The organism is Sodalis glossinidius str. 'morsitans', from assembly GCF_000010085.1.
Classification (GTDB): Bacteria; Pseudomonadota; Gammaproteobacteria; order Enterobacterales; family Enterobacteriaceae; genus Sodalis; species Sodalis glossinidius.
This window is the reverse complement of sequence record NC_007712.1, coordinates 3,491,319-3,547,235: the sequence shown is the minus strand read 5'-3', so window position 1 is coordinate 3,547,235 and position 55,917 is coordinate 3,491,319. Positions and strand designations below refer to the sequence as shown.

General features: G+C 53.3%; 60 protein-coding genes, 1 tRNA gene and 19 pseudogenes (2 of these 80 running past the window's edge). 41 read left to right on the top strand and 39 right to left on the bottom strand.

Annotated features, from left to right (window positions below; all coding sequences use genetic code 11):
* From fliM to SGP1_RS31750, 5 genes and pseudogenes are all read right to left on the bottom strand, one after another.
* A protein-coding gene (gene fliM / locus SGP1_RS18875) for a flagellar motor switch protein FliM (protein WP_011411865.1) crosses the window boundary here: on the bottom strand, positions 1-36 show its start. Its footprint begins 918 nt before the window's first position; only the first 36 of its 954 coding nucleotides appear in the window; it begins with the start codon at positions 34-36; its stop codon lies off the left edge, out of view.
* Positions 37-41: 5 nt separating this feature from the next.
* Entirely contained in the window at positions 42-503 is a 462-nt protein-coding gene (gene fliL / locus SGP1_RS18870; RefSeq protein WP_011411864.1) for a flagellar basal body-associated protein FliL, read from the bottom strand.
* A 93-nt stretch (positions 504-596) separates the two neighbouring features.
* The gene (locus SGP1_RS36795; RefSeq protein ID WP_050747829.1) at positions 597-1,310 is read right to left on the bottom strand and encodes a flagellar hook-length control protein FliK; all 714 of its coding nucleotides are present in this window, start codon (positions 1,308-1,310) and stop codon (positions 597-599) included.
* 227 nt (positions 1,311-1,537) lie between these two features.
* A pseudogene (locus SGP1_RS18855) lies at positions 1,538-2,316 on the bottom strand (FliI/YscN family ATPase); the annotation flags it as partial.
* Between the two features lie 145 nt (positions 2,317-2,461).
* Positions 2,462-2,728, bottom strand: a pseudogene (locus SGP1_RS31750) (LysR family transcriptional regulator); the annotation flags it as partial.
* Between SGP1_RS31750 and SGP1_RS34380 the strand changes: the two are divergent.
* A complete protein-coding gene (locus SGP1_RS34380) occupies positions 2,648-2,890 on the top strand; it encodes an aldehyde dehydrogenase family protein (RefSeq protein WP_341532826.1) in 243 nt (80 codons plus the stop codon). The pseudogene SGP1_RS31750 and the gene SGP1_RS34380 overlap by 81 nt on opposite strands.
* A 9-nt stretch (positions 2,891-2,899) precedes the next feature.
* On the opposite strand, the gene SGP1_RS24905 is transcribed toward SGP1_RS34380, so the two are convergent.
* Genes SGP1_RS24905 through SGP1_RS18840 form a run of 3 tightly spaced genes read right to left on the bottom strand, consistent with a single transcriptional unit; the run spans position 2,900 to position 3,620 of the window.
* On the bottom strand, positions 2,900-3,136 hold the full coding sequence (locus SGP1_RS24905) for an IclR family transcriptional regulator domain-containing protein (protein WP_050747828.1): 237 nt from the start codon (positions 3,134-3,136) through the stop codon (positions 2,900-2,902).
* Positions 3,137-3,157: 21 nt separating this feature from the next.
* Positions 3,158-3,421, bottom strand: a complete 264-nt coding sequence (locus SGP1_RS24900) for a hypothetical protein (protein ID WP_148203588.1) — start codon at positions 3,419-3,421, stop codon at positions 3,158-3,160.
* Positions 3,399-3,620, bottom strand: coding sequence for a hypothetical protein (locus SGP1_RS18840; RefSeq protein ID WP_148203587.1), 222 nt, complete (start codon positions 3,618-3,620; stop codon positions 3,399-3,401). The genes SGP1_RS24900 and SGP1_RS18840 overlap by 23 nt, the downstream gene beginning before the upstream one ends.
* A 14-nt stretch (positions 3,621-3,634) precedes the next feature.
* Here SGP1_RS18840 and SGP1_RS18835 point away from each other — a divergent pair, with 14 nt between their 5' ends.
* The 16 genes and pseudogenes from SGP1_RS18835 (at position 3,635) to SGP1_RS30965 (ending at position 12,689) form a co-directional block, all read left to right on the top strand.
* Complete coding sequence (locus SGP1_RS18835; RefSeq protein ID WP_050747826.1) at positions 3,635-4,231, top strand: M28 family peptidase; 597 nt, start codon at positions 3,635-3,637, stop codon at positions 4,229-4,231.
* Complete coding sequence (locus SGP1_RS24895) at positions 4,137-4,748, top strand: hypothetical protein (protein WP_158302447.1); 612 nt, start codon at positions 4,137-4,139, stop codon at positions 4,746-4,748. The genes SGP1_RS18835 and SGP1_RS24895 overlap by 95 nt, the downstream gene beginning before the upstream one ends.
* Before the next feature lie 249 nt (positions 4,749-4,997).
* Positions 4,998-5,048, top strand: a pseudogene (locus SGP1_RS36790) (hypothetical protein); the annotation flags it as partial.
* 76 nt (positions 5,049-5,124) lie between these two features.
* Positions 5,125-5,619, top strand: coding sequence for an ABC transporter substrate-binding protein (locus SGP1_RS24890; RefSeq protein WP_050747824.1), 495 nt, complete (start codon positions 5,125-5,127; stop codon positions 5,617-5,619).
* On the top strand, positions 5,616-6,119 hold the full coding sequence (locus tag SGP1_RS24885; protein WP_050747823.1) for a hypothetical protein: 504 nt from the start codon (positions 5,616-5,618) through the stop codon (positions 6,117-6,119). The genes SGP1_RS24890 and SGP1_RS24885 overlap by 4 nt, the downstream gene beginning before the upstream one ends.
* Positions 6,120-6,191: 72 nt before the next feature.
* A complete protein-coding gene (locus SGP1_RS28270; RefSeq protein ID WP_050747822.1) occupies positions 6,192-6,719 on the top strand; it encodes an ABC transporter substrate-binding protein in 528 nt (175 codons plus the stop codon).
* On the top strand, positions 6,649-6,930 hold the full coding sequence (locus tag SGP1_RS28265; protein WP_083764933.1) for an ABC transporter substrate-binding protein: 282 nt from the start codon (positions 6,649-6,651) through the stop codon (positions 6,928-6,930). Before SGP1_RS28270 ends, SGP1_RS28265 begins: the two co-directional genes overlap by 71 nt.
* Entirely contained in the window at positions 6,906-7,778 is an 873-nt protein-coding gene (locus tag SGP1_RS28260) for an ABC transporter substrate-binding protein (protein WP_050747821.1), read from the top strand. Before SGP1_RS28265 ends, SGP1_RS28260 begins: the two co-directional genes overlap by 25 nt.
* Before the next feature lie 12 nt (positions 7,779-7,790).
* A complete protein-coding gene (locus SGP1_RS18815) occupies positions 7,791-8,414 on the top strand; it encodes a hypothetical protein (RefSeq protein WP_198408746.1) in 624 nt (207 codons plus the stop codon).
* Positions 8,407-9,093, top strand: coding sequence for a gamma-glutamyltransferase (locus SGP1_RS18810; protein ID WP_050747819.1), 687 nt, complete (start codon positions 8,407-8,409; stop codon positions 9,091-9,093). The genes SGP1_RS18815 and SGP1_RS18810 overlap by 8 nt, the downstream gene beginning before the upstream one ends.
* A pseudogene (locus SGP1_RS34370) lies at positions 9,002-9,223 on the top strand (gamma-glutamyltransferase); the annotation flags it as partial. The gene SGP1_RS18810 and the pseudogene SGP1_RS34370, both read left to right, overlap by 92 nt.
* Positions 9,215-10,130, top strand: a pseudogene (locus SGP1_RS31540) (ABC transporter permease). The pseudogenes SGP1_RS34370 and SGP1_RS31540, both read left to right, overlap by 9 nt.
* Positions 10,123-10,368: a hypothetical protein gene (locus SGP1_RS32125; RefSeq protein WP_050747818.1), complete on the top strand. Its 246-nt coding sequence runs from the start codon at positions 10,123-10,125 to the stop codon at positions 10,366-10,368. The pseudogene SGP1_RS31540 and the gene SGP1_RS32125 overlap by 8 nt, the downstream one beginning before the upstream one ends.
* On the top strand, positions 10,344-11,027 hold the full coding sequence (locus tag SGP1_RS18795; protein ID WP_011411862.1) for a CocE/NonD family hydrolase: 684 nt from the start codon (positions 10,344-10,346) through the stop codon (positions 11,025-11,027). The genes SGP1_RS32125 and SGP1_RS18795 overlap by 25 nt, the downstream gene beginning before the upstream one ends.
* A gap of 487 nt (positions 11,028-11,514) precedes the next feature.
* Positions 11,515-12,321: an IpaD/SipD/SspD family type III secretion system needle tip protein gene (locus SGP1_RS18790; protein WP_011411861.1), complete on the top strand. Its 807-nt coding sequence runs from the start codon at positions 11,515-11,517 to the stop codon at positions 12,319-12,321.
* Entirely contained in the window at positions 12,318-12,689 is a 372-nt protein-coding gene (locus tag SGP1_RS30965; protein WP_041867201.1) for a hypothetical protein, read from the top strand. The genes SGP1_RS18790 and SGP1_RS30965 overlap by 4 nt, the downstream gene beginning before the upstream one ends.
* A gap of 293 nt (positions 12,690-12,982) precedes the next feature.
* Here the strand turns inward: SGP1_RS30965 and SGP1_RS18780 are convergent, their stop codons facing one another.
* The 4 genes from SGP1_RS18780 to SGP1_RS32115 form a co-directional block, all read right to left on the bottom strand.
* Entirely contained in the window at positions 12,983-13,555 is a 573-nt protein-coding gene (locus tag SGP1_RS18780; protein WP_050747817.1) for an NAD-dependent epimerase/dehydratase family protein, read from the bottom strand.
* Between the two features lie 136 nt (positions 13,556-13,691).
* Positions 13,692-14,408, bottom strand: a complete 717-nt coding sequence (locus SGP1_RS18775; RefSeq protein ID WP_041867200.1) for a shikimate dehydrogenase family protein — start codon at positions 14,406-14,408, stop codon at positions 13,692-13,694.
* Positions 14,366-14,689, bottom strand: a complete 324-nt coding sequence (locus SGP1_RS32120; protein WP_198408745.1) for a hypothetical protein — start codon at positions 14,687-14,689, stop codon at positions 14,366-14,368. The genes SGP1_RS18775 and SGP1_RS32120 overlap by 43 nt, the downstream gene beginning before the upstream one ends.
* Positions 14,690-14,964: 275 nt before the next feature.
* The gene (locus SGP1_RS32115) at positions 14,965-15,531 is read right to left on the bottom strand and encodes a CoA-transferase (protein WP_070108791.1); all 567 of its coding nucleotides are present in this window, start codon (positions 15,529-15,531) and stop codon (positions 14,965-14,967) included.
* Between the two features lie 472 nt (positions 15,532-16,003).
* Between SGP1_RS32115 and SGP1_RS18765 the strand changes: the two genes are divergently transcribed.
* The 9 genes and pseudogenes from SGP1_RS18765 to SGP1_RS18735 all read left to right on the top strand — a co-directional run bounded on the left by SGP1_RS18765 (position 16,004) and on the right by SGP1_RS18735 (position 21,060).
* The gene (locus SGP1_RS18765; RefSeq protein WP_198408744.1) at positions 16,004-16,333 is read left to right on the top strand and encodes a MaoC family dehydratase; all 330 of its coding nucleotides are present in this window, start codon (positions 16,004-16,006) and stop codon (positions 16,331-16,333) included.
* Positions 16,334-16,406: 73 nt separating this feature from the next.
* Positions 16,407-16,556, top strand: a pseudogene (locus tag SGP1_RS36785) (hypothetical protein); the annotation flags it as partial.
* A 50-nt stretch (positions 16,557-16,606) separates the two neighbouring features.
* On the top strand, positions 16,607-16,984 hold the full coding sequence (locus SGP1_RS35340) for a hypothetical protein (RefSeq protein ID WP_158302445.1): 378 nt from the start codon (positions 16,607-16,609) through the stop codon (positions 16,982-16,984).
* 26 nt (positions 16,985-17,010) lie between these two features.
* The gene (locus tag SGP1_RS35335) at positions 17,011-17,472 is read left to right on the top strand and encodes a substrate-binding domain-containing protein (protein WP_158302444.1); all 462 of its coding nucleotides are present in this window, start codon (positions 17,011-17,013) and stop codon (positions 17,470-17,472) included.
* 101 nt (positions 17,473-17,573) lie between these two features.
* Positions 17,574-18,002 (top strand): dihydrodipicolinate synthase family protein, encoded by a 429-nt coding sequence (locus SGP1_RS18755; protein WP_148203584.1) that lies wholly within the window; start codon positions 17,574-17,576, stop codon positions 18,000-18,002.
* The gene (locus SGP1_RS18750; RefSeq protein ID WP_148203583.1) at positions 17,965-18,360 is read left to right on the top strand and encodes a hypothetical protein; all 396 of its coding nucleotides are present in this window, start codon (positions 17,965-17,967) and stop codon (positions 18,358-18,360) included. The genes SGP1_RS18755 and SGP1_RS18750 overlap by 38 nt, the downstream gene beginning before the upstream one ends.
* Before the next feature lie 184 nt (positions 18,361-18,544).
* Positions 18,545-19,298, top strand: a pseudogene (locus SGP1_RS18745) (hydroxypyruvate isomerase family protein).
* Positions 19,299-19,816: 518 nt separating this feature from the next.
* Positions 19,817-20,221 (top strand): hypothetical protein, encoded by a 405-nt coding sequence (locus SGP1_RS31740; RefSeq protein ID WP_041867197.1) that lies wholly within the window; start codon positions 19,817-19,819, stop codon positions 20,219-20,221.
* Positions 20,128-21,060 carry a pentapeptide repeat-containing protein gene (locus SGP1_RS18735; RefSeq protein WP_158302443.1) on the top strand — a complete coding sequence of 311 codons (933 nt, stop codon included), beginning with the start codon at positions 20,128-20,130 and terminating at the stop codon, positions 21,058-21,060. The genes SGP1_RS31740 and SGP1_RS18735 overlap by 94 nt, the downstream gene beginning before the upstream one ends.
* An 811-nt stretch (positions 21,061-21,871) precedes the next feature.
* Here the strand turns inward: SGP1_RS18735 and SGP1_RS35820 are convergent.
* Positions 21,872-22,561: pseudogene (locus SGP1_RS35820) on the bottom strand (alpha/beta hydrolase).
* Between the two features lie 242 nt (positions 22,562-22,803).
* Between SGP1_RS35820 and SGP1_RS18720 the strand changes: the two are divergent.
* The gene (locus tag SGP1_RS18720; protein WP_011411777.1) at positions 22,804-23,241 is read left to right on the top strand and encodes a MarR family winged helix-turn-helix transcriptional regulator; all 438 of its coding nucleotides are present in this window, start codon (positions 22,804-22,806) and stop codon (positions 23,239-23,241) included.
* A 57-nt stretch (positions 23,242-23,298) separates the two neighbouring features.
* Here the strand turns inward: SGP1_RS18720 and SGP1_RS18715 are convergent, their stop codons facing one another.
* On the bottom strand, positions 23,299-24,045 hold the full coding sequence (locus SGP1_RS18715) for an IclR family transcriptional regulator (protein WP_148203682.1): 747 nt from the start codon (positions 24,043-24,045) through the stop codon (positions 23,299-23,301).
* A 282-nt stretch (positions 24,046-24,327) separates the two neighbouring features.
* Between SGP1_RS18715 and SGP1_RS18710 the strand changes: the two genes are divergently transcribed.
* The 4 genes from SGP1_RS18710 (at position 24,328) to SGP1_RS18695 (ending at position 26,658) form a co-directional block, all read left to right on the top strand.
* On the top strand, positions 24,328-24,807 hold the full coding sequence (locus SGP1_RS18710; RefSeq protein ID WP_011411775.1) for a PAS domain-containing protein: 480 nt from the start codon (positions 24,328-24,330) through the stop codon (positions 24,805-24,807).
* A gap of 6 nt (positions 24,808-24,813) precedes the next feature.
* Complete coding sequence (locus tag SGP1_RS18705; RefSeq protein ID WP_041867195.1) at positions 24,814-25,032, top strand: response regulator transcription factor; 219 nt, start codon at positions 24,814-24,816, stop codon at positions 25,030-25,032.
* A 478-nt stretch (positions 25,033-25,510) separates the two neighbouring features.
* Entirely contained in the window at positions 25,511-26,164 is a 654-nt protein-coding gene (locus SGP1_RS24865) for a helix-turn-helix domain-containing protein (protein WP_011411774.1), read from the top strand.
* Positions 26,165-26,178: 14 nt separating this feature from the next.
* Positions 26,179-26,658 (top strand): hypothetical protein, encoded by a 480-nt coding sequence (locus SGP1_RS18695; protein WP_041867194.1) that lies wholly within the window; start codon positions 26,179-26,181, stop codon positions 26,656-26,658.
* 288 nt (positions 26,659-26,946) lie between these two features.
* On the opposite strand, the gene SGP1_RS18690 is transcribed toward SGP1_RS18695, so the two are convergent.
* The 6 genes and pseudogenes from SGP1_RS18690 to SGP1_RS28240 all read right to left on the bottom strand — a co-directional run bounded on the left by SGP1_RS18690 (position 26,947) and on the right by SGP1_RS28240 (position 31,587).
* Positions 26,947-27,258 carry a metallophosphoesterase gene (locus SGP1_RS18690; RefSeq protein WP_041867193.1) on the bottom strand — a complete coding sequence of 104 codons (312 nt, stop codon included), beginning with the start codon at positions 27,256-27,258 and terminating at the stop codon, positions 26,947-26,949.
* 269 nt (positions 27,259-27,527) lie between these two features.
* Positions 27,528-27,917, bottom strand: a complete 390-nt coding sequence (locus tag SGP1_RS36780) for a VUT family protein (RefSeq protein WP_158302442.1) — start codon at positions 27,915-27,917, stop codon at positions 27,528-27,530.
* A gap of 467 nt (positions 27,918-28,384) precedes the next feature.
* Positions 28,385-29,729 (bottom strand): annotated as a pseudogene (locus tag SGP1_RS18685) (PTS ascorbate transporter subunit IIC).
* 23 nt (positions 29,730-29,752) lie between these two features.
* Positions 29,753-30,025, bottom strand: a complete 273-nt coding sequence (locus tag SGP1_RS18680) for a PTS sugar transporter subunit IIB (protein ID WP_011411772.1) — start codon at positions 30,023-30,025, stop codon at positions 29,753-29,755.
* A gap of 42 nt (positions 30,026-30,067) precedes the next feature.
* Complete coding sequence (locus SGP1_RS18675; protein WP_011411771.1) at positions 30,068-30,514, bottom strand: PTS sugar transporter subunit IIA; 447 nt, start codon at positions 30,512-30,514, stop codon at positions 30,068-30,070.
* Between the two features lie 81 nt (positions 30,515-30,595).
* Positions 30,596-31,587, bottom strand: a pseudogene (locus tag SGP1_RS28240) (transketolase-like TK C-terminal-containing protein).
* A 309-nt stretch (positions 31,588-31,896) separates the two neighbouring features.
* Between SGP1_RS28240 and SGP1_RS18655 the strand changes: the two are divergent.
* On the top strand, positions 31,897-32,634 hold the full coding sequence (locus tag SGP1_RS18655) for a GntR family transcriptional regulator (RefSeq protein ID WP_041867666.1): 738 nt from the start codon (positions 31,897-31,899) through the stop codon (positions 32,632-32,634).
* Between the two features lie 308 nt (positions 32,635-32,942).
* On the opposite strand, the gene SGP1_RS34350 is transcribed toward SGP1_RS18655, so the two are convergent.
* A complete protein-coding gene (locus SGP1_RS34350; RefSeq protein ID WP_041867190.1) occupies positions 32,943-33,338 on the bottom strand; it encodes a hypothetical protein in 396 nt (131 codons plus the stop codon).
* On the opposite strand from SGP1_RS34350, the gene SGP1_RS32105 reads away from it, so the two are divergent.
* Together SGP1_RS32105 and SGP1_RS32100 are read left to right on the top strand one after the other, a co-directional pair.
* Positions 33,333-33,554: a hypothetical protein gene (locus tag SGP1_RS32105; RefSeq protein ID WP_041867189.1), complete on the top strand. Its 222-nt coding sequence runs from the start codon at positions 33,333-33,335 to the stop codon at positions 33,552-33,554. The genes SGP1_RS34350 and SGP1_RS32105 overlap by 6 nt on opposite strands.
* Positions 33,551-33,727 (top strand): hypothetical protein, encoded by a 177-nt coding sequence (locus SGP1_RS32100; RefSeq protein ID WP_198408741.1) that lies wholly within the window; start codon positions 33,551-33,553, stop codon positions 33,725-33,727. Before SGP1_RS32105 ends, SGP1_RS32100 begins: the two co-directional genes overlap by 4 nt.
* 971 nt (positions 33,728-34,698) lie before the next feature.
* Here SGP1_RS32100 and SGP1_RS18635 read toward each other — a convergent pair.
* From SGP1_RS18635 to SGP1_RS18605, 7 genes and pseudogenes are all read right to left on the bottom strand, one after another.
* Positions 34,699-35,273: pseudogene (locus SGP1_RS18635) on the bottom strand (transposase); the annotation flags it as partial.
* A pseudogene (locus SGP1_RS18630) lies at positions 35,261-36,390 on the bottom strand (IS256 family transposase). The pseudogenes SGP1_RS18635 and SGP1_RS18630, both read right to left, overlap by 13 nt.
* A pseudogene (locus SGP1_RS34345) lies at positions 36,363-36,906 on the bottom strand (transposase); the annotation flags it as partial. The pseudogenes SGP1_RS18630 and SGP1_RS34345, both read right to left, overlap by 28 nt.
* 72 nt (positions 36,907-36,978) lie before the next feature.
* Positions 36,979-37,461, bottom strand: a pseudogene (locus SGP1_RS18620) (GNAT family N-acetyltransferase).
* Positions 37,458-37,703, bottom strand: a pseudogene (locus SGP1_RS28225) (DUF1778 domain-containing protein). Before SGP1_RS28225 ends, SGP1_RS18620 begins: the two co-directional pseudogenes overlap by 4 nt.
* A gap of 731 nt (positions 37,704-38,434) precedes the next feature.
* Positions 38,435-38,689, bottom strand: coding sequence for a hypothetical protein (locus SGP1_RS18610; RefSeq protein ID WP_148203581.1), 255 nt, complete (start codon positions 38,687-38,689; stop codon positions 38,435-38,437).
* Between the two features lie 1,311 nt (positions 38,690-40,000).
* Positions 40,001-40,076 (bottom strand) — tRNA-Phe (locus tag SGP1_RS18605).
* A gap of 629 nt (positions 40,077-40,705) precedes the next feature.
* Here SGP1_RS18605 and speC point away from each other — a divergent pair.
* Positions 40,706-42,726 (top strand): annotated as a pseudogene (speC, locus tag SGP1_RS18600) (ornithine decarboxylase).
* A gap of 157 nt (positions 42,727-42,883) precedes the next feature.
* Here the strand turns inward: speC and mltC are convergent.
* Genes mltC through mutY form a run of 3 tightly spaced genes read right to left on the bottom strand, consistent with a single transcriptional unit; the run spans position 42,884 to position 45,377 of the window.
* Positions 42,884-43,957: a membrane-bound lytic murein transglycosylase MltC gene (gene mltC, locus SGP1_RS18595; RefSeq protein WP_011411767.1), complete on the bottom strand. Its 1,074-nt coding sequence runs from the start codon at positions 43,955-43,957 to the stop codon at positions 42,884-42,886.
* 56 nt (positions 43,958-44,013) lie between these two features.
* Entirely contained in the window at positions 44,014-44,286 is a 273-nt protein-coding gene (locus SGP1_RS18590; protein ID WP_011411766.1) for an oxidative damage protection protein, read from the bottom strand.
* Positions 44,286-45,377, bottom strand: a complete 1,092-nt coding sequence (mutY, locus tag SGP1_RS18585) for an A/G-specific adenine glycosylase (RefSeq protein WP_011411765.1) — start codon at positions 45,375-45,377, stop codon at positions 44,286-44,288. The genes SGP1_RS18590 and mutY overlap by 1 nt, the downstream gene beginning before the upstream one ends.
* A gap of 167 nt (positions 45,378-45,544) precedes the next feature.
* Here mutY and trmB point away from each other — a divergent pair, with 167 nt between their 5' ends.
* Positions 45,545-46,264, top strand: a complete 720-nt coding sequence (gene trmB, locus SGP1_RS18580) for a tRNA (guanosine(46)-N7)-methyltransferase TrmB (RefSeq protein WP_011411764.1) — start codon at positions 45,545-45,547, stop codon at positions 46,262-46,264.
* 57 nt (positions 46,265-46,321) lie between these two features.
* Entirely contained in the window at positions 46,322-47,035 is a 714-nt protein-coding gene (locus SGP1_RS18575; protein ID WP_011411763.1) for a DUF2884 domain-containing protein, read from the top strand.
* Between the two features lie 174 nt (positions 47,036-47,209).
* Here the strand turns inward: SGP1_RS18575 and hemW are convergent, their stop codons facing one another.
* The 6 genes from hemW to SGP1_RS18545 are packed head-to-tail and all read right to left on the bottom strand — an operon-like array spanning position 47,210 to position 51,438.
* Positions 47,210-48,340, bottom strand: coding sequence for a radical SAM family heme chaperone HemW (gene hemW, locus SGP1_RS18570; RefSeq protein WP_011411762.1), 1,131 nt, complete (start codon positions 48,338-48,340; stop codon positions 47,210-47,212).
* Complete coding sequence (gene rdgB / locus SGP1_RS18565) at positions 48,333-48,926, bottom strand: RdgB/HAM1 family non-canonical purine NTP pyrophosphatase (RefSeq protein ID WP_011411761.1); 594 nt, start codon at positions 48,924-48,926, stop codon at positions 48,333-48,335. The genes hemW and rdgB overlap by 8 nt, the downstream gene beginning before the upstream one ends.
* A 60-nt stretch (positions 48,927-48,986) precedes the next feature.
* Positions 48,987-49,292, bottom strand: a complete 306-nt coding sequence (gene yggU / locus SGP1_RS18560; RefSeq protein ID WP_011411760.1) for a DUF167 family protein YggU — start codon at positions 49,290-49,292, stop codon at positions 48,987-48,989.
* On the bottom strand, positions 49,277-49,831 hold the full coding sequence (locus tag SGP1_RS18555) for a YggT family protein (protein ID WP_011411759.1): 555 nt from the start codon (positions 49,829-49,831) through the stop codon (positions 49,277-49,279). The genes yggU and SGP1_RS18555 overlap by 16 nt, the downstream gene beginning before the upstream one ends.
* Positions 49,832-49,883: 52 nt before the next feature.
* On the bottom strand, positions 49,884-50,705 hold the full coding sequence (gene proC, locus SGP1_RS18550; RefSeq protein WP_011411758.1) for a pyrroline-5-carboxylate reductase: 822 nt from the start codon (positions 50,703-50,705) through the stop codon (positions 49,884-49,886).
* Between the two features lie 37 nt (positions 50,706-50,742).
* Entirely contained in the window at positions 50,743-51,438 is a 696-nt protein-coding gene (locus tag SGP1_RS18545; protein WP_011411757.1) for a YggS family pyridoxal phosphate-dependent enzyme, read from the bottom strand.
* A gap of 16 nt (positions 51,439-51,454) precedes the next feature.
* On the opposite strand from SGP1_RS18545, the gene SGP1_RS18540 reads away from it, so the two are divergent.
* The 3 genes and pseudogenes from SGP1_RS18540 to rhaT all read left to right on the top strand — a co-directional run bounded on the left by SGP1_RS18540 (position 51,455) and on the right by rhaT (position 53,879).
* Entirely contained in the window at positions 51,455-52,210 is a 756-nt protein-coding gene (locus SGP1_RS18540; RefSeq protein ID WP_050747815.1) for a type IV pilus twitching motility protein PilT, read from the top strand.
* Between the two features lie 176 nt (positions 52,211-52,386).
* Positions 52,387-52,584, top strand: a complete 198-nt coding sequence (locus tag SGP1_RS18535; protein ID WP_041867184.1) for a hypothetical protein — start codon at positions 52,387-52,389, stop codon at positions 52,582-52,584.
* Positions 52,585-52,844: 260 nt separating this feature from the next.
* Positions 52,845-53,879 (top strand): annotated as a pseudogene (gene rhaT / locus SGP1_RS18530) (L-rhamnose/proton symporter RhaT).
* A 201-nt stretch (positions 53,880-54,080) separates the two neighbouring features.
* Here the strand turns inward: rhaT and SGP1_RS18525 are convergent.
* Positions 54,081-54,623, bottom strand: a complete 543-nt coding sequence (locus tag SGP1_RS18525) for an AraC family ligand binding domain-containing protein (RefSeq protein ID WP_011411756.1) — start codon at positions 54,621-54,623, stop codon at positions 54,081-54,083.
* A 150-nt stretch (positions 54,624-54,773) separates the two neighbouring features.
* Positions 54,774-55,370, bottom strand: a pseudogene (locus SGP1_RS18520) (AraC family ligand binding domain-containing protein); the annotation flags it as partial.
* Positions 55,371-55,686: 316 nt separating this feature from the next.
* Here SGP1_RS18520 and rhaB point away from each other — a divergent pair.
* A pseudogene (gene rhaB, locus SGP1_RS18515) lies at positions 55,687-55,917 on the top strand (rhamnulokinase) (it continues 1,235 nt past the right edge of the window).

The window sequence follows — 55,917 nt, the reverse complement described above, 5'->3', positions numbered from 1 at the left end:
ATCGATTTCCGCCTGCGATAGGATGCTGTCGGCCATAGCGGTCAGCGCAGAATGAAAGCGGTAAACAGCACGTCGTCCACCACTTGCGGCGGTTGCCCGGCGACCAACGGTTCGGCCAAGGTTTGCTTTATCTTATCGATGAGTCCTTGCTTGCCCTGCGGGCTGGCCAGTTCGCCGGCCTGCTGGCGCGACAGCAACAGGCGGCTGTGTACCAGCGGCAGATAATCATTGAAGGTTTTGCGCGTCTCTTCATTGGGCAGACGCAGGGTCAGGCCGACATACAGTACCCGGTCCAAGTCGTTATCGGGATTGGCGACGTTGACGGTAAAGGTTTCCAGCACCATAAAGACCGGCGCGGGCGGCGGCGCCAGAGACGTTGTCGCAGCGGCACGCAATTGCCACCAAAAATAACCCGCCGCTCCGCTGGCGGCAATGAGGACGATGACCAGCGGCGTGATCCAGGGGGCGGACGTGCGGGCGATGGGACGCGCGGATTCAGACATGACGTAACAAATTCCTTGAGCATGACGATGCGAATCAGGCGTAGCTGATGCCCATCGGTTAATTGCCGCCAATTATGCCGCTATTTCTCGCCATCAATGGCCGGAATAGAATAAGTAATTTATGCTTATTTTGCCGAGCTGTATCCCGCTTTCCGCCAGCGCCGTGCGCAAATGGGGCAGCGCTGCCTGTAGCGTATCCCGTACCTGGGCATGATCCGACACCATATGGATCTGCAATTGATTATCCTGCATATGCAGGGAGATTTGCAGTGTACCGAGATCGGCCGGGTGCAGGCGCAATTCGGCGTTGCTCTGGTTATTGCGGGCGAACATCACTAACTGCTGCTCTATGGCCTGCTGCCATTCGTCGCTGCCCAATTGTGAGGCAATCATCGCCGACGGCGGGGTGGCGGTGGCCGCGGTGGTGCCACTCAAAGAGGTGGGAAACAGCGCGGCGACATCGGTCGCTGAAGGTGCCGAAGCCGGCGCTACCGCCGCGGGTCGAGATTGCCGGTACGGCTGTCGTTTTTTCTGATCCAGGCGGTTTTCACGCAAGTGCTCCGCCTGTTCCTGACGCGAATGCAGCGTGCTCAAGGCATTTAACCGTTGCTGTTTACTCTGCCAAAGCGCAATCGCCTGCTGTAATTTTTCTTTCCACTGATTGAGCGCCTGGCGGTGCTGGGCGATAGCGGTTTCCAGCGTCAAAATGAAGTGCTGAAAGTTTTCATAATCGCCGGAGACCATGCCGGATTGCAGCTTTTGTCGGCACTCTAGCTCGTACGCCAGCAATTGATCCAATCTGGCCACGGCCTATTGGCTGGCGTGTCGGGCTTGCCCGAGCGCCTTTGCCGCCAGGTCGCTATCTTCACGGGCGCGCAACACGTCAAGCGCTGAAGGTATTTTCATTTGCCCTCCCGTGCGGGTGCAGCGCGTAGCGTCGTGGCCGGTACCCTGGTTGCCGGCGGGCGAAACCGCAGGCGCTTGAGGCCCCTTTACCGGGTATGCATGGGGGCGCGTGAGGGCCAGGCTAAGGATCATACCCCCTCTACAGCCGGGGCGAACAGGGCCTGTAGTTGCCGTCGCGCCTTGTCATAACCGCACGCTTCATGCATGCCCTGCTGCAAAAAACCTTCGATAGCGGGATAAAGGGGCGATCGCCTGCTCCAGCAGCGGATCGCTGCCGGGCGCATAGGCGCCGACGCTTATCAGATCGCGGTTGATTGGTAGCGTGACAATAGCTGTTTTAACTGGCGGACATCACGTTCCTGTTCCGCCGTTACCAGCGCGGTCATTACCCGGCTGATGGACGCCTCGATATCGATCGCGGGATAGTGGCCGCTTTCCGCCAAATCCCGCGACAAAACAATGTGGCCATCCAGTATCGCCCGCGCGGCGTCGGCAATGGGATCCTGCTGATCGTCCCCTTCGGTGAGCACGGCGTAGAAAGCGGTAATCGAGCCGCCGCCGCCGATGCCGGCGCGTTCCACAGTGCCGGCAGGCGCGCGAACACCGACGGGGGATACCCTTTGGTGGCGGGCGGCTCGCCGATAGCCAGCGCGATCTCCCGCTGCTCCATGGCATAATGGGTCAGCGAGTCCATGATAAGCAACACGTGCTGACCGCGATCGCGGAAATCTTCGGCGATGCGGGGTGGCGTAAGCGGCGCCCTCATGCGCAGCAGCGGCGAGACATCCGCCGGCGCGGCAATCACCACCGAACGCGCCAGCCCCTCGCTGCCCAGAATATTTTCGATAAAATCTTTGACTTCTCGGCCGCGTTCGCCGATAAGCCCGACCACCTCGCAATCCACCTCTGCGTTATCATCGCCGCCGGTCCGCGCCACCCGGCAAGGGCGCCTAACGACAGTTGCAAACCGCTTTCCTCCATGACCAGTCCGGTGGCGCGCGTCAGCCGTTACTCCAGCGCATCCAGCGCGCCGAGCCAACGCTTGAGCCACGCTGTATTTCGGCCAGCGCCGGGGCAATGCGGGCAATATAACGCCGGCCGGCGTCGGTCAGCGCCACAGTGCGGGTTGAACGATTGAAAATACGCACGTTCAGCCACGCTTCCAGGCCCGCCACCGCGCGGCTTACCGCCGTGGCGGACATGCAGAGCTCCCGTGCAGCGCCTCGAAAGCTCTGCCGGTGGGCCACGACCGCCGTCGTGCGCAGGCGTTGGCGCGGCAAATTGAGTGCGGCCGTGTGTTGATTAATACGCTTGATCATGAGCCGCAGGCGCCGTTCGGCGGTATGAAACAATCGGGTCTGGGGCGCGAAATGGGGCATGCTGGCCTATCTGGAGCCGAAAGCCGTATTAGAGGGCTGAGCACCGCGCCAGCGTCATTCCGCGCGCTGCACTGGCCAACAGATCCTTTTTGGCAATGCTGACGCGGGCCATCAACCCGCCCGCGCCGCCGGCGCCGAGATACTCATGGTGGCCACCACCCATTGCTCGGCGGCAAACACCGGTGCGGAGATGGACAGCAAATCATCGCTCACTTCGCCGCGGCTGATGTTGTAATGCTGCTGGCGGATGTCAGCCAGCCGCGCGCGCTCCTCCTCCGGCATAAACGCCAGAAAAATCTTGCTTGAGCCGGTATGTAAGGGGCGTCGGCGGCCGATAATGGCATTCACGCGGATTTCCCGCTCCGGCTCTCAACTGGCGATACACATCGTTTCCAGCTCGTCGCGGATGCGGAGATGAATGGTTTCATCCACCTGTAATCCCACCTCACGTAAAATCGTTTCAGCCAAACACACTAAATCGATCTGCGCACGGGCGGCATTACCGATAAGCAGCGATTGATAGCCGAGATGAAACGTTTTGCCGTCCCGGCTCCGTTCAATCATGCCGCTGGCCTCAAGATTGCGCAGCATGCGGAAAATGTGCTGTCGGCTAGCGCCCAACTTGCTCTGCATCACTCATTCCATGTCGCCTTCCACCGGCGTGCAGCCGGTGGAAGGCGAGGTGATTGATCTGGGCACAGGGTCGGACGCGGATTTTGCCGCGCAACACGTGGCCGGCAAGCTGCTGCTGATAACGGGCATCGCCACGCCGGGCGTCGCCGAGCGTGCCAGCCGGGCAGGGGCGCTTGGCGTTATCCAGACCAGCCCGCATCGGATACTCATGAGATGTGTATCTCGCCGGTGTGGGGGAATCCGTCGCTGGAAACGGTGGCAAACTTGCCGCGCTGTCCTTTCGTTTCGGTGTTGCAGGCGGACGGCGATGCCATCCGCGCCGATCTGGCCCGGGAACTGTTAACCGCAACCATGACCACCGAGGTGGATATCGGTTGGCGCAAAACGCCGATTTTAGTCACGCAGATGAACGTGGCGGAGGCTAACGAGCCGTTTGTCCTATTCTCCGGCCATCATGACACCTGGCATTACGGCGTGATGGAAAACGGCTCCGCCAACGCCACCATGATCGAAGTGGCGCGCGTCTGCGCCCAGGAACGCCATCTGTGGCGGCGCGGCTTGCGTATTTGTTTTTGGTCCGGCCATTCCCACGGTCGCTACTCCAGCTCCGCCTGGTATGCGGATGAACATTGGCACGAGCTCAATCGCCGCTGCGTGGCGCATGTCAATATCGACAGCCCGAGAGGTGTCGGCCGGCAATCTGGCGAATACCGGCGTGATGACCGAACTGCATCCGCTGGCGGCCGGCGCCATTATGGCCGAGACAGGGCAGGCTCTGGCCGGCAAGCGCAAGGCCCGCTCCGCGGATGAATCTTTTCAGGGCATCGGTATTCCCTCGCTCTTCGGCTCTCTCAGCGGACAAACCGCGCTAGAGCCGGGAATGCGCAACGCGCTGGGCTGGTGGTGGCATACCCCCGATGACCTGCTGGATAAAATTGACGAGGCCAATTTGCGCCGCGACGCCCGCGTGGTGCTTGAGGTGCTGTGGCGTCTTCTGAGCGATGAGGTCTTGCCCTTTGACGAGGCGGGTAAAGCGGCGGAATTGCATACGCAACTGGCAACGCTTACGACCGAGCTGAACGACCGCTTCTCTTTGCAGGACGTGACGGCGCAGGCGCAGCATTTAATGCAGTCGCTGCTGACGCTACAGGACCCACAGCATGCGCTGCCGCCCGGCCAGATCAATACCGCGCTGATGGCGGTGTCGCGTGTACTGGTTCCCCTTGATTATACCTACGGCAACCGTTTCGCGCACGATCCGGCGACGCAGGTGCCGGCCTGGCCGTTATTGGCGCAGGCGGCCGTGGACGACGCGCTCAGTGGCTGAACAACGCGACGGGATGGAAAGAGACCCTGATGAAAAGAGCTATTACAGGTGTAGCGGCGCTGGTGCTGCTGTGGGGTGCCGCCGTCCGCGCCGACGATTTGCAGGTTTACGAGGCGCTTATCTATCAAGATCGCTACCTCAAGCCGCAGCCGTGGCTGGCGACCGCGTGGAAAAATATAGACCCCGTCACCTGGGAGCTTACCCTGCGTGAAGTTCAGCAACGGCCAGCCTTTTACCGCCGAGGATGTGATGTTTTCCCTGCGCCGCGGCTTAACGTTGGACGGATTGCGCACCTACCGTGGTTATTTAAAAGATATCGTCAAGGTAGAGGTGCTGGACGCGCATCGGGTCAGGAACCACCCGGCAGCCGACATCGTTGCTGCCCTGGAATTTGACCTCCATCGGCATGGTATCCGTGGCGGCGAAAGGGGCGACGGCGGCGGATTTCAACGGCGGCCGCGCGGCGCTGTTATCCGGCGATGTGGACGTTATCGACCAGGTGCCGGGCAATCTGAGCAAGCGTATCACTGCTAATCAAGACACTGCGCTGGTAGAGGACACCTCGGTGTTCAACGCGTTTCTGGCGCCGGACCGTTACTACGACGTTTCTCCGTTTATTACCGCCAACGACGGTTCGCCGCTGCTGGGTAATCCGTTTAAAAACCCGCAGGTGCGGCAGGCCCTGACGCTTGTCATCAACCGCGACGGACTGGCAAGCTGGATTATGCAGGGCGCGGCCACCCCTACTGGCCAGCTGGTGCCGGAGGGGATGAAAGGTTATGATCCAGGCATCGCCCTGCCTCGCTATGATCCCGCCCGCGCGCGGCAATTGCTTAAGGATGCCCCGGTTATCCGCAGGGCTTCCGGTTGACCCTCCATTGCTATAACGATCGGTTCGCCGGCGACGCACAGACCTGTCAGGCGGTCGCGGCGATGCTGACGGCGGTGGGCATCACCACGCGCGTGGAAACCATGCCCAGCTCGATCTTCTTTAAGCGCGCCACCAGCGGCGGCGCCAACGGCGGACCGGGTTTCTCGATGTATATGGTGCTGTACGGGACGCCCACCGGCAGCAGCACCAATTTCCTTATCACCACCGTCGAAACCTATGACAAAGCCAAGGGGCTTGGCATCAATAACCGCGGCCAGTACTCCAATCCGGCTATCGATAAGGTGATCGATGCTTCGCAAACCACCTTTGAAGAAGCCGAGAATGAGAAATTACTGCTGCAGGCCACCCGGATGACCCTCGAGGATCAGGCGGTGATCCCGCTGTTTTTCCTCAAATCCTCCTGGGGCATTCGCGCCGGCTTAACGCTTGAGCCGCGCCGTGATGGTTTCACCATGGCGCGCAATATCCGCCGTCGTTAAGGCGCGAACGCCTATCCATTTATCCCCGGCGTCTGACGGCGCCGGCACCTATGGCAATCAGAGGGGAGCGTTATGTTTGACAAACCACTGCAGCGGCGGACAGTACTGAAGGGCGCCCTGGCCGGGCTGGAATCGTTGTCTCTGGTCAGCCTGCCCGGCCGATTATGGGCGGCGCCCAGCAAAACGCTGCGCATCGCGCTGTCGGCAGCGCCGACCACCGTCGACCCGCATTTGCAAAGTAACGCGCCCAATAATGACCTGGCGACCCACATTTTCGACTCGCTGGTGGTTAACGACGCCAAATCCCAGTCGGTGCCCGGTCTGGCGTCCTCCTGGAAAATCGTGGACGATACCCACTGGGTATTCCAGTTGCGTCCCGATATGACGTTTTCCGACGGCGCGCCGTTAACGGCAGACGATATTATTGCCTCCATTAACCGGGCCACCAACCTGCCGAGCACCGCCTCTTTTCGTACCTACACCCAGACCATCAAATCCATGGCCGCCGGGGAAAACAACCAACTGCTGATTGAAACCCACGCGCTGGATCCTGCTGCCGAATTCCCTGAGCCGCATTCGCATCATCGCTGCGAAGTATAAGGACGCCCCGAGCAGCGATTTCAACAATGGTAAGGCCGCCATCGGCACCGGGCCGTTTGTGCTGGTGGAGTATGTGCCCGGAAATAAGGTGGTGCTGAAACGCAACGAGCATTATTGGGGGGAGGCGTTCCCATATGAGCAGGTCGAACGCTGGTTATTTCCGACGAGGCAGCCCGCCTGGCGGCATTGCTATCCGGCAGTTTCGATCTGATTGAAGAGATGCCCTATCACGGCATCAAGCAGGTCGAGTCCTCCGGCCGCTTTCATATTCAGCGCGGTATTTCCAGCCGGGTGGTCTATCTGGCGATGGATCAGCAGCGCGAGGTGACACCGTTTATCAAAAGCCCATCCGGCCAGCCGCTGGAGAAAAACCCGCTGAAAGAACCCCGCGTGCTGTCGCTGGCCATCAACCGGGCCGGGATTGTCAAACAGGTCATGGACGGTAATGCCCAACCGGCGGCGCAGTTTTTGCCGAACGGCGCGCCCGGTACCTCGTCAGATATTCAGGTGGATAGCTATGATCCGGCTGCGGCTAAGGCGTTGTTGGCGGAGGCCGGCTATCCCGAGGGTTTCCAGCTTACGCTACACGGCTCTAACGACCGCTATATCAACGACTCCAAAATCGTCCAGGCGATTGCGCAAATGTTCAGCCGTATCGGTGTAAAGACGCAGGTGGATGTGATGCCCTGGTCGGTCTATTCCGTGCACATCAGCAAGGCGGAATTTAGCGTGTCGCTGGCATCCGGGGGGGGGGGGGTGAATACCGGCGAAACGTCCAATCCGATCACCGCCACTTACGACAAGTCAAAGGGCATGGGCAGCAGTAATTACGGCCGTTATTCCAATCCAGTGGTGGACGAAAAGCTTCTCATAGCCAAAGCCACCATGGACGACTGCAAGCGCAATGCGCTGCTGGCCGAGATTTTGCACCTGCTGTTTACCGATCACGCTATTTTGCCGTTGCATTTCGAGGCAGTGGCGGTGGGGGCGCGCAAGGGAGTCAATTACACCCCGCGCGCGGATCAATACACCTTGGCCATGGGAGTGAGTGAAGCATGAAACCCGATCTGTTTGGGGGCGCCGCCGCCCGCGCCGATCCCCGTTTTCAATACTGCCTGTATGTGCCGCCGTGCGTCGCCGACGGCACGCCGCTGGAACCGCTGCGCGGTACTGTGCCCGATCTTCCCGGTAGGGGTATGCGGCGACGGCGCCCGCAGCGGTTACAAATATCTTATCGAGGGCGATATTCGCTACGACCTGCTGTTGCTGTTGCTGGAGATGGTAGCGGAGGTGGAGGAAAAATACCGCCAGGACTGGCAGCAGTTCGCCATTTTCGGTTTCTCCGGCGGCGGTCATTTCAGCCACCGTTTCACCCTATTACATCCGCAGCGCCTGTGGGCGGCGTCCATCAGTGCGCCGGGATCGGTGACGCTGCTGGATCCCGACCGGGATTGGTGGGTCGGCATCCGCAATCTGCCGGCGCTATTCGGCGTGACCTTCGATGCCGCCGCGCAGGTGCAAATGGTGGTGGGCGCCGCCGATCTGGAAACCTGGGAGATAACCCATAAAGAGGGATCGCGGCATTATACGCCCGGCGTCGCGCACGATCGCATCAAAGTGCTCGACAGGGTGAAGGATTTTCTTGCCGACGCGCTGTCGCAGCGACGTCAACAGCAGAAGGCGGCGCGTGCATGAGGTGCTGGAATTCTATGCCCGCGCCGGCTCGGCGGTAACTGAAGACATGTGGCTGCCGTTAATGAGCGGCCAGTCCCGCGATGGTTTCGCTTTTCTGCTCGACGACCATCGCAATGAAATCGGCTATCAGGCGGTGTGTACGCCGGGTAGCGTGAAGGGCTATGCCCAGGCGCTCAGCCGTTACGGCACCTTTGACTGGCGGGATGTGATGGCACCGGCGATAGACCAGGCGCGCCGCGGTTTTATGGTGCGCCCGCACGTGTATAGCTATTGGTATCTGGATCAGCAGGCTGCCGGCCAGGTGAATACCCGCGGCAAATTGGCGCTGACCTCCACCGGCCGCCGGGTCTATTTTAACGTGGATGGGTCATTGAAAAGACCCGATCAAATTATCAGCAATCCCGATCTGATCCGCACGCTGGAGCGTCTGGCCGAGGAGGGACCTGAATCGTTTTACACCGGTGCGATCGCCCGGGAGATCGCACCGGATATGGCGGCGCAGGGCGGGTTTATCACTCATTGCCGGTTAGCGCGCCACCGTCATCCGGCCGGACAACGGCATCAGTCGCGACACCATCCATATTTCGGTGGTGGACCGCGACGGCAACGCGGTGGCCCTGACTCATACGCTGGGCAGTCCGTCCGGCGCCATTACCGAGAGGCTCGGCTTTATGTATAACGGCACCATGAGCCGTTTCGACCCACGTCCCGGCCGCGCGGCCTCTATCGCGCCGGGTAAACGGCGGGCCAGCTCCGCCGCACCGACCATCGTGTTCAGCGAGGGCAAACCCTTTGTAGTCATGGGCGCACCGGGGGGCAGTTATATCGCACCGTCCATAGCACAGGGGATCATGACCATCATCGTCTTTATCGGCGTCAATATGATAGGCAATCCGGTGGACATCCTGATTTCGCTGGACGCCGATCAGGCCGAGCGGCTGAGAGTCATTCACTAATTGGGGTTGGACCAGCCGCTGTAGCGGCAATATCTGGCGTTCATCAACGGTGCGCTGCACGGCAATCTGGGCGACAGCTATGTCTATAGCCAGCCGGCGCTACAAGTTATTTTGCAGCGCTTTCCCGCCACCTTTGAGCTGTAGGTCACCGCCATGATTTTTTAGGTGATTATCGGTATCCCTCTTGGCCTGTACGCCGAGCTGCGGCCCCAAAGCCCGCTGGCGAAACTGCTGATGGCCGGCAGGATTCTCGGCTTTTCGCTGCCGACGTTCTGGGTCGGTCTGATGCTGATTATGGTTTTCGCCGTTCAGCTCGGCTGGCTGCCATCAAGCGGCCGCGGCGCGACCGTGACATTGCTGCACGCCCAGTGGTTATTTCTCACTCTGGACGGTTGGCAACACCTCATTCTGCTGGCGATCAATTTGTCGCTGGTGATGCGCTTGACCCGCGCAGGCGTGCAGGAAGTGTTGTCGCAGGATTATATCCGCTATACCCGCGCGTGCGGGCTAACGGAAACCCGGGTTATTGGCGTACATGTTCTAAAAAAATATCATGATCACGGTGGTGACGGAGAGCATTTTCGCCTGGCCCGGTATGGGCAAACTCATCATCGACAGTATCAATGTCCTCGACCGGCCAATCATGGTGGCGTATCTGATGATGATCGTGCTGGTGTTTATTTGCATCAATTTGCTGGTGAATATCATCTATTTGCTGCTCGATCCGCGCGTGCGGCTCAGTGCCAAAGGAAATGTGTAATGGCTACTCTTACGCGTTTTTGATGGGCGGCGGCGACCGCAAGAAGAGCGCTGAGGGGAAATTACAGCACGGCGGCCGCTGGCTGCACGCCCGCGAATGGTCATTGCTCGAGGCTGAACCATTAATGCTTTATCTGCAAGACGACATGAGCCTGTCTTCGCAGTCGCTTGCTGAACCTCCCGACTTAGCTACCGGTTTGATCCGACCCGGCTGGTGCCGACCATCGGCGGCTCCTTAACCAGCGGCGAGCCTATTTTCACCGGCGGTGCGTTTGATCAGCGTGAAGATGCGCGCTTCTTAGGCTGCCGCCATCCCGGACTACCGCTTACCACTCGTCAGGATGTGTTGTCGTTCGAGACGCCGCCGCTTGCGCAGGATTTGGCGGTGATAGGCGAGGTATTCATCGAGTTGGTGGTGTCGACGGATGCGCCGGATACTGATTTCACCGCCAAGCTGATAGATGTCTACCCTCCCAGTGACGATTACCTGACCGGTTTTGCCATGAACATTACCGACGGCATTTTCCGCTGCCGCTATCGCAACGGTTTTAATAATCCGCAGCTTGTTACATCCGAGGAACCCTTTACTCTGCGTATCGAGCCCTTCGCCACCGCGAACCTGTTTAAAGCGGGCCACCGCATTCGCCTGGATATTTCCTCTAGCAATTTCCCGAAATACGATGTCAATCCCAACAGCGGTGAACCGGAGAGAAGCGGACGCTGTCCGCGCAGCGCACTCAATACGGTACATTTAGCGCCGCAATTTCGCAGCCGTATGCTGCAGCAAACCCTGCCGTTTGCTGCGTTTAGCGTCGGTGGCGGCAGCCGTTGTCGGAATGAGGCGCTCATCGTCGGTTGCGATAACTGCAACCGGTTGCGGCGCCTGTTAACGATCTAAGGGGCATGCCATCTACGCCCGCGATCCTCTCCATTTCCAGGCAGCGCCACCTATCAGCTGACAAGTCCACCGTTTGCCACCGGCGTTTTGCCGCATTCTGATCGTCATTGTCTGGCGTTTGGAGCAGGAAACAACGCCCGAGCATAAATAAGTGTAATTCCTGTGCCCACAAAGAATATCAAATTTCAATCATGCTGCTAAATGTCCTGAGGGGGGAGTTAATAGGTTTTGCGGTTATTTATGCCAAGGTGATAAGGGGGTGTTTTATTCTTTTTTATGATCGGCGCTTTCTCTTTTACAGCACATAAGATTAATATTTATTTATAATAATTCACGACTAATTGTTGATTAATTCAATTAGCGATGATGGGTTTTATTAATATTAACCATCTTGCAATCTCATTAACTATTGGATATATTTCTCCTGACGTAAATGGCAAAAATATACGACTGGTTAATTATTTATTTGATTAATAATGGATAAGTCGTGATAAATACGCTATTGTCACTCGAAATAAGAGTCGGTAATTTAATGGATGAAGGATTTCCTTCAGTGCAGAAAGGAAAAAGTGAAAATGAAATGAGTTGCCGATATTCAATCATAATGCATAATTTGAAAAATGAATTAAAAGAAATCATTAACGAATATCGTGACGTGGGTAATGAGTTTACAGCGGATGCAGGCACGCCAGCTCACTATGTATCCTCATCGGGTTCAGTGATGGAAGTGCTGCTACAAAAGCTGGACGGTAGACGATTGGCTGAGTGTCCTGCTATCGCGGCGGACGGCAGTAATCTGAAGGAGGTGAAAACAGCACTCACTGCATCCGCGCAAGCGACGTATGAAGTAGTTGATCAGGTGAAAGGCCTGGTACGTAAGGAGAGACTTAATCGTGAGGTTAAATTAACCCAATTACAAAGAAATATCGATCAGGTTGCGGCCAAGCCTGAGTTACGTCAATTTTCCTGCGAGGGTATACAGGATGAAAAACAATGGTCGAGGTATTCCGAATTCTGGGAAGGCATAGCCTGCGATATCAAATCGATTAAAAATAAAAAAGAGTACGTTGATTTTTATTCTGAGTTAACTTTAAAATATACTTATTTTTACCAAAAATTCATAGAATTACAAGCCACGGTGGCTAAATTAGTGAAGGAAGGAGAGGATGGTAACCACGTGAAATGGGATGCCAAAAACTTCCAGGAAAAGTTCAATGAGTTCAAGGATTATGCAAAAGTGACTGTGGTTTATGATATGCCAGAGTCGGCTGAGTTAAAAAAATATACGATATGAAAAATGGCAAGGATAAACAAAAGGCCATCAGTGACCTTGAGAAATCACTAGGTTTGAAACCTACATTTAAACTTGAATTGATAAAAGATAATTCTGGGAAGGTAATAGGTAGGATTAAATTCGATACCACGGCAATAGACAGTTGTCCAAAACAGCCATCAGGTATTGAAGAAGATGATGATCCTAAAAAAACAAAAAACGATCAAAAAACCGATATGGCAAGTTATAATGCCTGGCTTGCCGCTTTTAACTCAATGGGTAACTCTTTCGAAGGCCAATCCCCCGAGCCAGCGCACGGCATAGGTGACAAAGAGAAGCAGCGACGATGCCTCAAGACTGATATTGAATGTCTTGGCGATATCATTTAACACAAAGGTGATAGACAGAAAGTCGACGGCGTCAAAAACCCACACGCCCCAGGCGGTGATTAATACTTTCCATTGTGACCAGGTGATTTCCCGGTACCAGGACTGCGATGACGTTGTATTGGCTGAGGCTGTCGAATTTTGCATGTGAACCTCTTCTTTATAATAGGGTAACAAGTGTGTATTAGGCAGATGATTAAACGCTTAGCGAGTCCAGGTGTAATTCGATGATGTCGCGGACAGAGTCATCGGCATGTTAACGATCCGATTCTGCCCCAGCTGTTCGCCGGTCAGCGTCAAGCCGTGCAGCAGATTACTGATGGCTTTGTCGGGGACATGATCCAAAGCGACGTCAAGGTATTTACCGGACAGACGGCGGCCAGACCGGCCAAAGGTTCGCGGATGATCCCGCTGGCGAAGCTGGACGCGGCTTTATTCGGCTTACCGGGACGCACTACAATCGTGGGCATGACCAGGCTGCGGCCGTTGATGTAACCGCGGCGGCTATAGTCATTGATGAGCAGATCCACAATGGCTTTCTGCGTGCCGTAAGGGCTTTGGGGACGGTTACACCATTGATCGGGCACCGAGTCAGGCAATTTGCTGCCAAAAGTCGCGACCGAACTGGTGGTGAGAAACACGGTGCAGGTACCCAGTTGACGCAGCCGTTCAATCAGGCCTAATGACGCCAGTAAATTGGTCTCAAGGCCCAGCGCGAAGTTCTCCTCCTCCTGACTGGAAACGACCGCGGCCAAATGAATGACGATATCCACCGAGTCGTCCAGCAGCGTTTGTAGAGTCGCGTTGTCTGTGATATCGCCCGCCACCGCTTTCACGCGCCGATCGGTAAAACCGGTGGCCGCGACCACGTCGAAGGCAACTATTTCATCTATTTTGACGCCGGTACCATTGATGAATAGTTTGCCGGTGAAAGCCAGTAATGCCTCAATGAGCTTTCAGCCGAGAAAACCTTCGCCGCCGGTTACGACAAATTTCATAGGATCCTCACTGTGTGATGTGCGGGTGGAAAAAGTGCATCAGGACCTCCATCTGTCCGCTGTGCATGTCCGCGCCATCGACCCAGGAGCAACTAAAGGCTTTGGCATGGGCGATAAGGGCCGATCCACCGGGATGAATGACAACATCGCCGACGATGGTCCCGGCGGCCAGGTTGCCCAAGGGTTCAGGTAACCCATCCGAATCTTTCATGCCGACCGGTGAGGCATTAACGATGACATCGGCCTCGCGCCAGCTGTTGGATTCGGCGTTAAACTTGCCGCTCTCGGGCAGCGATGTTGCACATCGCTGCGGCCCGGGCGGCCTTGCCACCTTCCCTGTCCACAAGCGTGACAGCTCGGCGCTGGCGTCAGCCAGCGCCGCCGCAATAACCATACCGGCGCCGCCTGCACCGTAAAGGCGCACGTGTTTACCGCCGACGTTCAGGCCCTTGCGGAGCAGGGCGTTGACGAAGCCCTGACCGTCAAACATATACGCGCTCCAGGATCCATCCGGCTCGCGCCGCAGGGCATTGGTGGCTCCCGTACGCAGGCTTGCCTGCAGTAGACGGTCGGCAAACGCCAGCATCTGAAGTTTGTGCGGGAAAGTGACAAAAAAGCCGTCAACGTTATCCGCGGCTATCAGGCTACGGACGGTAGAAGACAGATTGGCCGGTGTGATGTTTAATGCCACCACCACGGCATCGATGCCTGCGGCCGCCAGCATGGCGTTGAAAACCTGCGCACCGGATGTCCCAGCATGAAATAGAGTCTGCTGCGATCGGAAATGATGTTATTCAGGCGGCTTTCCTGACGCTCCATCCACGCCTGCAAACGCGCCGAACGATAACGCGGCGGTCTGGCATCCACTTCGGCCTTCAACGCCATGGGCGCAGGCGCGAACAGGCGGGGATCCATGGTTTTGAGATGAGCGGAAACGTCGGGGCGGAAAGCCATATGCGCCAGTACGTCCCGTTCGAGATCGACACCCGGCGCAATCTCTATCAATTCCAGGCCCGCCGGCGGTGAGGGTACCGTTGAAAATCATTGTCCTGGCATTTTGGCTGATATTGATGAAGCCGCCGACGCCCACGATCAGATCGCCAAACCGGCTGATATTAACGTTGCCCTGTGCGTCGACTTGCGCGAAAGAGAGAAAAGCCAGATCGAGACCGCCGCCGTCATGGAAATCAAACTGATAGGGCTGATCGATCATCGCCATGACATTCTGGTCGCCGCCGGAATCGCGGCCCGTAATGGGCGCCCCGCCAATCATGCCCTGTTCATTGGTCAAAATAATGGAATCCAGCAGATCCTCTTCCGCCGCCCGCCGCCCGCCGCGTGGCCTGAGCCATGGCCAGCATTTCCCCCAGCACCGCTTCCTCCTCCATGGTGATATTGCCGTCCTCGTCTGCGGTAGTACCGCGCAGCAGTGCTACATTCAGCGGCAACGGGCGGAAAAACAGCCACTCTTCACCATCGATTTTCTTCACTTCGACAAACTGTGCCGGCGTCGAAGGGGACTGGCGGCCGCCTTGCTGGCGTGGATCGACGAAGGTATGAAGCCCGGTTTTGGTCATAAGCCCCGGATGGCCGCCGGCCATCTCCCGCCTCAGTTGCGACAAAGCCCCCTGCGGAAAAGTCCAAGATTCAATTTTGTCGTCTACCGCCATCTTCATTAACGCGGGCGAGTCAATCAGCGTGCTGGTAATGGAGCGGCGGGTCAGCCCCTCTTTGGCTAAATGATCTGCCCCGAGCGAGAGGCGATCGCCGATCCCGACAATGCTAATGGCGGTAATGGCTTGCGGCTGTTGCTCGGTGTCATACCGGGCGCCCAGGGCGGCAAGCATGGCCTCCGGACTGGCGTGTCCACCGCCGGTCCACTGATCAACACCGCGTCGTGATCTTCGATACTGCCTGGGCGGCTGAGATGACCTGCATAACCTCGCTCTCCTGCAAATGTAATGGCGGCTTTGCGCCGGTCCGTTCATTATCAATTAAAAATGTAAGCGATTGTCAAAATATAAATTTATTATTTTTTTATTGTGATACAGATAAAATAAATAACTGTTATTTAACATGCTTTATTAATCATTAATTGTTTTAACTTTTTTATATTTCACGGTGGAAGGTATTGTGTTTTTATTCTTTTTGATCTTAATATGTAATCGATTATCATTTAACGGGGGAGAAACATGTGGATTACCGGCGTTGAGATTGGACAGAGCTATAAATTTGCCAAAACGGTAAGCGAAACCGACATGGTGCTGTTTGCCGGCCTGATGGGGGATTTTAGCGATACGCACATCAATTTAGCAGTACATGCAGGAAACGTCCAGTATTGGAACCCGCATTGCCCACGGTGCGTTGATTATTAGCTATATCTCAACCGCTTCAACTGTCAGTATCGCCCACATCATTCATCGTGATGACATTACCGAGTTTCCCGTCACGCTCGGTTATGACGGCATACATTTCCTTAAGCCCATTCTGCTGGGTGATACCGTCACGGTGACCTATACGGTGGAAAGTATCGACGAAGCGAAACGCCGTAGTATTGCCGACGTTAAAGTCATTAATAAGCACGGCGACCTCGTCGTGGTGGCGAAACACATTATGAAATGGTCAGGAAAACTGTCGAGCAGAGCGTAAGCGGATTTTAGCAATAACCCGTTAGGTGATATGTTTTATACCGGAAAAGTGCCTGAGACAGGAAAAGCGATGTATGGCAGAAAAAATTGGTGTAAACACTAAGATCCGAGCAAAAAGTAATCGTACCTCAGGCCGTTCGACGACCGTCACGCTGGAATATGTTGCGCATAAGGCCAATGTGTCCACGGCGAGCGTTTCCCGCATGATGCGGGACCCCGCCTCGGTGTCGGAAAAAATGCGCCTGAAAATCGAGGAGGCCATTAACAGTTTGGGATGGGTTCCGCACGCGGCGGCGCGCTTGCCACCAACAAAACCAGGACCATCGGCGCCGTTTTTTCCACGCTGGATAACGAGCATTTTTCCACCGCCACCCAGGTTATCCAACGTGCGCTTGAGCAGTATGACTATACGCTGCTGTTGGCCTGTTCGGAATATGATTTGCAGCGGGAGCTGCGCCAGACGCGCAAAATGCTTGAGCGCGGCGTGGATGCCCTGGTGCTGGTTGGTGACGAGCATGATCCCGCGCTTTATCCGCTGTTGCGGCAAAGGGCTATTCCGTTTGTGACCATGTTTACCTGGCGTGAGGGAGACGATCCGGTCTGTATCGGCTCGGATAATCAGCAGGCATTTATGATGCCACGCGGTATCTGATCTCGCTCGGCCACCGACGCTTCGGCATGCTTGCACAAAATGCGGAGCATAACGATCGCGCTGCCGCACGGTTGCGCGTCGTCAAACAAGCCCTGGAAGAGGAAGGGCTGGCGATACGTCCCCCGCATTTTGCCCAGGGCTTATGGGGGGTAGAGGAAGGCCGGAAACTGTTTAGGAAAATCAATGAAATAAACCCGCGGCCGTCGGCAGTGATTTGTGGCAACGGCACCTTCGCCATGGGTGCCTTGCTGGAAGCGCTTTCGCTGGGCATCAACGTGCCGGAGGAAATGACGCTGTTTGGGTTTGACGATTTTGAATTGATGAAGGAGCTTCCCGTTCCTCTCAGCACCCATATACCTAGTGAAGAAATTAGGACGAAAAGTAATGCAATATCTGATGGCCAGATTAGACGAAATCACCCTGGATATCGACTGGACAACCCGCTCACGCTGCCAGGCGGAATTGATTGTCAGAGCGTCTTCCGCTAAACCGGCAGACGAGAGTCAATAACACCGGGCATGATCACCGCCGTTTCCCGCCTTCAGGTTGCTTTTCGATGACACGTTAATCCAACCTGAAGTAGGGAGAAATGATGAAATTCGATAACGGCGTTCTCATTGCCAATTTGATGCCTTTCAATGAGGATTTATTGGTCAACTGGGATGCCCTGGCAGACCATACTCAGAAATTACAGGCTATAATAGACGGTATTCGCGGCTTCGTGGTCAATGTCTATGCCGGAGAAGGCCCGGCGTTAACCCAGGACGAACGTCTGCGTGAGGTGTCGTTGCACCGCGAGATCACGCAATCCGACCAGGCACAGGCGTATCAGCGTGCCGGTGCGGATGCATTGCTCATTTGCCCCCCGTCGTCTCCGGCTGGAATGCGTTCGACAGCCCCCATGTGGCCATCGCCTACCATAAAGCCATTGTCGCCGCGGTGGATCTTCCCCTTTTCCTGTTCCAATTGTCGATTGTCGATTGTCGATTGTCGATTGTCGATTGTCGATTGTCGATAACGTGGTCTATTCCCATGAGCTATTGATTCAGCTTGCGCGGGAAATTGACAGCGTCGCCGGGGTGAAAATGGCCCAGGCCAACGATGCCTTACGCTACGATAGGGACTATCTGGCGCTGCAATCGCTGGGGCGTCCTATGATTGCACTGCCGTCGGTGGCCAGTAGTCTGTTTCATAATCTCACCACGGGAGCAGAGGGGATTTTGACCGGGCTGGCGACCTTTGCACCCCATGAAATGGTCGCTTTATGGCGCGCCATCCCCACGCCCTATGTTCTCGGCCCGCAGGTCCGGGTGACTGAACCGGAACGCAGGCAACTGCAGGCGGCGCTGGAGGCGGCAAAGCTTAACCCGCTGTAAGCACGGTGATGTGCTGCCGGACGTCCTTGGCCGCCAGATGCGGCCGCAGAGGGGAGGCGGCGCCAGGGATGGACGGGTTTTTCTCCCCCTTTCGCGTGCCGCACGTCTGTAGGGGCAATGCTTTACCCGCGTGGTTAACGTGGGTTATTGCCAATGTGAAAACAGTTGCATCGGGGTGTTTATTATGCTGCAATTTTGCGACAACCTTTCCATTATGTTTGCCGATGTTCCTTTTCGCACGCTTTGAGGCTGCTTCTGCTGGGTTTAAAGGCGTGGAGTTTCTTTTTCCCTCCTATTCCTACGCTTGCAATGAACTTAAAGCGCGCCTGACGGGACTGGATCTTGAACTGGTCCTCTTCAATACGCCTCCGGGGGATATTCACTAGCAAGAATGGGGCTTGTGCGCGCTACCGGGAAGAGAGCGAGAAGCGCGCCAACACATCCCTCAGGCCCTGGACTATGCCTGTGAACTGAACTGCCGCCGGGTGCATCTTATGGCGGAAGTTATTCCTCCCGGTATGGCAAAAAAGGAATGTGAACGCCAGCTGATTAGGAACATCGCCTACGCCGCAAAGTTATTTGCTCAGGAGGACAAGATAGTGCTGCTGGAAGCGTTAAATCCGGGAACGAAACCGGATTATTTTTATTCCAGCCAATTCCAGGTGATGGATATTTTAAATAAGATCGAAAGCGAGAACCTCTTTCTCCAGTTCGATATTTATCATGCACAACAGGTTGATGGTAGCCTGACTGCGTTTATCAGCGAACACTTATCTCGCATCAAACATATACAGGTAGCGTCATTGCCGGGGTGTCATGAGCCCGATACCGGCGAGGTAAATTATGACTATCTTGAGGAGAAAAACTATTGGCAGTGGATAGGGTGTGAATACACACCGCGGCAAGAAACCGAAAGCGGGACTGGCGTGGCTACGTAAAAGCATAAGGAGCGAATGATAACGACGTCCTAACGAGTTTCTCTTCTCCGGTTGTTGGCAGTCGTGGTGACGGGTATAATGATAATACGCGTTGTGAGATTAGGGCCCTTTGGAAGAGAAATAAGATATTAAGCCGTGTTGTATTCCCGGAGGAGGCCCTTTTTTCAGGTGAATCATTGATCCACAATTTCTATACCTATTATAGACTTCACTATTAGCTTCATGGTTAGCGGCAGCAAACCTGCCTCAGAAAAACATCGTCTGCGGTATTATACAGGCTGCTCACAGAAGCTGCGAATACACTAACTACGGTGCGGATCACACTTTATCAATGTTATTGAGTGATGAATAACAACCTTTGGGATCTCTTATATGAATTAAATAAATGCTATTTATTATTAGATTGAGGAATAAATGATTAATTTTAATGTTAGTGCCGATCGTTATGCACAGTTTATGGATGCCAGCCTGGGCTTCAACGGAGTCGATAAGAAAAAAAAGCCACCTCACCCGATACCTTGCTTGAACGCGTTATTGATTTTCTTACATTAGGTAAGCTGCATAAAAGATTTGCCACGGAATATGATAATTTTACCGCAGCTGTCACCAAAGCTATCGAAGATAACAACAAAAATCAGGGGCGATATACTATCCCACAAGAGCTGACGCTGGACTATGAAGGCTATCAGGTTAGCTTCACCCCAACGCATGGAGCGGACGATGAGCCTAAAATGGTTATCGAGATTGCAGGCGCGGCGGAAAAAAAGAAATTAGCCAAAACCGCTACAAAAATTTCTGCACCCTGCAATTACTTAAGGAAAACAAGTTATTGCGCGATGCCGATATTTCTCTTACGAAAGATGGCGTGCCTGACCTTAAAAATGCTAATCTTACCGGCCTTTCCTTATCTGGAATCGATTTAAGCCACACTATTCTCGATCATGCCAATTTCACCGACGCCGACCTCTCGGGCGCCGAATTGCAAGGGGCGCAGTGCGAGAAGACCAACTTCAAGGGCGCTAACTTGCAGGGGGCGTGGTGTCAGGAGGCTAAATTCAACGGTGCCGATTTGCAGGGAGCATTGTGCCATAATACGTATCTGGCGGGCGCCGATTTGCGGGACATCGCCAAGACGGATAGCGTTTTACAACAATACATAGAGAAGACAGACAAAAAGCGGACAGAGGATATTCGTGCACTGTGCGATAAAATCGTAAAGGCATATGAAAAAGACAACAATGGAAAAGTCGAACATAACAACGATGGGGTGTTTAGAAAAGAGCCTGCGGTGCCCGAGTTGAATGATGCCACTGCTTCTCTCAATAGGGGGGAATTAGATATAGAAAAGGTGGGTATCCATGTGGCATCCACACTAATTAAAAGAGAATTTAAGGCTGAAAAACCACTGGATAAGGAAACCTTTGCGCGAATCGGGGCTCATCCCGAACAAGCGTTGCAACTGTTTCTCGATAGATTTGCTGCAATGACACCGGAAACGGGGAAACGGTGCCATATGATATTGGCCACATTTGCTGCGGCATACGATAATGCAGATAATGATAATGCTAGTGAATCTAACAAAGGCACGGTATTGAGCTGCGCAGCAGATACATCATTATTCAATGGTTTTTTTGCCCTTGCCGCCGGCAATCGTACAACGACTTACGACTACAGCGAGAGGATCCTGAGGGACTTTATCTTGTATCAAAAAGTCCCCCCTCCGCCATCGTATCGACGCTGTCGCATCAATGCAATTAGCTGAAACCATGCAATCTGCTAAACCCATACAATTCGCTGAGCCTGTTCAGTCTACTGCCTCCAGAGAACTTGCCGGGCCAATTTCTCCCCTTGTGAACAGCAGGATTTATGCCAACGCTATAATCGTTGATGCTAATGAGGCATCCCGGCAAACACAGGCGAAAGTGCCCAACGCTGAAGAAATTGCCAACCAGCCGGCGCAAAACATAACGCCTGCGCCGCACCAGGACGACAACATATCACCCTTCCCCAGCGAGTGAATGATGGCGGCAGGGCTAGCGCGCCGGTGGAAAATCGAATCATCGCTGAAACAATAAATAACGTTACCGGAACGAAACGTACCCCGGAGGAAAAAGAAGAACGTGCTGTCCAATCTGAAGTTAAAAAAAACGTAGCGAGAGGCATGACGCGGCAGTGTTAGATACCTATGCCGCACGCAGCGTAAAAGAATTAACGGCTTTTTTTGAAAAGCTGGCTAAGAAGGGTAGTAAGGTAAATTAATTGACTGCCTCGGTGGATCGCGATGCCAAGGAACTAACGTCGATGAAATTTATTAACAAGCGTTAGATGAGCAGCATTTATTCTAATCGCAACGCGCGTTAATAGCCCGCCTTCAATAGGATTATGTAAGGTGTTAACAGCCGTGGTTAGCATTATTACAATGATTATCACTACACTGTGCCAGCCAGTCTCTTCGGCTTACCATAGGTTACGGCCGGTACCGCTTAGAAGGGGCGGCTCACATTGATTGGACTATTGTTATTCCCTAATAAATGCCCTGTAAACACTTAAGCCTTTACCGGGCCCGAACCAGTTTATTTAGACAAGCTTTTCGCAGCCTGCTCAATAAACGCCGCGACTTTTTCCAGCTGTGAGGTGTAAACCGCATGGCTAGCTTTGATCTCGACGGTATGACTGTCGGCGCGTTTAGCCATAAAGCGTTCCAAATTCGGGTTGATCGAGCGATCCTCCGTCGCTACTATCGCCCAGCTGGGTTTGCTTTTCCAGGCAGGCGTGTCGGCCGCCGTACCAAAGATTGCGGCCGCCGGCATTACCTGAGATCGCGCCAGCAGATCGGTCTGTTTTACGGGGAGGTCTGCCGCGAAATCAGCATGGAATGCGTCGAGTTTCAGGTAGAGGAAGTGATCGGGCGTTTCAGTTATCCCTTTACCGGCGGCGGGGGTTTTACTGGCTAAGCTCATCAGCGATTCGCCTTTTTACGGCTGGAACGCAGCAACATACACCAATCCTGCCACTGAGGGATCCCTACCTGCTTCGCTGATGATAAAGCCGCCATAACTGTGGCCTATCAGCAAAGAGCGCCCCTGTTGCTGATTGAGGATACGGCGGGTAGCCGCGACGTCATCCGCCAATGAGGTTTGCGGCTCTTGAACGATGGCAACGTGATAGCCGGCTTTATCAAGGATTCGGGTCACGGGTTCCCAACCTGAACCGTCGACAAAGGCGCCGTGTACCAACACGATGTTTTTAACCTGATCGGCCATCGCGCTGCTTTGCGCGGCGAAGGCTAAGGTGATGCCTGTGTTGAGGGTGACGAGGGTCTTCTTAAACATGATGATTTCCTCTTAAGTGATGTAATGAAATAGTGATAATTATATACAAACTGTTGTATATTAAAGTATTATTGCCATAGTTTTATTTTTCAAGCGATTTATTATCGCGATATCTATTATCCCACGTTTATGCTACGATTAGGTGCAAAAGCACAGAAACAGGAGAGAGTCTCATGCTGGATCGTCCACGCTTTGGCGAGCAGCTCTGTTATTCGATTTATTCCGCTTCGCTTGTCATTAAGCGCCTGTATAAACCCTTATTGGATGAAATGGGTGTTACCTATCCGCAATATTTGGTGCTGAATGTCCTTTGGGAACAGGACAAACAGACGATAGGCCATATCGGCGACACGCTGTCTTTGGAAATCAGCACGCTGACGCCGCTGCTCAAGCGCCTGGAGAGCGAAGGATTTATCCGGCGCGAACGGAGTCCTGGGGACGAGAGGAAAGTGTTCATCAGCCTGTTGGAGAAGGGAAAAGCGCTGGAAGCACAATCGCTGTGCCTGTCTAATACGCTGCTTTGCAGCTCCGGGCTGGCATTGACGACTCTGCAACGGCTTAATCAAGAGATCATTGCCCTGCGCACAAATATCGTCAAAGGTATAAGTTAAGCCCTCACTCCGTGCTGAGCTAAGGTGGCTATCAGGGTAGATTGCCCTGACCGGCACCTATTGGCGATACGTTTGGCTGAGCGCTTCTGCCAATGCACGCAAACGCCGTTTAAGTTCATCATAATCGCCGGGCACATGATCGAAATAAGGACAGGTTATTACCCCCTCTGCCCGGCCATCCTGTCCCGTCACGGGGAAGGAAAGCGATGTCAGGCCGATTATCCGGTCATGTTTGACCTCGCAAAACCCCTGCGTGCCGATAGCCGTTAACTGTTGCTGCAGGTTAGCTCGGTGTTCCGGGCCAAGCGGATAATGGCGTATCAACCGCAGTGCGGCCTGATCGGAGGCCAGCGCCAGAAACAATAGGGCCGAACTGGATTTGACCGCATTCAAAGTGGAGCCCTCGCGTGCCCCAATGACCGGTGAAAACTCAGGATAGGCATGCGCCAGTACGACAAAATTTTCCGCCTGCAAGGAGGCCAGGTGGCAGGATTGATTGGTTTGCCAAACGAAATCCCGCATCAGGGACTGACATGGCGGCGAAACGGCGAAGCGCTGAACCGGACTTACGGCATGTTTAACCTCTATCTTATCGGTCAGCGAGTAACGACGCGCCTTATCCTGATATAAATAGCCCTCTGCCAACAGGCAATGCACGATACGATACAGTTGGTTGAACGACAGTCCCAGTTCAGAGACCAATTGCCCCATACTTTTCGGCACACCGTCCTGGGCAAGGTGCTCGATAATGCTCAGTCCACGGCTAAGCGCTGGCGCTTTATATTCCTGGCGGGGTAGGGCCATGGTGGCTTTCATTCGACCAACTTAAAAGGATTAGCTCACCAGTATCTCTCCCCCCCGGTTAGAACGATAATTGCATGGCCTGCTGGTGCAGTTTTTGCTTTAAAGACACGCAATCAATACTCGCTGGTAAGCTACTCAAAAACTTGGCTGGGATCATTATTATTCTGTTCAGATTCAAGATGAATTTAAATAAAACCGGCTATGTAAACGTTGTTCGATTATAGTCATCTCGTTATAGTAGGGAGGTATTAACGGTAATATAAACACTATAGGGGAATTATTATGGATTCGGATAAATCAGGTGTTAATACTTTATCAAATAATCTATTAATTTCGTTCATGAAAACCAGCAGAGATCACTGGTTTATAAAAGATCTGGACTCACGTTATGTTTTTATGAATGAACTCTCGTTGAGATTTATGCGCTGTCCTAAGGGATATGATGTCAGAGGCAAGTTAGAAAGTGAAGTAAAGCTGCCCAGCAGTATGGAATACTGGCCAGATTTTGTTGCCCTGGACCGCAAGACCATTCAGGACCGGAAGGTTGTGACTAATATTGAAGTCCATTATTATGGAGAAAATAATATTGATACTCCCGTAGCGCACCTCTGTCAGAGAACGCCACTGTACGACGGCGAAAACAACTGCCTGGGCATCGTCTGCTACGGTGTTCCTATTGACTCTCCGGCGCTGCTTTATTATATGAATAAATTTAACCGTACCACGGCGCAGTTCGATGCGCCGAGTGAAATATTTACTTAAAAGGAAATGGAAATTATCTTCTGGGCAAGGCAAAAACTTGCGGCGAAAGACATTGCCAGGCGGTTAAATATTTCCTATAGAACAATTAAAAATCGTCTGAGAACCATTTACCAAAAAATCGGCGTACATAGCTTAAGCGAGCTTATTGACTATTGCTATGCCGCTGGTCTGGATAGTTACATTCCTTCTAATTTTATTCGCAAGGGGGTTCAACTACTGGCTTAAGACGGGAGAGTATGCTGAATTGCAACATAATTCGTCCAATATTAGGGTCAGTAATGTCATTGACCCTTTTCTTTTCAAGAACCGGCTGCTGAATGTCGTCTAAACAAACAAATATCGGTGCGGGTCTTTTGCTGTTTTTCATGCTGATCTTCGTCCTGTCGTTGCCGGGATGTCCGCCATATTTTGCATATGGGTATTCAATGGCAGCTGTAAACATAAGCCGCAATAGGGGTAACCGGGGTTGTAATGAAGGTGAAGTCCTGTATCGATGAGATGCCGTCTTACCATATAATAGAGTAACAAATGCATGCCTCTCGAACTAACCTCCAGCGCAGAGACAATTGCCCGGCGGGTCACAATCTATTGCAGGTATTCTATAAGTAGGCATTTCATAACCTGGATAACTATATCATCTTATGATAGAGATTAATGATCTTCAATCCGTCATTTATATTATATTATAAAGGTAGATATTTTAATGCAACACAATAATCACTCGCCCTCAGAGAAGGTTTCTGTTCCGTTGAAGAAAATCGGCAAGAATTTAGTTTACCTTATGAAGAAACAGGAGATTGATGCGCAACACTTAAGCACACTAACCGGTATTGGGATCGCCACTATCAACAATCTTAGAAGAGGTGTTGGCAATCCCACCATCTCTACGCTCTCCGCAATATCAGATTTCTTTGGCGTCAAGATGGGAAATTTGACCGACACGGTGATGGAAGACTGCAAAAACACTCTCGGTAATATTAAAAAGATGCCGCTAATAAAATATAACGATCTCGGTAGTTATTATCATAGTAAAATTGATATTACAAAAAGTTATACAGTGGAAGTTGAAGATAACGCTGATAATTCATTAATAGCGATTGAAATAGCGAATAATGCATTATCCCCTTTTTTTGAGAGCGGTACGATATGTGTTGTTTCAGAACAAGAGTGCTTCAATGACGGTGACGTGGTCTTGGTGAAAATAAAAGACTATCCCCTATGTTTCAGGCGTGTTTTTGTCGGCGACAACGCGCTTTACTTTTCCAAAACGACAATAGAATCGGATGGGAACACTATTGAGTTTAAGAACTACACCATTATAGGCGTATTGATAAAGACAATCAGGAAGTTGAAATAGAATAGGGAGTGCCTATGCGTTTTCTGGATGCGGTCAAACAGATATTCAATCCTAAGCATATCTATACATTAGATTATAATGCTATAGATAATGATACGGAAATTTATACTTTCAAAGAATATGGAACACATTCATATGTAAAAAAAAGCTATCGCCAAATTCTTGAAACCAATTTTATCTATCTGATAAACCCAAAGGATATACTCTATATCAGCAAGCTAGAGGAGAAAAAGGCTATGTTTGATGATGTTTATTTTATCCATGAGGAAAGAAGAAAGGGGGTGTATAAATTATCTAACGCCACTGACACGTTATTGCTCTCTGGCAAAGAGGTTATTAAAAACAGAGAGCTCATTGACAAAATTGATAATAACGATGTTGCAAAGATAGCATACTTAACCGGTGTGCATGCCGGCAGAAAAATATCAGAGATGCTAAGTCAAAAAACACCCCTGAAGAAAAAAACCGATAAGAGCTTCAAGATTATCAAATGAAATAGGTTTCTATGTGAGTAGGCTCAGCAAGGCATATGACGTTGAACCCGCTGCAGTTAAAGGTGCTAATATTTTCCGTTCCATTTCGCCATTGATAGCAGATCGCTGGCGAGACGGAAATTAGAATATCGTCCCATTTGGTCTGGAATGGCGTATGTGCATGTCCTGAACTAATGAATTTAACACCATAATCTTTGCATAAGGCCAGAAATCTATCGGCATTTCTCAAGTTACAAATGTCAACTAGCAGCGTGCCAACCGGCAGTATGTGATGATGAAGAAACACGGCTATTTTTCTTCTGCTTTCAAACGGCTCTCAAATGTTACGAGCGCATTATCATCGAGGACACCATAATCCTCACCATTGACCACGCTATCTAGAGTTAAAAAGCACCAGCCATCGCCTCCCAATTCAGAAAAGTGGCGCAAATACTCCCTTCCTGCTGCGCACTTTTCAAGTTCTTTCGGATGATCATGGTTACCCTTAAGAAGTGAGAAAGGCAATTTTAGTCGCGCCATGCCCTCAAGGAAGAGAGCATAAAAAGCTTCATTGCCATCATGAGAAATGTCCCCCGTAACAATGACGTTATCGATACGCAAATGTTGCTTGTTTTCTAGAACAAACTCCAGAGTATATTAATATACCGTTGGTATACGGGAACGGACAGAAGAAGATAGTCTTTATCTTGCAATAAGTAAATATCTGAGATTTGTAGTACTCTCATTTCTCTTTTCTCCCTAATTTTTCGTCTGAAAATACCGAGAGGGGATTGTATGACGTCCTCCAGTCATAATGGTCTGTCCTCTCAATTTTCTTTATTTTTCCAGAAAGATACATATCTAAGGGTAAAAAAAACGAAATGATAACTTTATAGCTCCATGTGGTTGCGATAATATTCACAAGTTCGCTTGACGGTATATTTACTGGACAGGCTTATTGGGTATGCCGTTAGTAATAATGCAGCCTGTGTCGTCATGGATGCCGTGACATATCTGACAAAAAACAGTTTCCCCATAAAGTGAATTTTCATTTTCGATATCAGGAATCCATTCAGGAAATAAGATACCGGTACTGATATCCATGTGCCGACCATAACCCACCAAAATTCGTGATATAATGAATAATAGTTTCTCGATATATCGCTGTTATCTGTTTGAATGACGGCAGCTACGTTTAGCAGCACTACATATACCGTTTGACAGAAGACCATTATCCATACGGCCCTAACCCCAAGTTTATGGCCATAGACCTCTGTCAAGATGGTGGAAAACAGAAATCATAGAGAAAAAATGATACCGCTTGTCATTATTTTTAGACCATAAATATACAGCGTTTTATAAACTAACGTGTCACAGGTTATCATGATGGTTACCGTTAACTCGACAAACGATCCATAGAGTTTATAATTAATTTATCCTTAAATTTATTATCTACATATGCTACATCAGCAGAAACATCATAGAAACACCGAAGCGGCCGTATCGGTAATAGCGATATCAGCATCGAAATTAGGACGTATTGTATTTGAAACACTCCCCAATTACCACAGGGTTGTCTTTTTACCTTAAAGTTATTACATGGGAATGTTTTAGTATTGAAGGGGCGTTTGCTGGCACTATTATGCCTGGGGTAAAGAACCATAAAGCCCGCGGCCACGGAAGATTTATTACCAGGGCTGCGGAACGTTAACGGTCATGCCGCGGCAGTGATGTGACACGCTTGCGATTACACCTCGCTTTCTTCCGGCGCGGTTTTTTTCTTGGCGAAAACGTTATAGATCACTAGCAATACGAAGATGCCGGTGATAACCATAGTGATAGTCTCTTTATTCAGGAAACCCGCCATATTACCCAACAAGATGCCCACCACGCCGAAATCGGTATCGGAGAAAGTGGTATTGGTCAGCCCCATCGCGCCGAGCACGGGCAGGAAGGTAATGAGAACGCCATGGGCAAATGCCCCGATCATGGCGCCGCGTCTGCCGCCGGTCGCATTGCCGAAGACGCCGGCGGTGGCGCCGCAGAAGAAGTGGGGCACGACGCCCGGCAGAATCAAAACCCAATTGAGCTGCCCGAGGACAAACAGTCCGACCAGCCCGCCGATAAAACTGAAGATAAAGCCCAGCAATACGGCGTTCGGGGCATAAGGATAAACTATCGGGCAGTCTAGCGCCGGGCGTGCGTCGGGAACCAGCTTTTCCGAAAATCCGGTAAAAGCAGGTACGATTTCCGCCAGAATTAGTCGCACGCCCTGTAAGATAATAAACACGCCGGCGGCAAAGGTGATGGCTTGGACAAAAGAATACACCAGATAATTTTGTCCCTGGCTAAACTGACTTTCGACATACTCTTTTCCCGCCGAGAGTGACAGAATAAAATAGATGATCATCATAGTCAGGGAAATAGAGATGGTGCTATCGCGCAAAAAACTCAGGTTTTTTGGCATGTTCATCTCTTCGGAAGATTTGGATCCTTTGCCTACCAACGATCCTATCCAGCCTGACAGAACATACCCTACCGTACCGGTATGGGCTAATGCCACCTGATCGTTACCGATGATTTTACGCATATAGGGCTGGGCAATGGCCGGGAAAAACGCCATCAGCAGGCCTAACGCAACCGGTATAAATAAGCTGGATGCCCTCGAATCCAGCCACCGACAGGATAATCGCCACCATACAGGCCATATAGAAGGTGACATGCCCTGACAGATAAATGAATTTAAGCCAGGTAAAGCGCGCCACGATGATATTGGCGACCATGCCGAACGACATGATAAGCGTAGTGGGGGCGTCGTATTTCGCCAGAGCAATAGACACCATGGCCTCATTGTTGGGGATAATCCCCTGGACATTGAAGGCATGTTTGAAAATATCGCCGAGTGGCGTCAAAGAGCCCACCAGCACCGCCGCCCAGCACTAGGAATCCGAGGATGGTTTTGACCGTCCCTTTTATCACATCTGGAAAGGGCTTTTTTGGGCGACCAGACCGAATAACGCCACCAGCCCGACTAATATTGAGGGCACTTTCAGTATATCGACAACTACCAATAAAAGGTTTTGTATAAACATGATAACCTCAGCGGTAAGATTTTTTATTTTTTCTGAAAGTAGTCGCTAATTTTCGCTTCAAGCTCTTTGATATCGATGATGCTATTGACCACGATAAGCTTGCTTTCAGGTAGGTTGGTGCTATAGGCAATATCCCTGCCCATGACGAAAACATCAGCTGCGTCTGGCGTGACCGAGCCGAGATCAGAATGTTCAACATTCGCAGAAATGTTAAGATTTTTCAGGACTTTCTTAATATTCATTTCCATCATAAAGCTGCTGCCTAAACCGGCGCCGCAAACCGCCATAATTTTCATGATTCACCTCATTGGTCGTAGTAAAAAAACAATCGTCGATACTTAGTTAAAATCATTCACGATTTTGCTTAATTCCGGTTGACTCTGCGCCTTGAATACCTTGTCCATGACGTTGTCATCCGACAGAAATTCTGCCAGTGTAGAAATCAGCTCCACATGGCTATTTTTATCCGGCGCGGCAAACATCACAATCACATCGACAGGATCGTTTTCCTGCGAACCGAATGAGACGCTGTCGCGCAGTTTCAATAATGATAGTCCCAATTTGTTGGCGCCTTCTTCGGGTCGTGCATGGGGCATGGCGATCCGCGGCGCGATGACGAAATAGGGGCAGACGGCCTGCCGTTGTTTGATAATGTTAGCCACGTAATCAGCCGTGATGGTGCCATCGTTCAATAACGGACGGGCGACCAGCGCCGCCTGCCAGTCGTCGACGGCGTTGACATATTGAATATGACTTTCATTTAACCATGTTGATAACGCTGACATATTTCACCCCTTTAGTGATTGATGTTGGATGCCGCCAAGGGTGCTCTCGCGCGGCATCGGTCTGACGCATCCGTGCGCCGATTAATTTTTCAATAGAGCGCGGGTGGTCGACAGGGCATTTTCCTGCGTGAAGCCGAAATGCTCGAATAAAACCGCCGCCAGCGCGGACTCGCCAAAGCTGTTCATCCCCAAAACTTTTCCGTCCAGACCCGTATACCCACGCCAGAAGCCTTCGACGCTGGCTTCGATCACCAGCCGTTTGCGCACGGCGGTCGGCAGGACGCTTTCGCGCCAGGGGCATCCTGCTTTTCAAAGCGTTCGGTGCAAGGCATCGAAACCACGCGCACGCGTTTGCCTTCCTCACCTAGCTGTACGGCGGCGTACACGGCCAGCTCCATTTCCGAGCCGCTCGAAATAATGATGAGTTCGGGTACCACGTCACAGTCACGCAATATATAGCCGCCTCTGGCGATACTTTCCAATTGCTGTGCGCTGCGGGGCTGCTGCGGCAGCCGTTGACGCGTAAAAATCAATGCGCTGGGGCCATCCGCTCGTTCGCAGCCGCTCCAGGTTTCCATATTTGGCGTCAGGCGTAAGGCGGCAAGCTGCTCAACCGGTTGATGGGTCGGGCCATCCTCCCACAGGCCAATGGAATCATGTGTGTAAACAAAGATCGTGCGGATCTTCATTAGCGTGGCCATGCCCACCGCATTGGCGATACCCTATCCCAGCGGGCCGGAGGTGGTTTCCACCCCTGGCGTATAGCCATATCCAGGATGGCCCGGCGTTTTCGAGTGCAGCTGGCGGAAGTTTTGGAGGTCCTCGATGCTGAGGTCGTAGCCGGTCAAATGTAACAAGGCGTAAAGCAGCATCGAGCTGTGACCATTAGACAACACGAAGCGGTCGCGATTGATCTAAAGAGGATCCGCCGGATTGTGCTGCAAGAAATCCCGCCAGAGTACCGTCGCTATATCCTCCATGCCCAGCGGGGCGCCGGAATGGCCGGAGTTGGCCTTTTGCACGGCATCGATACTCAGAAAGCGTATGGTATTGGCGAGCGATTGTTGTTCCACGGTATTCCCCTGTTGGTCGATAGACGGTTACATGCTTCGCTGCGTGATGCCGTCGTGTATCGTCAAAAAAACACGACTAATGGTAGTGGTACATATTAAATTTATATAGTTATCTTAAGAATGCACCTAGACATGACTATACACAAGAGGTAGGATTAGAAAGATGAGCAGACAGCAGGGATGAACCGTAAATCTGTTAAATGGATCACATTTATCACGCGCATCGCGCCGGTAGGTGAACTCTTTTTCCTTTGTCCCCACACGGGACTGGGGTATGAACAAACTGATAACGCGGTGGAAAACAACGAGATGACCGACAATATTACGGAAAAGCAAAAAGAGGTTATCGACTATATCCTCGGGAAAATTAAAGAAAAAGAACGTCAGTCTGGCGATAAACTAGATACGGAAATTGCGATTGCCAAGGCGCTGAATATCACCCGCTCAACGGTCCGGGAAGCGACCCGTATTCTTATCGATCAACGCCGCATCTACCGGATAAAGGGCTCCGGTATTTTTATTGGCTCTATTGGCAAGAATAATCAGTCGGGACGGTTCCATGCGCTGTCCCCTTTTGACTATCAGGCCCAGAAAGGGGGGCATCGCGCCGGCCGTAAAGTCATTTCCGCCAGTATCGTAACCGTTCCTGATGCGGCGATGGCGCAGGCTTTACGAATAAAAAACAGCGATCAGGTGTATAAAATCTTGCGCCTGATGAGCTTCGACGATGTTCCTATTTCCCTTGAATATATCCACTTCCCTGTTTCGTTATTTAAATCGATAGAATTTAAAGAGCTGGAGAATTCCAAATATTCTTATATTGAGCGCATAACCGGTAAAAAGGTCTACAAACGCGATCAGAATTTCCATGCGTTCAACGCCACCGATGCTGAAATGATGAAGTATATGAATATCGCTGAAAATGCGGCCATGATGGAGCTTTATGAAGTGGTTTATCTCGACGATGGCACCCCGTTTGAAGTGAATATCGCTATTGTAAACACCAATATGCTGCACCTGAGCCAGGTATCCGTCCGCGGTGAATGATGATGGCCAGTTAGGACGCCCGTAAATCAACCCCCCTCCGACAATGAAAAGCCGGGATGGCGCTGAGTTCCCGTATTTCTGTTACGTGCTTGGTCGCGGGCGCGCCCCGTAACGGCTAACGGCTGTCCTATGTGGCGCGCAGTGCCGCTCTCAGGCACCCACCATTCGCAAAATGGAAACATTTGGCAACCAATCAAGGTGCGGGATAGTCGGACTTGCTGCGGCCAGCGGCTCTATTGCCCTGGACATGTTCCAAAAAAGTATTTTGTAACTTAATGTCGCTATATTGACAATAAATGGGAATTTGATTATATAATTATAGGGGATCCCATATTGATATTCTTTCTCAGCACCCTTATGCTTTCCTCGGTAGCCTCCTCAAGCGTCTGGCCGAGCAATTTCAAACCGACGCCAGCCAGCTTGCCGAACAGACCGGAACCTTTGTGATGCCCGGACTTTACCCCATATTGGCCCTCCTTGAGGGCAAACCTCACCTCACCGTGGGAGAGCTGTCCCGGGCAATCAACATTAGCCAGCCCGCCATGACGAAAAGCGTGGCGAAGCTGGCGGAGGCCGGTCTGGTTACGGTAGGCAAGGATGATGCCGACAAACGGCAGTCGCTGGTCTAGCTGACCGAAGCCGGCAAGACGGCCGTCGTCCAGGGACAGGCTGTTGTGTGGCCTCTGCTCGACAGCCTCTTGCACGAGCTGATCAGCGATGAGCTTGGCTCATTCATTGACCAGATCGAGACTCTGGAGCATCGATTGGCACAGCAATCGCTGACGGAACGGGCCGCGCGCCGCCGCGCCATCGAACTGCGGCCCGCAGACGAGGCAGATATTTTCGCGGTGGTGTCTCTGCTGAATCGGGCCTATCGCAGCGGGGGCGCGGACGCGGGTGGACAACGGAAGCCAGTTTGATTGACGGCGAGTGGATAAGTGAGGCGACGTTGCGTCAGGAAAGGCAGGACAAACCCCATGTCACGCTTTTGGTCTGGCAGCCGGTGGACGTGATTGAAGGTTGCGTCTGGCTAGAGCCCGGCGCCGAAGATACCTGGCACCTCGGATCGCTGGCGATCGCGCCGCAGCGGTAGAATCAGCAGTTCGGGCGACGGCTCATGGCCGCGGCGGAGGACTGATCCGTGCACACGGCGGTCGCACGGTCAAGATGACGGTCATTGAGGCGCGGGAAACGTTGCTCGACTGGTACGAGCGACGCGGCTATCGTCGCACCGGCGAAACCGAGCCTTTCCCGGTCTCCGACACGCGTTTTAGTACCCCGACGCGGCCCGGCTTGACGTTCTGACAAAATCCCTCTTTTCATAACGGTCGTACCACTGGTAAAACCGGCAGGGTAGTTAGGCAGGTTAGGCTGACAGGGTGTAACCGGCAGCAGCAGCCGGGAAAATTCACGTTTGGCGCTGGTAGGCTGCCGGTGAGAGTGTTCAACGGCTGCGTTTGGTCTTGTAACGCGGCCTGCGGATGCAGATTTTCGATAAATGCCTTTAAGCGCGTTGGGGCATCGCCGCCGTCGTGTTAGGGGCAAACGCCGCCCTGAGGGCTTGGGTAAAGCATCTGATTTTGACCGTCTGTTTCCTTGCCGCCGGGACGAGGACATGCATAGGACGCGACGGACCGTCATAGTCTGGCAATCCCCTGACCAGATATCCTTATGCATGATGTGCCAGTACTTGCCAAGCAATTCAGGATGATCAATATTGGATGATATTAACCGTGAAGCGTTGGCGGCATGAATATAATGAGTGACTTCATAAATCTCGTTGTAGTCCGATGTTGGAAGAAAACTGGCTGGACGCTCAAAACCGGCAATCTTAAAAGCACATGCAGCAAAAACGGATCAACTGCTAAGATGAGGCGAAGTTTTTAGGAGTTTCCATTTATTTTTTGGTTTAAACGCTTAGTTACCTGCCAAATATTACTGAGTAAGATTAAAAAACGCGTTTTATTTAAAAGAAATTCTGTTTATCTGAGCAATCAGGCACTCCCTTGCAAATCCACCAGCGTCACCATCAGCGGAGTTGTTATCAAATCTGGTGTATGGCGATCAGGCTACGTTCTGCTCTGATGCTTCGTGAATCTGTTCTCCATCCTGAAATTGGACGTTGTTTACCACCAGGGTCAGCAGGTCAAATCCTCTTAGCCGGTTCCAGCTTTTCTGAGCAGACTGGAGCAGCTTAAATACCATTGACAGGGTGGTTTTTCTCGAACCACACTTCTTTGCGCGTCTGCTTCGTAGCCTCACAGTCGCAAAAGCCGATTCAATCGGCTTTGTCGTTCTTATTGATGCCCAGAGCTCTGACGGGAAGTCGTAGAATGCCAGCAGTTCTTCTCGATCTTTCTCCAGCTTCTTCATCGCTGCAGGATACTTCGCTGAAAACCTTGCCAACGAAACATCAAAAGCGTCATTAGCGGCATTGCGGCTTTCTGCTAGCCAGATCTCCCGAAGCTCAGCCTTAACTTTCGGTTGCATGGTTTTGGGGAGTGAAGTTAGCACATTAGCCGTTTTGTGCACCAACAGCGTTGGTACTGCGTGTCCGGGAATATCTTTGCCATTGCATTCCAAAAACCAAGGGCACCGTCTCCCGTAGCCAGCTTGGGAGATACGGTTAGGCCACCTGCCGAAGACATAGCCCATCCCCAAATTGGACGTTGTTTACCACCAGGGTCAGCAGGTCAAATCCTCTTAGCCGGTTCCAGCTTTTTTGAGCAGACTGGAGCAGCTTAAATACCATTGACAGGGTGGTTTCTCTCGAACCACACTTCTTTGCGCGTCTGCTTCGTAGCCTCATAGTCGCAAAAACCGATTCAATCGGCTTTGTCGTTCTTATTGATGCCCAGTGCTCTGACGGGAAGTCGTAGAATGCCAGCAGTTCTTCTCGATCTTTCTCCAGCTTCTTCATCGCTGCAGGATACTTCGCTGAAAACCTTGCCAACAAAACATCAAAAGCGTCATTAGCGGCATTGCGGCTTTCTGCTAGCCAGATCTCCCGAAGCTCAGCCTTAACTTTCGGTTGCATGGCTTTGGGGAGTGAAGCTAACACATTAGCCGTTTTGTGCACCCAACAGCGTTGGTACTGCGTGTCCGGGAATATCTTTGCCATTGCATTCCAAAAACCAAGGGCACCGTCTCCCGTAGCTAGCTTGGGAGATACGGTTAGGCCACCTGCTTGCAGGCCATGGAGAAGTTCGGCCCAGTTTGCTTCTGATTCTCGATAACCCTCTTCGACCGCAACCAGCTCCTGACGTCCATGCTCAGTGACGCCGATACTGACCAGTAGGCAAAGGCGATCATCTTGCCTGACATGGCTGTATATGCCATCAGCCCAGAAATAAACGTAGCGCGTATCGCTTAAATCACGCAGGCACCATTGCCTGTGCACTTCAAGCCATTGCTGTTTCAGTCTGCTGATGGTACTCGCGGAGAGGCCATGGGCTTTTTCACCGAGTAGCGCCCCCCAGGGCTTCATGAAAATCACCGGTGGATATGCCTCGCAGATACAGCCATGGCAGCAACGCGCTGTTGAACGCTGTGGCAAATAACCGTTACGGACGACGGCATGACGCCCATCGTCAAGACGGCGTTCAGCATGGCTTCGAGCTCAGCCTCAACGACGGCGGCTATCAGTTGTTTGGCACTATGACGGATGAGTTCATGTAAGGGCTCACTGGTAATATCTGGTTCTGCGGAGACCTGTAGGGTAGACTTTTTTGCAGGCCATTGAGAAGTTCGGCCCAGTTTGTTTCTGATTCTCGATAACCCTCTTCGACCGCAACCAGCTCCTGACGTCCATGCTCAGTGACGCCGATAATGACCAGTAGGCAAAGGCGATCATCTTGCCTGACATGGCTGTATATACCATCAGCCCAGAAATAAACGTAGCGCGTATCGCTTAAATCACGCAGGCACCATTGCCTGTGCACTTCAAGCCATTGCTGTTTCAGTCTGCTGATGGTACTTGCGGAGAGGCCATGGGCTTTTTCATCGAGTAGTGCCCCCAGGGCTTCATGAAAATCACCGGTGGATATGCCTCGCAGATACAGCCATGGCAGCAACGCGCTGTTGAACGCTGTGGCAAATAACCGTTACGGACGACGGCATGACGCCCATCGTCAAGACGGCGTTCAGCATGGCTTCGAGCTCAGCCTCAACGACGGCGGCCATCAGTTGTTTGGCACTATGACGGATGAGTTCATGCAAGGGATCACCGGTAATATCTGGTTCTGCGGAGACCTGTAGGGTAGACTTTTTCATGGCGTATCATCTCTCTGTTGTTGAAATCATCCACGAAATCAATTAGCAGCATATGCCACCCTTTCCGAAACCTCATACACCAGAAATGAGCATAACTCCCATCAGCATGAGCGAGTCAATCGGTAAAGGCTCAAAACCTACCCGCAGGTAAAATTCCCATGACTCATCGGATAGCGCATGAATCAGCATTCCACGAATACCAATAGTCTCCGCCACCTGAATTACCCGTAACCCAGCATCCCACACCAGTGCACGGCCGACGCCCTATCCATGCAAGGATCTATCTACCGCCAAGCGGCCCAGCACCACCACCGGGATCGGATCCGGCATATTGCGTCGAAAGCGTCCAGGCGTGGCACTGGACATCACTGCACTGGACGCCAACAAATAATACGCCATCACCTGAGAGTCGTCGCAGCAGACGAAGGTTCTGGATGCACCGGTTAACTGGTTTTTCATCGCCCGCTGTTTTAGCCAGTAATCCATAGAATCCACGCCGCTACAGAATAAAGAGAGTACATGTTCGGCGTGGAGAGGCTGTGGAGCAGAAATCATTTTTTCTGTTCCCAGGGCGCTGACGTTTGTATGGTTTTACGCAGGGTGGCGTTGGGTGAAGGCGCTTTATTCCAGACGCACGAGAAACTCCTGGTAGGCGTCCGGGTCCGCCATGATGAGGCGCTGCTCGATCAACGCTTCTTCTGCGGTAGCGTGGGCGGCCTCCAGCACGAAGTCAGTGCGGTTTTGATGCGTAAATTCAAGGTTTCGCGTTTGACAGAAACGCTATTCATCGCTGACATGATGCTATCCTCTTGTGTCTGTCATTGGATATTAATCATACAGCATGCGTAACGCCGTTGTCATTACAAATGAGAGACATAAAGAATGGTCTATTTGAAGAAACAACCGGGTTTATTCATAAATTGCGTTACTTGAAACCTCTGCCCTTACATCCCTTTTAGTCAACATTGCAAAAATATGGGCGTGAAGCCGACCCTATTGGTTCCTACCACGGCTTCATCAGCGGCAGTCAACATCTCAACGCTACCTATTTTGTCCGTGTACCCATAAATGCCTACCCGGCAGTGAAATTTAACAGGTCATACTCCGTGCTCTCCCGAAATTGCTAAGCTGACACGTAAGCAGAGAAATGTACGGGGCTCCATCTGGAACCGTGGCTAATTTTCTAAGCTGTCGCGCAACCAGCTCACATAATAAAATCGGCTAGAATTTGCTGTCATCGAGTTCACTACCGCACAAAGAGCTAACTTACTCTATATTAAATAGAGAGGTTGGTTTGCCCGATGCATGCCGTTATAATATTCGCAACGACGCCCTTATCCACGTCTGGATTAAGTGACGAACAGAATGAAACGCTGAGTTATCGGTCTGTTAAGATCTATTTCCTAACTGCTGATATGAGAAATCCAGCAGGGCAGGTAATGGCCCTTTATAGAAAACGTGTAATTGAGTTGCTCACTCCTTAAGGTTTGTCCAAGAAGGATTCATCCGTAGGTGGGGGATCGCGTCATTATTGGTGTCGCTTTGCTTTGATTTTATCATCTTCACTTTGTTCCGTGTAGGAGTGGCTCATAGGCACCTGAGGTATCGGTACATTGACGGGGTCATGATCCAGCAAACAAAGACTCACATTTTGCACGGCAGCAATACCCGCGCCCACCGCTGCACCTGGTAGACCCGCCTTTGACGCCACGCCTGTCACCATGTCCCGCCTTAAAGCGCACGTCATTTGCGCATTTTTAGGTCCTTTTGAATAATTGAGCATAAATTAATTCCTATTTTTGATAATACGATATATTAAAAATACAATTAATGCAATGAGTATAGTAACGAATGATGAGTAAAAAACAATGTACCTCGTTCTTTGTAATAGAGGTTAAATTAAAACCTTTCTCCCAGAGATAAATTTAGATATTGGATAGAAAGGGGCCAAGTATTAATAAATAAAATACCTTATTTGTTATTTTGCTATCAGTAATGTCAAAAAATAATGCTAAAAGTACATATGTCAAAGGAGTGCCGATAGTAAATTCCATAATCCAGGCTATTAATCGTTAATTTAGATACTATATATGTTGGTTTGCGCAAAAATTAAATAATTTAGTATCGAAACGAGTTGCACGTGATTGTCACTGATAAAAAAATATCCTTGGCGCTATGCAGCTCCTTTCTGAAAAATCGATAAAAAATTACAGCTAATATTAAAATAATAATTTTATTCTCAGGTTGCTATGTATGTTGTAAGCTTTTTGTGATTGAGTCTGTCAATCATTATACTATACTATCCAGTAAGATAATTGGCTGGTGTGCCATTCGGAAGAGATATTATGGCTAACTTGGAATCGACCTCGCTATTCGTACATCTTGCCGCTTTTGTTTATCGGTGTCGGTGCCTAAGTACGCTTTTCTCAACTTAGTTTTATTTGTAATGAGTATTAATGATGTTGACATTGTTCGGCGCAGTCCACGTATTGATGGCATTCAACGCATTTCACGCATTCAACACACTCAACGCATGCCCACCGGGTAAAACCAATGTCAGGCCACAACTCACTTGAATATATCTCAAAAAGATGCAGGTCTGCTGTGACAGTAGTACTGGGTGTTTCTCTCTCATCTGTGCGCCGAATCTGAACATCGCCTTTTATGGCTCATGCGGCGAGGGTCGGGGGGTAAACTGCGCCTGCAGGTTCAACACGGCCCAGCGAAAATAGCCCAGAAGGGGTTGCAAAAAACAGTAAGGATCAACGCCAGTTCCAAAAGAATACGTCTCCGACTGTTTTCGCTGTCATTTCTACAGTGGCTCCGACAAACGTTTTAGCGCCTGGGCTAAGGGGTGTTGAGTTATCACCGGCGTCACGGCGCCAGTCGGTGACTAAGCAAGGGATAGGCGGCCAAGCACGACTCGCCATCAAGCACATTATTTTGATCAGACGCTGACGCGTTCGCCCGGTAACGTCATTGGTTTACCTTTTCGCCGGATGCGGGAAAATTAAACAAAAGCGTTATAGGAGGTTATCACCTAACTGATTGAATATTATTGCTGTAGAAATGTATAACGGGAAACGAGGAGAGATGGTGCCCGGACTCGGAATCGAACCAAGGACACGGGGATTTTCAATCCCCTGCTCTACCGACTGAGCTATCCGGGCAACGGGGCGCATTAAACCGTATTGATCGCATGGCGTCAACGCCTAATTTATCTTCACGGTGCGTTTGCTACGTTTTCAGGCAGCCGCGAGGGCGTCCAAGTTGCCCCTTTGCCGGCGAGGGTAGGGCGCCGGCAAAGAGGCGAGAAATATTAATTAATAAAATTGTAAATTATTTTTAATTAAGTTAGTAAGGTGGTGCATTATCGCGCTTGGGGGGGTCTTGAACCCGGCGGGGAAACATGCAATTATTGCGCAAATTTTTTATCACTTCTTATTACGCAGAAGATCACAGGAGGCCGCCGCTATGCATTCAGCACTGTCGCCGCGTCTGGTCACGGGGCAGCCTTGTCCAGTGATGCGGATATCCTGCCCGCATTTTCTCTACCACGCGTATTCGTCCGTCATCACCATGCGGTGAGGGCTCTCCGGCTCACTGTTAGGCATTAGTAAGAACAGACGTCCGGCTCTGCTTTTACTGATGTCTATTGGCTGCTGCTGATTCCAGCCTCTCCATTACGTTGCGCTTTCCTTTGCCGGGAAAGTACGCCGGCATCGGGTGCGGGACGCGTTTGCTCTCCCATTGCGTGCTCAGGCACATCGACTCATCCTTACCTTAGGGCATCGGTGATATGACTTTGTTAAAAATAGCCGCCAGCACCACGCTGGTTGAACGTCTGCACACTCCGCGTGCGATAGGTCCGCTGGACCAGACCGATTTCACGGATGTGGCCGCGCTGGTTGTTTCCGTTGAGGATGCCCGTTCAGGCGTGCTGGCGGTGCTGCGCAATACCGGTTTTTCCATTCCGGCATTCGTCGAACCGCTGTGGCTTGATGATGCGGCCCCGTTTGCCGCGGCCGCGGAGGGCTATCAGCAGGCGCTGCGGCCGCCGTTTTTCGATACGCAGACACGCTATGTCGCCGTGGGCAACAGTACCTTCGCCTGTCCGGGGCATCAGGGCGGGCAATTCTTTCGCAAGCACCCCGCAGGGCGGGCGTTTTATGATTTCTTCGGCGAAAATGTTTTCCGCGCGGATATGTGCAATGCCGATGTTAAGCTGGGCGACCTGCTGATCCATGAAGGTTCGGTGAAAGAAGCGCAAAAATTTGCCGCCAAGGTGTTCAACGCCGATAAAACCTACTTTGTGCTTAACGGTACCTCTTCGGCTAATAAAGTCGTGACCAATGCTTTGCTGACCCGCGGCGATTTGGTGCTCTTTGACCGTAATAATCATAAGTCGGTGCACCATGGAGCGCTGTTGCAGGCCGGCGCCAAGCCCGTTTATCTGGAAACGGCGCGCAATCCGTTCGGCTTGATTGGCGGCATTGATGCCCATTGCTTCGACGATGCCTACCTGCGTCAGCGGGTGGCAGAGGTTGCGCCGCAGTGGGCGGGCGATGCACGGCCGTTTCGTTTGGCGGTGATCCAGCTGGGTACTTATGATAGCACCATCTATAACGCCGGCAGGTGGTGGATAAAATCGGCCATCTGTGCGATTACATCCTGTTCGACTCCGCCTGGGTGGGGTATGAGCAGTTTATCCCCATGATTGAGCAATGTTCGCCGCTGCTGCTGGATTTAAATGAAAACGATCCGGGGATCTTTGTCACCCAATCGGTGCACAAACAGCAGGCGGGGTTTCCGCAAACTTCTCAGATTCATAAAAAAGACACCCATATCAAAGGGCAAAAGCGGTTCTGCAATCATAAGCGGTTCAACAATGCCTATATACTGCATGCGTCCACCAGCCCGCTTTATCCGCTGTTCGCGGCCCTTGAGATCAACGCCAAGATCCACGAAGGGGCTAGCGGTCGTCGGATGTGAATGGAGTGCGTCAAACTTGGGATTGAAACCCGCAAGCAGCTTTTGGCGGAGTGCCGGCTCATTAAGCCGTTCGTGCCGGACTACGTTGACGGTCGGTGTTGGCAGGATCATGCCACCGAAGACATGGCGCATGAAAAGCGCTTCTTCAATTTTGTTCCCGGCGATCGCTGGCATAGCTTTGATGGCTATACCCGCGATCAGTATTTTGTCGATCCGTGTAAATTGCTGCTGACCACGCCGGGAATTGATGCCTCCAGTGGGCGCTATACCACCTTTGGTATTCCGGCCACGATTTTGGCGACCTATTTGCGCGAGAACGGCATTGTGCCGGAGAAATGCGATCTTAATTCCATCTTGTTTCTGCTCACCCCGCCGAAGATGCGCCGCTAACAGCGGTGCTGCCCAGCATTTGCGAGAAATACCCCGGGCGCTATCAAGACTATACCCTGCGTCGTTTGTGTCAGGAAATGCATGACCTGTATGTCAGATTTGACGCCAAGCAGCTACAGCACGATATGTTTCTCCAGCCCCATCTGCCGCTGAACCCGCAGGAGGCTAATATGGCTTTTGTATGCGGCGAGATAGAGCTGGTTCCTCTGTACCGGGCCGAGGGATGTATTGCCGCTGAGGGGGAGTTGCCTTATCCGCCGGGGGTGCTGTGCGTTGTGCCCGGCGAAGTCTGGGGCGGGCCGGCGTGGCGCTATTTCCCTGGCGTTGGAAGAGGGGTTGAACCTGCTGCCGGGCTTCCAGCCGGAGCTGCAAGGGGTGTATGTCCAGCAAGATGTCTGCGGCACCCGGCGGCTGTATGGCCATATGGTCTGCCGCTGACAGCTACGGGTAGCAGCATGCCGCTTACTGATGCGACGGAACGCACGCAATGGCTACACCGCCGCCGGCCATTGTCGCGGCACCCTCTCGCGTTAGGGCCTAGGGCGTGGTGGTGGCGACATCAGCGCGCCGCGCGCGCCGATGCTGTTCACCGCCGTCAGCGCCGATAGTTCTTTTGCAGATTATTCACTTTATACAAGTAGCGGCGCGATTCCGCCGACGGATGCTGCGTGGACAGCGTTTGATAAACCTGATCCGGCGGCATGCCGTTAATTATCTGGAACGCCCGGTTTTGATCGCGCGAGAAGACCCGCAGCACGCTGCCGGCGCCGCCGTTATAGGCGGTGATCACCGCATAACGCCGCGATGTCGGATTGACGATGCCGCCCAGATAGCTGTTTTGCAGCATCGCCAGATAGGCGGTGCCGGTATCGATATTATTTTCCGGATCGAACAGGTAGCTGCGGCTCGGCTGGCCCCATTTACCCTTCATTTTAAACACGTCGCGTCCCGCGCTGTGCTGCACCACCTGCATGAGGCCCAGCGCGTCGGCGTGGCTCACCGCATAGGGGTTGAAGCTCGATTCCGTCTGCATAATCGCCAGGATTAGCGATTGATCGACGCCATACTGCTGCGAAGCTTTGCGCACCATGCCCAGGTATTTATGGGCGCGTTTGTCCAAATGGTTCGGCACCAGCTGGATAGTGATGGACCAAATTTGCCGTAGGCCGGTGGTGCGGGTTTGTAAACGGGTTTGTAGCAGATAATCGGCAAAATGGGCGGCGTGCCACTCCCAGCGGATCGGCTCACCGTTATTATCCAGCACCTGACCATAGAGGAAAGGCTCTTTGCTGATAGGAATATAGTCCGCATCCGAGTACAGATCGATCGTGCCGGGATCGTTACCCATTAATAACGTACTGATAATGGCCTGGCGCAAATGCGCGCTGGGGTTGTCGCCAGCGATGGTTTCGACGGTAATGGTACCGGCATCAAAATTGATGTGGCTGCGGGTTTCGTATTGATCGGTGTATTTTACGTAGTCTTTCGGCCCGGCAATCAGAACTTCATTCAGCCCCCAAAGATTTTCAATGTTGTGGGCGAACTGCCCCATCAAAATATCGAAACCGTTAGTGTCTTTTATGTAGGCTTCATTTTCAGCTTTGTTTTTACTGCTGGAACAGGAGATCAATAACGGGGCAATGATCACTAAAGGTAATATTTTCTTCATGTTACGGGCCGTGTCAGGACTGGAAATTTCCGGGGCGCAGGCACCCCGAAAAGGCGTTATTCGCTCGGCGGGGTATACCCCTGGATATGCACATCCTGACCCTCAAACAGGAAATTGATCATCTCCTGCTCAAGCACCTTACGATCGGCGACATTCATCATGCTGATTTTTTTTTCGTTTATAAGCATTGTTTGCTTTGTCTGCCACTGCGTCCAGGCTTCTTTAGAAATGTTGTCATAAATACGTTTACCCAGTTCCCCCGGGTAAAACTGGAAATCCTGCCCTTCGGCTTCACGCTTTAAAAAAGTACAGTAAATCGTTCTGCTCATCATTCTTCCTCTTTGTTGGCAGCCGCTCGCAATAAAGCAACTTGTCGAGGCTGACGTAGTTGGCTTAGTAAACGCTCGACCGGCGCCGCCAGTCCGACCGCCGGCGGCTGGGCTAAGTTATACCAGAGTCCGCTGCCTTCATCCATGCAGCGTTTCGTTGTGCTGACCTGCTGCCACATCGGCACAATATCCAGATGGAAATGGCTGAAGGTATGGCGAAACGCTGTCATTTGTTCACAGTGGCCGTCCGGCAAACCGCGGTGGGTTAGCCAGAGCGACAGCGCCTGCGGGTCGGCAAACTGCGGGAAACAAAACAGCCCGCCCCATAGGCCCACCGCCGGGCGTTGCTCAAGCCAAACACGGTTGCCATCCTGCAGCAGCAGAAACCAGGCGGTTTTTTCCGGCAGGATCTGCTTCGGTTTTTTGCCCGGATAGCTGGCCCAGCTATGGGCGGCGTAGGCCTGGCAGCCACGGTGCAGCGGGCAAAGCTCGCATTTCGGCCGCGAGCGGGTGCACACCATCGCGCCCAGATCCATCATGGCCTGATTGAATTGCGCTACCCCCTGCGCTGGGGTGACCTGTTCACTGTGCCGCCACAGACGCTGCTCCACCTCTTTTTTCCCGGGCCAGCCGGCAATGGCATAATAGCGGGCGAGCACCCGTTTGACGTTACCGTCAAGAATAGGATAGTGCCTGTCCAGCGCCAGCGACAATATGGCGCCTGCGGTGGAGCGGCCAATGCCGGGCAGGGCGCAGATGGCGTCAAAGTCTTCTGGAAATTCGCCGTCGTGCCGCACGCTAATAAGCTGGGCCGCTTTATGCAGATTGCGTGCGCGGGCGTAATAGCCCAGGCCGGTCCATAAATGCAAGACTTCATCGAGCGGCGTCGCCGCGAGTTGGCCGACGGTGGGAAATTTGGCCATGAAGCGTTGGAAATAGGGGATGACGGTCATCACCTGCGTTTGTTGCAGCATGACTTCCGATAACCAGACCTTGTACGGCGTTTTTTCCAACTGCCAGGGTAGCGTTTTGCGGCCGAACCGCTGGTACCAATCCAGCACGAGCTGCGCGAACGGTGGCGCTTGCGTCATTGTGAAATCATTACCTGTGGGTGAAAATCCGCATCATTATCTAGTGCGCGATTGCAGCATAGTGCGAACAACCTGTAAACAGGAACTTTCCTCTGTTGCGCGCTTGCTAAACAGCGCTATCTTTGCATAATGCGCGTTTGCCAACCACTTTCACATCGCGGAACTTTATGAGCAACAATGTCATTTCCCCCGAATTCGACGAACAGGGACGCGCGCTGCGGCGGATCCGTAGTTTTGTCCGGCGACAGGGCCGTCTGACCAAGGGGCAGCAGTATGCGCTGGACACGCTTTGGCCGGCAATGGGAACGGACTATCAGGCGCAGCCGCTCGACCTTACTGCGCTGTTCGGCCGCGCGGCGCCGGTGACGCTGGAGATTGGTTTTGGCATGGGGGCGTCACTGGTTACCATGGCGGCCGCGCATCCCGAGCAGAATTTTATCGGAATTGAGGTGCACTTGCCGGGCGTCGGCGCCTGCCTTGCCAGCGCGCAGGAAGCGGGCGTCAGCAACTTGCGTGTCATGTGTCACGATGCGGTCGAAGTGCTGGAGCAGATGATCCCTGATGCGTCTTTGGCGCTGGTGCAGCTGTTTTTCCCTGACCCCTGGCATAAAGCGCGGCACAATAAACGCCGTATCATACAGGCGCCGTTTGTCGAGCTGGTCGGACGCAAACTCGCCGCCGGTGGTGTTTTCCATATGGCGACCGATTGGCAACCTTATGCCGAACATATGTTGGCGGTGATGTCCGATGCCGCGTTTTTCCGTAGTCTATCCTCTACAGGCGACTATGTGCCGCGTCCGGCGAGCCGCCCGCTAACCAAATTTGAACAGCGCGGTCAGCGATTAGGTCATGGCGTTTGGGATTTAATGTTTGCCAAAACGGTCTGAGCCATAGGCAGGAGCAATCCTCGTTTTCTTGACGCAGGTCATTTATCAGGAGAAGGTATGTTGCGCAAAGAAATGCTCGGATTATTGCTCATGACCGCCTGGCAGGCGCAGGCGGAGTATAAGTGCCCGATCAAACCCCAGGACGATATTATCATTACGCCGCAGACGGTGCAGGTGATAGGCCAAAGCGGGACGTTGACCATCACCCCGGCGGGGGAGGTGCAGCGTGACGGGACGCCCGTGCGTCTTGATGCCGGGCAGCGCCAGCAGGCCCAGGCTTATCAGAGCGCCCTGCGTCGGGATCTCCCCTGGATTGACGAGGGCGCCCGTGCGCATCTAGAAAAAGGCCGTCAGGCGCTGGATAGGATTATCGTGCAGCAGCTCGGCCGCGACAGTAATGTGCGCAATCGGCTGACCACCCTGGACAGTCAGCTTAAGCAGCAGATGAACCGTATTATCGAACATCGCAGCGACGGCCTCACTTTCCATCATCAGGCCGTGAGTCAGGTAGAGCAGGACGGTCGTCATATTGTGGAACAGAGCATGGGCGGCGTGGTGCAAGACAGTTTCAACGAGCTGGGTGTGCGTCAGGCGGCCAACGGCAGCAACCCGCTACAGTCGGTGATGGGCAGCTTGGGCGGCCTGCAACAGGCGCTACAGACCGAATGGAATAATCAGGAACAGGATTTCCAGCAGTTCGGGCGGGATGTATGCCAGCGGGTAACCGCCCTTGAGCAGCAGCGCCGCGATCTGGTCAAGGCGCTGCCCTGATCGGCGTTGGTGAAGCTGACAGATTGAACCTTGCCGCAGCGCGGCTAACGCCCCAGGTGCCGCGAGAACTGCGGGGCCCGGAGCGGCCAGGGAAAGACAAACGACTAGCCCGGGCGCGGCGATAGGCATTATGATAAGGCTCACCGCGCTCACCGCCTGCATGGCATACGCGCCTTACATAAACAGCTCCAGCAGCGAGTTGAGAAATAACTTTCCTTTCTCTGTCACCTGCCAGTGGCTGGCGCTCTCAGTGATATAATCGCCGGCCAGCGCGCGCTCCAGCGCGGGGCGCCCCGCGTCTTCCGTTAGCCCTGTGAAGGCGGTGAATTCGGCGCGCGGCGCCGCTTCCAGTAATCTGAAACGGTTCATAAAATATTCAAACGGTAACTCAGCCGGCGCCACCGGATAGCGTTTAGCCAGATAATTGCCCTGCATATAACCGCGCGGATGGCGTGTTTTCACCGTGCGTAATACCGTGCCGTCCGGCTGTGTCAGCTTGCCGTGAGCGCCGCAGCCGATGCCAAGGTAATCGCCAAAGCGCCAATAGTTGAGATTATGGCGGCACTGGAAGCCGGGGCGGGCGTAGGCGGAGGTTTCATACTGACGGTAACCCGCCGCCTTCAGCAGCGTGTCGCCGCGCTGGTAGATGTCCCAGAGCGCATCATCATCCGGCAGCGCCGGCGGCCGCGAGCCAAATAACGTATTCGGCTCAATGGTCAATTGATACCAGGAGAGATGCGGCGGCGCCAGGGCAATCGCCTCGGTCAAATCATCAAGCGCGCCCGCAAGCGACTGATCCGGTAGGCCGTGCATCAAATCAAGATTAAAACTGCGCAGGCCCGGTGACGCCGCCAACCGCGCCGCGCGTCGGGCCTCCTCCGCGCCATGGATGCGGCCAAGGAGGGCGAGCTTTTCCGCCGCGAAGCTTTGTACGCCGATGGAAATACGGTTGATCCCCGCCAGCTGGTAGCCCGCGAAACGATCCGCCTCGACCGTGCCCGGATTGGCTTCCATGGTGATCTCGGCGTCCGACGCCAGCGGCAGACGCTGGCGGACGCCGTCAAGCAGCGACTGCATGGCTCTGGCCGAAAGCAGGCTGGGGGTGCCGCCGCCGATAAACAAGGTATTGACGGTGCGACCCGATGTCAGCGGTAGGTCATGATCCAAATCCGCCAGCAGATGATCGACATATTCCTGATGCGGCACTTCGCCCTTTAGAGCATGGGAATTGAAATCGCAGTAAGGGCATTTTTGCACACACCAGGGGATATGCAAGTACAGGCTGAGTGGCGGCAAATTAGGCATGGCGCAGCGCATCCAGCAGACCAGCCAGCGCCCGACCGCGGTGGGAAAGCACCTGCTTTTCTTGCGCGCTGAGCATGGCGGCGGTGCGGCCTTGTTCAGGCAGCAGGAAGACGGGATCGTAACCGAAACCGCCGGCGCCGGAGGGCTGGTGGGCGATGACGCCGGCCCAGCTGCCGTGGCACACCAGCGGCGTCGGATCGTCGGCATGGCGCAGATAGACCAATACGCAGTGGAATTGCGCGGCGCGCTGGCTGTCCGGCACCGAGGCCAGCGTCGCCAGCAGCTTGTCTAGATTCTGCCGGTCGCTGGCCTGCTCGCCCGCATAACGGGCCGAGTAAATGCCCGGTGCGCCGGCAAGCGCATCCACCGCTAAGCCTGAATCATCGGCGATGGCCGGCAAGCCGGTGACCCGGGCCGCGTGGCGGGCCTTTATCAGCGCGTTTTCAATAAACGTCAGACCGATTTCTTCCACCGATGTTACACCCAGCGCGCTCTGCGCCACTATCTCCATACCGAAATCCGCCAGCGCGCCTGCGAGTTCGCCTACTTTACCGGCGTTGCCGGTGGCCAGGACTACTTTTTGCATTGGAATAACCATCATTATCGTGCGTCGCACGGTGTCACCGCGGGCATTTATTCAGGAGGGTCAGACGTCCAGCAGTCGCGCAATGACCTCGGGCAACTGCCGGGGCTGGTCGATTCTGAGCTGTTTATGGCGCCCCAGTTCCCCTTTTTCAAGGATCACCCGGCTTTTCGCCACACCAAATTCTTTCGCCAGGAAACGAATCAAATGGCTGTTCGCCTGGCCGTCCACCGGCGGCGCCGTGATGGCGACTTTGATTTCATCGCCGTGGGCGCCGGCGATATGGTCGCGGCTGGCCCTGGGCTGAATATACAGCCGCAGCACCAGCACGTCGCCCTCGCGCCAAACGTCAATCACAGGCGATACCAAATTCCCGGGAACAAATCCATGCCAAGGTAATTCAGGGCATACAGGATAAGGATCACGATCATCGCCGAAAAATCGATGCCGCCCATGGCCGGCAGAATGCGGCGGATAGGGTACATCAGCGGTTCGCTTAATTGATAAAGTACCACGTCCATCGGGCTGCGTCCCTGGCTGACCCAACTAAGCAATGAGCGGATAATCACTACCCAGAATACCAGTTCGCCGGCCGCTTTCAACATGGCCAGCAGGCCGACCAGCAAGTAAATGGGATCGAGGATCAGGATGTGCATCTCGATCAGCGTCAGCAGCGGGAATTTGATCATCGCCAAAATAAATGCCAACAGCAGCGAGGCGTTGTCCAGCGGCCCGAGGGCGGGAATAACCCGGCGCAGCGGCCCGATCACCGGTTGGGTGATTTTAACGATAAATTGCGAAAAAGGATTATAAAAGTCGCAGCGCGTCCACTGCATCCAGATGCGCAGCAGCAGCACCATAATATAGAGATCGATAAGCGTTTTGACCAAAAACGTCAGCGTCAGCATAAGAAGGTAATGTCCTTAATCAGGTTAACAAGCGCCGCGTCGGCGACAATACTCAGAATAATTTTTCCATCTCTTCGGCTCGCGCGACCGCCGCTTGCATGGCGCTGGCGACGGTACGGTGCAACTGCTGCTGCTCGAAAACCTGCAACGCCGCGGCGGTGGTGCCTCCTGTCGAGGTCACATTCTGTCGCAGTGTGGCGAAGGGGGTATCCCCCGCCTCCGCGGCCAGCGCGGCGGCGCCGGCGGCGGCTTGCAGCACCAGGGTGCGGGAGGTGCTTTCATCGAAACCCATCGCCTGCGCCTGCTGCTGCATGGCTTCCATAAACAGGAAAAAATAGGCCGGCGCGCTGCCGGCGGCGGCGATCACGCCATTGATATCGCTTTCCTGCTCCAGCCAGCACAGTTTTCCCACCGCGCCCATTAACTGGGCGCTGAAGGCCCTGTCCTCCTCGCGGGTCTGCGGCGGTGCGTACAGGCCGCTCATCCCTTGGCCCACCAGACAGGGGGTATTGGGCATCACCCGCACAATGGCGATATTTTCGCCTAGCAGCGCATAAAACCGGCTCACGGTAACACCTGCGGCAATGGAAAGCACCAGTTTGCCGGAAAAATCTATCTCCCCGCGCAGGGTGTCGCAGACCTGGGCGATCAACTGCGGCTTGATCGCCAGTATCACCACATCCGCCGCGCGCACGCCGCGCAGATTATCGCCGCTGCTTTGCACGCCGTAACGCTCGGCCAGCGCATCGCGGTGGGTGGCGGAGGGGGCGCAAACCGTAATCAAATGCACGGGATAACCGTTATCCACCAGCCCGGCGATAATGGCCTGCGCCATATTGCCGGCGCCGATAAAGGTGATGTTACGCTGTTGCATGCTAATTCTCGTTAAGCTGTCAGGTGACGACGGGAGCCTACTCTCTGGCGCCGAAAATCGCGGTGCCAATGCGCACCAGCGTACTGCCGGCGGCGATGGCCGCCGGCATATCGTCCGTCATGCCCAGCGATAACGTATCTACGCCGGGGTGAACGCGTTGTAAGGTCTCATACAGGGCGGACATGCGCTTGAAGACCGCCAGCTGGCGCTGGAAATCGCTTTCCGGCGCCGGTATCGCCATCAGACCGCGCAACCGCAGGCGCGGGCACTCGGTGACCAGTGCCGCCAGCGTCAACATCTCTTCGGGCATGATACCGGCTTTGGTGGCTTCACCGCTAATGTTGATTTGAATCAGCACGTTGAGCGGCGCCCGTTCCACCGGCCGCTGGTCGTTCAACCGCCGGGCCAACTGCGGGCGGTCCAGGGTATGACACCAGTCGAAATTTTCCGCTACCGACCGGCTTTTATTGGACTGTAACGGACCGATAAAGTGCCAGATAAGACCGGCGCCCTCTGGCCGCTCACGGAACCAGCCGATTTTTTCCACGCCCTCTTGCACATAATTTTCCCCGAAGGCCCGCTGACCGGCTTCGATGGCGGCTTCGATCACCGTCACAGGCTTGGTTTTACTGACGGCGAGCAAGGTAATCTGCCGGGGATCGCGGCCGCAATCCTGCGCAGCCGTGCGGATTTGCTGATGAACGCGCTGTAGATTTTGCTCGATAATGCTCATGGTTTCAGGAGGTCATATGGAATTGGATAATCTGGTGGGCCATAGTGTAAAGCATAATGCCTCCGATCTGCACCTTTGTCCCGGCCGGCCGCCGATAATTCGCGTGGATGGTCTGCTGCGGCCGCTGGAAGCGCCGACGTTGACCGAGGGCGCTATCGCCGACTGCGCTCAGCGCTATCTTGGCATCCGCCAGCGCTGTTTGCTTGCGCGCGGCGGCCAGCGTCTGCGCGCCCACTTTTTTGCAGCAGGGCGGTCTGTGGCCGTAAGCCTGCGGATTATTCCCTCCCGGCCGCCCTCCATGGCGGAGCTGGGGCTGCCGGCGGCGATGGTGAGCCACCTCAACGACAGCCGGGCGCTGCATATCATTACCCCATCGAACACCTGCATGCCTCCAGGCTCTGCCTTATTCACCAGCGGGAAATCGGGCGCCGTTGCAGCGGTTTCCGTCAGGGGGTTGCGCGCCGCCCTGCGCGAGGATCCCGACGTTATCCTGCTAGGCGAACTGCGCGATTGCGCAAGTATTGCGCTGGCGCTCACCGCCGCCGAAACCGGCCATCTTTTGCTGTGCACGTTGCACGCCGGCAGTCTGCTGGGGGTCATGGCGCAGCAACTGGTGCGGCGCCCTGCGGGAGGGTGGATGGGGCTGTTTGAGCTGCTGACCATTACTCCCGCAGTACGTCATTTGATACGCGAAGGGAAAACCCATCTGTTGCCGAGACTGCTGCCGGGCTGTCGGCGCGCGGGAAACCGGCCTTCGCCCGCGATGTCCTGAAATAAATCGCGGTATCCAGCCCTATTGTTTTACTTATTGCGGGTATGACGCAACGCTCTCACGGCGCCGTGACGCTTGGGGCCGTGCCGCCGTGGTTTGCTTTGTAATTAGCCATTTTGCCAAGGATTGTTTTGCCTCTTGTCATGCCCACGTTTGTCATTCCTCCACCATGAAAATTGACCTCAGCAAAGGCCCCTGGCAGTCACGAATTATCAGACAGCGTTGTCTTTAACTGCCCTGACGCCGGTAGTAAAACCATTCCAGCGCTGGCGCAGGACGGCTGGAAAATTGTCTCGGTGACCGAGCAGGGCGGACCTGATAACGATCCGGACGTCACCAATTTTTATTTTGAGCTGGTGATCCAAAAGGATTAAGCTTCGTCGTCTGCCGGCGGCGGCCATTCCGGTCAGCCGCCGCAATCCACGTCCGCCACGATGTTATCCGTTTGTAATTGAGATAATTATAATGTTAATTATATTGATATAGTAATGGAAAAGTTGGCAATGATCCGAAGGCGTTACGCCCGGCAAGCTCCCTACACTGACCTCCGCGTTTGTTGACCGTATTCCTTCATCACCGCTTCCTCGCAGTTCGACGCCGGCGGCGATCTCACTTTGCAGACAGGAGCTTGTCCATGTGTAGTTCTATCGTGCTGGGGATCTTCTGGCATTTCATCGGCGCCGCCAGCGCCGCCTGATTTTATGCCCCGTTCAAAAAAGTTCGTCACTGGAGCTGGGAAGCCATGTGGTCCCTTAGTGGTTTCTTCTCCTGGGTGATCCTGCCTTGGGCCATTAGTTGGGTATTGCTACCGGACTTTTGGGCCTATTACCGCAGTTTTCCGTGGGGTACGCTGCTGCCGGTGTTCCTGTTCCGCGCCATGTGGGGCGTTGGCAACATCAATTACGGCCTGACAATGCGCTATTTGGGAATGTCGATGTGGATAGGTATTGCCATTGGCATTACGCTTATCGTCGGCACATTATTGACGCCTCTACTGCAGGGGAAATTCGGTGTCCTGCTCAACACCACCGGCGGGTGGATTACCCTTCTCGGGGTGTTGGTCGCGGTCATCGGCGCGGGCATCGTCAGCTATGCCGGTTTTCTTAAAGAGCGGGCGCAGGGTATCCGAGCAGAAGAATTTAACCTGAAAAAAGGTCTGCTGTTGGCGGTCGTATGCGGTTTCTTCTCGGCGGGGATGTCGCTTGCTATGGACGCGGCGGTGCCGATGCATGAAGCGGCAAAAAATGCCGGGATCAGCCCGCTGTACGTGGCGCTGCCCAGCTATGTGGTGATTATGGGCGGCGGCGCTATTGTCAATCTGGGCTACTGCTTTATCCGGCTCGCTACGTGCCGGGAAATATCCCTGAAGGCCGATCTGTCGGTCGGGAAATCACTGCTGATAGCCAATGCGTTGTTTTCGATTCTCGCTGGCGTCATGTGGTATCTGCAATTCTTTTTCTACGCCTGGGGCCATGCCAATATTCCCTCCCAGTACGCGTTCGTTAGCTGGATGCTGCACATGAGCAGTTATGTGCTGTGCGGCAGTATTGTCGGGCTGGTGCTGAAAGAGTGGTTGGGCGTCGGTAAAAAGCCCGTAAGCTGGCTGTGTATCGGCGCGCTGGTGATTATCCTGGCCGCCAATATCGTAGGCCTGGGAATGGCCTCCTGAGTCGCAGGGCAAACGGTGTTGGGTGACGGTCTCGTGCCCGACCGGCGAAAGTGGCGAAGAAAGTCTGATGGATAAATCAGCGGCTTAAGCGGCGACGTGGTGGCTACATAGAGTGACCGACATAAGCGGCGGGATCGTCACTGACGTTTGGCACCGTCGGCGTGAGCGCGCGCAAGCTCGGCCTTGCGGTGTGGTCAACCGTCAGCCGAGACTGAGGACCTTCTGAAAGCGCTGGCGGTATTGGCGCGGTGAAAGCCCGTAGGCCTGGTTGAACACCACCGAGAAATAAAACAGGGTTTCGCTCAACAGCAGCGACAGCGCGTCGGATTTCATACATTCCTTGGACAGCGCATCGACGCTCTGGCGCAAAATCGCCATGCCGGGCGTACTCAAGCACCAGTCCTGGCGCTCGTCCGGCCCTGTACCCCGGCCGGGGAGCAGCGTCTGCCAATTAACGTTCAGGGTAAGCAGGTCGCGCCGGTACAACACATTATCCAAGGCCAAATCGTTGACCGACTCGTAACCGTGGCGGTCGCGGGCATTGATATAGAATACATCACCGCAGGTGATGAGGTAGGGCACATCATTGAGAGTATGCAGACCATTGCCGCGCCAAACAAAGACAATTTTGTCAAACTCGTGGCAGTGATGTGGAAAGGCGGGCTGCGGCCGGCGATCGGCGACGGTAACCGCGTTTTTGTCCGTCAAAAAATAATCGGAAACGTGCAGCTTAAGGCCATTCATGCTGTTATCCCCTAAGCTCAAAGGTAATAGGGGATTATGACATAATTCTATAGATAATTATCTAATGATCGTTGCAAAACGCATTTTTTGCCGGGTCGGCGAGTCTGGGGCGTGACCCGGCGACCTACCGCCCCGTGCCGAGACTATTGCAGGCCTGAATCCCCCCTGACGCAGCATTTTCGGCGAATGGGAGAATTCACGTCGGAATTGCGTGGAGAAGTGATTGCTGTCACTGTCGGACTGTTTTAGCTGGCGGTGCAGGGTGCGCAGCGGTAACTGAAATTGATCGGCAAGCCTCAACCAGTCGACATTGTCGCTGAAATTGTGCTGTAGCCAGCGTAACAGATCTTGCAGGCGCTGCTCGCGGTTGCCGTCGCTGTGGGCCTGAAAACACCCCTGGCGCAGCACGATAAGCAACTGCAGAAATTGCCCTTCGCCCGGTAGGAACGGCGCGATATTCTGCAAAAAACGAAAACCGTTGGGGGCGCGGTACAGCACGTTAACCATGTTCAGTCGATCCACGCTTTCAAACAGGCGGTGGTCATCGGCGCGGACAAAACATACGGTGCCGCTGCACAGCGTGTGGGACTGATCGTTGAAGACATGAATGCCCGATCCGTTTTCCACCAGCACTATCTCTCAGAAATCGTGATAATGCTCGGGAAAATCCCATTGCGGCAGGCGTGGTTCGATGGCAACCGTAGCGTCTGGGGAAACAAAAAAATCATCACCATACAGTGACGTCATTTCAGGCACCTCAGCATGATACAGGGACCTTATCTTATGCCGCGATAATGCCATCCGCCTTCAATTCCTGACCGTCAAACGCCGCATTGCGATTTTTTTTCTAGGTTTTGCCCCCCGTTACAAAATTTGCGGAGAAGATCACAAACCACAGACCGGCGGCGGGTCGTCAAACGTGAGCAATATTGCTTTTGTGATCGGATTCACATTCATCTTGATGATTTTGCCAGCCCTCTACAACCGGTGGCAGCCACCGGAAGGTGGCGCCCGCGGATCCTGCCTACACTGCCAGCCAGAGTCGTTACGAGGTACAAGGACTATGGCGGTGCGAAATGTGATAGCGGTCGATCTGGGCGCCACCAGCGGCCGGATCATGCTGGCGGTCTGGGATGACGTCGCGAAGCAAATAAGCCTGAAGGAAGTACACCGATTCGCTAACGGCTTTGTACAGCAGCAGGGGGCGGATTGTTGGGACTTGGATCGACTGGAGCAGGCGATCCTCGACGGCATCGGTCAGTTGGATCGCGCCGGCACGGTCATCGGCAGCATT

Coding starts and splice junctions, on each gene's coding strand:
- SGP1_RS30965 (WP_041867201.1), top strand. CDS start 12,318: ATGAAAAATGGCAAGGATAAACAAAAGGCCATCAGTGACCTTGAGAAA.
- SGP1_RS18840 (WP_148203587.1), bottom strand. CDS start 3,620: ATGCGGGCTGGTCTGGATAACGCCAAGCGCCCCTGCCCGGCTGGCACG.
- SGP1_RS18695 (WP_041867194.1), top strand. CDS start 26,179: ATGCGTTTTCTGGATGCGGTCAAACAGATATTCAATCCTAAGCATATC.
- SGP1_RS18675 (WP_011411771.1), bottom strand. CDS start 30,514: ATGTCAGCGTTATCAACATGGTTAAATGAAAGTCATATTCAATATGTC.
- SGP1_RS18655 (WP_041867666.1), top strand. CDS start 31,897: ATGACCGACAATATTACGGAAAAGCAAAAAGAGGTTATCGACTATATC.
- SGP1_RS18720 (WP_011411777.1), top strand. CDS start 22,804: ATGCTGGATCGTCCACGCTTTGGCGAGCAGCTCTGTTATTCGATTTAT.
- SGP1_RS18835 (WP_050747826.1), top strand. CDS start 3,635: ATGTGTATCTCGCCGGTGTGGGGGAATCCGTCGCTGGAAACGGTGGCA.
- SGP1_RS32125 (WP_050747818.1), top strand. CDS start 10,123: ATGTGTAATGGCTACTCTTACGCGTTTTTGATGGGCGGCGGCGACCGC.
- hemW (WP_011411762.1), bottom strand. CDS start 48,340: ATGCCTAATTTGCCGCCACTCAGCCTGTACTTGCATATCCCCTGGTGT.
- SGP1_RS35335 (WP_158302444.1), top strand. CDS start 17,011: ATGCTTGCACAAAATGCGGAGCATAACGATCGCGCTGCCGCACGGTTG.
- SGP1_RS18545 (WP_011411757.1), bottom strand. CDS start 51,438: ATGAGCATTATCGAGCAAAATCTACAGCGCGTTCATCAGCAAATCCGC.
- trmB (WP_011411764.1), top strand. CDS start 45,545: ATGAGCAACAATGTCATTTCCCCCGAATTCGACGAACAGGGACGCGCG.
- SGP1_RS18715 (WP_148203682.1), bottom strand. CDS start 24,045: ATGGCCCTACCCCGCCAGGAATATAAAGCGCCAGCGCTTAGCCGTGGA.
- rdgB (WP_011411761.1), bottom strand. CDS start 48,926: ATGCAAAAAGTAGTCCTGGCCACCGGCAACGCCGGTAAAGTAGGCGAA.
- SGP1_RS18765 (WP_198408744.1), top strand. CDS start 16,004: ATGCAGGAAACGTCCAGTATTGGAACCCGCATTGCCCACGGTGCGTTG.
- SGP1_RS18555 (WP_011411759.1), bottom strand. CDS start 49,831: ATGCTGACGCTGACGTTTTTGGTCAAAACGCTTATCGATCTCTATATT.
- SGP1_RS18575 (WP_011411763.1), top strand. CDS start 46,322: ATGTTGCGCAAAGAAATGCTCGGATTATTGCTCATGACCGCCTGGCAG.
- fliL (WP_011411864.1), bottom strand. CDS start 503: ATGTCTGAATCCGCGCGTCCCATCGCCCGCACGTCCGCCCCCTGGATC.
- SGP1_RS18710 (WP_011411775.1), top strand. CDS start 24,328: ATGGATTCGGATAAATCAGGTGTTAATACTTTATCAAATAATCTATTA.
- SGP1_RS18540 (WP_050747815.1), top strand. CDS start 51,455: ATGGAATTGGATAATCTGGTGGGCCATAGTGTAAAGCATAATGCCTCC.
- SGP1_RS18525 (WP_011411756.1), bottom strand. CDS start 54,623: ATGAATGGCCTTAAGCTGCACGTTTCCGATTATTTTTTGACGGACAAA.
- mutY (WP_011411765.1), bottom strand. CDS start 45,377: ATGACGCAAGCGCCACCGTTCGCGCAGCTCGTGCTGGATTGGTACCAG.
- SGP1_RS18590 (WP_011411766.1), bottom strand. CDS start 44,286: ATGAGCAGAACGATTTACTGTACTTTTTTAAAGCGTGAAGCCGAAGGG.
- SGP1_RS32115 (WP_070108791.1), bottom strand. CDS start 15,531: ATGCTTGCCGCCCTGGGCGCCCGGTATGACACCGAGCAACAGCCGCAA.
- SGP1_RS24900 (WP_148203588.1), bottom strand. CDS start 3,421: ATGCAGAGCAAGTTGGGCGCTAGCCGACAGCACATTTTCCGCATGCTG.
- proC (WP_011411758.1), bottom strand. CDS start 50,705: ATGCAACAGCGTAACATCACCTTTATCGGCGCCGGCAATATGGCGCAG.
- SGP1_RS18610 (WP_148203581.1), bottom strand. CDS start 38,689: ATGCTCAATTATTCAAAAGGACCTAAAAATGCGCAAATGACGTGCGCT.
- SGP1_RS18705 (WP_041867195.1), top strand. CDS start 24,814: ATGGAAATTATCTTCTGGGCAAGGCAAAAACTTGCGGCGAAAGACATT.
- SGP1_RS24865 (WP_011411774.1), top strand. CDS start 25,511: ATGCAACACAATAATCACTCGCCCTCAGAGAAGGTTTCTGTTCCGTTG.
- mltC (WP_011411767.1), bottom strand. CDS start 43,957: ATGAAGAAAATATTACCTTTAGTGATCATTGCCCCGTTATTGATCTCC.
- SGP1_RS18755 (WP_148203584.1), top strand. CDS start 17,574: ATGATGAAATTCGATAACGGCGTTCTCATTGCCAATTTGATGCCTTTC.
- SGP1_RS18680 (WP_011411772.1), bottom strand. CDS start 30,025: ATGAAAATTATGGCGGTTTGCGGCGCCGGTTTAGGCAGCAGCTTTATG.
- SGP1_RS35340 (WP_158302445.1), top strand. CDS start 16,607: ATGGGTTCCGCACGCGGCGGCGCGCTTGCCACCAACAAAACCAGGACC.
- SGP1_RS28270 (WP_050747822.1), top strand. CDS start 6,192: ATGTTTGACAAACCACTGCAGCGGCGGACAGTACTGAAGGGCGCCCTG.
- SGP1_RS18775 (WP_041867200.1), bottom strand. CDS start 14,408: ATGCTGGCGGCCGCAGGCATCGATGCCGTGGTGGTGGCATTAAACATC.